Origin of the sequence: Burkholderia pyrrocinia, from assembly GCF_001028665.1 — a bacterium.
GTDB lineage: Bacteria > Pseudomonadota > Gammaproteobacteria > Burkholderiales > Burkholderiaceae > Burkholderia > Burkholderia pyrrocinia.
This window is the reverse complement of the sequence record NZ_CP011503.1, coordinates 345108-401552: the sequence shown is the minus strand read 5'-3', so window position 1 is coordinate 401552 and position 56445 is coordinate 345108. Positions and strand designations below refer to the sequence as shown.

The following is a 56445-nucleotide window of genomic DNA, read 5'->3' as shown; positions in this document are numbered from 1 at the left end:
CTGTTGAAGCGAGCTGAGCAAGTGAAGCAGTTGCAGGAGGGCTGGAAGCAGGCAGTGGCGACGCTACCGGATGGCGCAAAGCCCACTCGAGTGTTTTATGACACAACTCGAGATCGCGAGTGGACGATCCCACTTACGCAAGCGTTGCACGGGAACGCGGAAGGTATCGACCTCGGTAACGTCAAGGAGGGCTACGATGTCGGTCGACGCATCGGCAATACTGGCGTTAGCTCGGCACTCGTCCAATTGTCGCTCGCGACTATCGCGAACTATGAGGACGGCGGAAGTAGTGCGACGGTCAATTTGATGGACGATGGTCGAGCGAGCATAGTGATGGTCAGTCCCCCGGACGAGGCAACCAAGGCCAAGAATTCGGAGCATCGTGGCCAGAATCCCTTCCGATATCGGATGCCGCATTAATCAGTTTGGGAGGCGCGTATGCGCGGGGTAATACGTGTCGGTGACTCGACTTCGCATGGTGGGCGTGTTCAAACTGGCCGCGAGAATTCAACGGTGATGGGACGAGCGGTCGCATGTGTCGGGGACCGTTGCACTTGCCCCATGTCTGGTCACGACCACTGCGAAATCGTGGAGGGCGACGAAAACGTGCGTATTGATGGTCGCGCGGTTGCTTTTGACGGTCACAAGACATCGTGTGGCGCCGCGCTGATTTCGTCGGTTCCGACATCGGGACGCGCGTAGCAGCGCGTACGCTGGTGGTTGGGGACCGGAATGACCCCTGCCGATGGTGAACGTCGCTGGTCGTGAATGGCCGGCTGCGCGAAACCATGTAGCGTTCATTGCTGAGGATTCGTGTGAGGGTAGTGACGATTTGCTCGCCTACGGCGGCGGACATCCACCTCACGACTTTCTCAAGTCGGGGAGGGAGACACTCGACTCTATCGAGGTCGATCAGCTGGCGATTGACGTATTGGTCTCGCCCCCTAAACCGCATCCTGCGGTGCCCTCACGATGCGTGTTCGAGAAAATTGGAGATGCATATCCGGGACCTCGTTCTGGTCACCAACGCTGTCGCCTTTTCGCCGAGACATCTTCCTTGTTCGACGGTATGGGGGCGAAGAATCGAAGGTGGTAGCGGCTGCGGAGGGGGAGATTATGGGGTGCGGGCATACGGGGTCAAACCGGTTAACTGGGACGAAGATTCCGGATCCTGCCCCGCACTGTACAGCGGCGTATCAAGATGCTATATCGCGACTACTCTTCCATAGTTTGCTAGTATTCGAGGTAATTTCGCGCGGGTTCGCCGCGCATATGGTTGAGCGGCTCAAGAGATAACGGTTCTCTAAGTTTGACGGGTGTGGCCGTGCCGGAGCGCGGATTGTTGCTACGTGACGCTCGCGACAACCTCCTGCTTGTTCCGAACACTCCCTTCACTGGCCATCGTGGCCGAAGTTCCGATGCATTGGAGCGTATCGGGAGCAAGGCGCTCTCGGACGCGACGCACAAGCAAAGCGACGTCGGCGCCTTGCCGCCCTCGGTATGTATGCAGTTCATCTAGCACCAGGAATCGTAACCCGACGCAGTTGCCGATGACCTTGCGATCCAGCTCATCCTGACGGGTCATCAGGAGTTCGAGCATCATAAAATTCGTGAGCAGGATATCCGGGGGGTTATCCGCAATGCGTTGACGCTCCTCATTTTCTTCTTGCCCGGTGTAGCGAGCAAAGGTAATGGGGCGATCGCATCCAAGCTCTTTGCGGCCTCGATTGATCCGAGCCATCTAATTATCGAAGAACTCGAGCGCGTCACAGACAAGTCGAAGCGTGCCGAGTCGGTGAACAGCGCGCTTGGTCCGGCAATCGACGCTGGCATCCCGTCGAACATCACGGACGATGCGCTTCGCAGTCATCCGCTTGCAATCTGGACAGAGAACATTCCGCCGCCGTCGAACAACTTCACAGGCTTGTCGCCCGCTTTCGCGTTTTTGACGGCTTTGTCGGTCAAGGGCATGGGGGTATCCCTCCAAGGGGTATCTTGGATACCCCGAGAGATACCCCCAAATACCCCCGGCTGTCGCAGTACGTCCTGGGACGTATACGGAATTGAAAAAACCCGCGAAGCCTTATGCTATCACGGGTTTCCGGAATTCTGGGGATCGCATGAGACGGAAGATTGGTCCCCCCGACAGGAATCGAACCTGTATCTAGCGCTTAGGAGGCGCTTGTTCTATCCATTGAACTACGGGGAGAGCCATGTCCGGGCGATCGCGCGAAACACGCGAACCGGACGGCGGTGTGGACAGCGCGCAGAGTATAGCAAACGCGCGGCGCATCGGCGGGCGGATTGCACGCCGACGCGCGTATCGCGCAATCGGCCGCGATCAGAAATCGACGACGACGAAATCGTCCTTGCCCACGTCGCACAGCGGGCACCGCCAGTCGGCGGGAATATCGGCAAAACGGGTGCCGGCTGCGATGCCCTCGTCAGGCAGCCCTTCCGCTTCGTTGTAGACCCACCCGCAAATCAGGCAGACCCAGCTCTGGTATTCGGTTACTTCGCTCATGTGGTGCTCGGGATAATGGAAACTCGGTGATGCCGTCCGCGGCCTGGCCGGCGGGCGAAAGGCGCAATGTTACCGGAATTTCGCCGAACGCCTGCGCAACGTCGTTTTAAACGTACGCATCGCGAACAACGCAACCGAAACACGCCCGCCGTGCGTGCGGTGTATGCTTCCCGGGCTGTTTAATCATAAGGAGAAAGCGATGCTCAACAGAAAGTGGATCGCGGGCGCGGTTTGTGTCGCGGCGCTGGCCGTATCGACGCTCGCGCGCGCCGAAGCGCGCGTGTTCTTTGCCGAGCCGCGGGACGGTGCGACGGTGTCGAGCCCCGTGCATGTGAAGTTCGGTCTCGAAGGCATGGAACTCAAGCCGGCCGGCGACATGACGCCGGATACGGGCCACCATCACCTGCTGATCGACGGCAAGCCGGTGCCGAAGGGCGACGTGATCCCGGCGACCGACCATTCGCTGCATTTCGGCAAGGGCCAGACCGAAACCGAGGTGAAGCTGCCGCCCGGCCAGCACACGCTGACGCTGCAGCTCGGCGAAGGTGCGCACCGTTCGTACGGTCCCGAAATGAGTTCGACGATCACGGTCAACGTGAAGTAACCGCGTATCCCGTGCCGGCGCCCGGCGCCCGGTGCGCCAGGCGCGGAATGGCAGATCGACCGGCCGCGGACATCCGGCCGGCATTCGTCCGTACACCCGGTCGCGCGCAACCCGCAACCCGCATCCGGCGCAGGAAACCGGCCGCAAGCCGTACATGACACCGCTTTATCGCACCGCGCCGATGCGGTTCGAGCGCCGCTCGCAGGCCTAGTCCATCCGGCCATACCGGTGGCGGCGTCCGCGACCGGTACAATGGGCGCTTCCGATTCCTCTCTCCGCCGTCTCCCCATGTCGCTTTATTCCATTACCGGCGCGCAGCTCGCGTTCGGTCACGTCGCGTTGCTCGATCACGCGGATTTCTCGCTGGAAGCCGGCGAGCGCGTCGGCCTGATCGGCCGCAACGGCGCGGGCAAGTCGTCGCTGCTGAAGATCGTCGCCGACCTCGCGAAGCCCGACGACGGGCTCGTCACGCGCCAGCAGGAACTGGTGACCGTCTACGTGCCGCAGGAGCCCGAATTCGAGCCGGGCGCGACGGTATTCGACGCGGTCGCGTCGGGGCTCACGCACACGCGCGTACTGCTCGAAGAATACGATTCGATCGTGCACCGCCTCGCGGATATACCGGAAGGCGCCGAGCACGATGCGCTGCTCGCGCGGATGAACGGGCTGCAGTCGTCGCTCGACGCGCACGACGCGTGGAACTGGCGCACGCGCGTGTCGATGACGCTCGCGCAGATCGGCCTGTCGGATGTCGACGCGAGGGTCGAAGCGCTGTCGGGCGGGATGCAGAAGCGCGTCGCGCTGGCGCGCGCACTGGTGCTGCAGCCCGACGTGCTGTTGCTCGACGAACCGACCAACCATCTCGACTTCGACGGCATCCGCTGGCTCGAAGATCTGCTCGTCGCGCAGCGCGCTGGTCTGCTGTTCATCACCCACGATCGCGCGTTCCTCGACCGCGTCGCAACGCGCATCGTCGAGCTCGACCGCGGCCGGCTGCTGTCGTACCCGGGCAATTTCTCCGCGTACCAGACGCGCAAGGCGCAGCAGCTCGAAGTCGAGCGCGTGGAAAACGACAAGTTCGACAAGCTGCTCGCGCAGGAAGAAGTGTGGATCCGCAAGGGCGTCGAGGCGCGCCGCACGCGCAGCGTGGGCCGTATCGCGCGGCTCGAGCAGATGCGTCACGAGCGCGCGGAGCGCCGCAATTCGCAGGGCAACGTGAAGCTCGATGTCGCGCAGGGCGAGAAGTCCGGCAAGATCGTCGCGGAGCTGACCGACGTGACGAAGCGCTACGGCGGCCGCACGGTCGTCGACCGCATCACGACGACGGTCATGCGCGGCGACAAGATCGGCTTCGTCGGCCCGAACGGCGCGGGCAAGACCACGCTGCTCAAGCTGATCCTCGGCGAGCTGAAGCCCGACGAAGGCACGGTGCGCACCGGCACGAACCTGCAGGTCGCGTACTTCGACCAGATGCGCGCGCAGCTCGACCAGGAGAAGAGCCTCGCGGATACCATCAGCCCCGGCAGCGAATGGGTCGAGATCGGCGGCGTGCGCAAGCACGTGATGAGCTATCTCGGCGACTTCCTGTTCGCGCCGGAGCGCGCGCGTTCGCCGGTGAAGTCGCTGTCGGGCGGCGAGCGCAACCGGCTGCTGCTCGCGCGCCTGTTCGCGCGTCCGGCCAACGTGCTGGTGCTCGACGAACCGACCAACGACCTCGACATCCCGACGCTCGAACTGCTCGAAGAACTGCTGGCCGACTACGACGGCACGGTGCTGCTCGTCAGCCACGATCGTGCGTTCCTCGACAACGTCGTGACGTCGGTGATCGCGGCGGAGGGCGACGGCAAGTGGCGCGAATACGTCGGCGGCTTCACCGACTGGCAGATCCAGAGCGAGCGCTCGGAGCAGCTCGCGCAGCAGGAAGCCGCGAAGCGCGCGGTGAAGGAAGCGGTGCCGGTCAAGGAAGAGCCGGCGAAGAGCGCTGCGGGCCGCAATGCGCAGCGCACGGTGAAGCTGTCGTTCAACGAGCAGCGCGAACTCGATTCGCTGCCGGAGAAGATTGCATCGCTCGAAGAGGAACAGAAGACGATCAACGCGCAACTCGAGGACGGCTCGATTTTCGCGAAGGATCCGCAGGAAGGCACGCGCCTGACCGAGCGGTTCGCGGCGATCGACGACGAATTGCTCGCCGCGCTCGAACGGTGGGAAACGCTCGAGGCGAAGCGCAAGCCGGCATAACGCGCGTCACGTGCCGCGCGGCCGGTGGCGGCGGCGCGACAATCTCGCGATTGGCGTGCCACGCGGAACCAGTAGAATACCGCGCGTCCCGGGCAGCGCAGCGCACGCCGCGCGCCCGCTTTCGGAGCAGTCCAAGCACACCGTTGTTTCGATTCGCTTTTTTACGGAACTCAACGTTTTGTCCACGATGTTATCCACACGAGGTGTGGACAACATCCCGATGAATGACGAAATACAGCGCCTATGTCAACGAAGAAACCCAGCGCGGCCTATAGCGAAGCATCGATCAAGGTGCTCAAGGGTCTCGAGCCGGTCAAGCAGCGGCCCGGCATGTACACCCGTACCGAGAATCCGCTGCACATCATCCAGGAAGTCATCGACAACGCGTCCGACGAAGCGCTCGGCGGCTACGGCAAGCAGATCACGGTCACGCTGCATACCGACCAGTCGGTATCGGTCGAGGACGACGGCCGCGGCATCCCGTTCGGCATGCACCCCGAAGAGGGCGTGCCGGTCGTCGAGATCGTGTTCACGCGCCTGCATGCGGGCGGCAAGTTCGACAAGGCCGCGGGCGGCGCGTATACGTTCTCGGGCGGCCTGCACGGCGTCGGCGTGTCGGTGACGAACGCGCTCGCGACGCGCCTCGACGTAACGGTCTGGCGCGACGGCAAGATCGCCGAGCTCGGCTTCGCCGAAGGCGATGTCGTGAAGGCGCTCACGACGCAAGGCGCGGGCCGCGGCGAGAAGAAATCCGGCACGCGCGTGCAGGTGTGGCCGAATCCGAAGTACTTCGATTCGCCGAACCTGCCGCTCGGCGAACTGCAGCGCCTGCTGCGCTCGAAGGCCGTGCTGCTGCCGGGTGTCGAGGTCGTGCTCGTCAACGAGAAAACCGGCGAGCGCCAGACGTGGAAGTACGAGGACGGCCTGCGCGGCTACCTGCTCGACGAAATGAACGGCAGCGAGCTGCTGATCCCGCTGTTCGAAGGCGAGCGTTTCGCCGATTCGCGTTCGGGCGACGATACGTTCGCCGAGGGCGAGGGCGCATCGTGGGTCGTCGCGTGGAGCGAGGAAGGCTCGCTCGTGCGCGAATCGTACGTGAACCTGATCCCGACGCCGGCCGGCGGCACGCATGAATCGGGCCTGCGCGACGGCCTGTACCAGGCCGTGAAGAGTTTCGTCGAGCTGCACAACCTGCAGCCGAAGGGCGTGAAGCTGCTCGCGGAAGACGTGTTCGCGCGTGTGTCGTTCGTGCTGTCCGCGAAGGTGCTCGACCCGCAGTTCCAGGGGCAGATCAAGGAACGCCTGAACAGCCGCGACGCGGTGAAGCTCGTGTCGTCGTTCTCGCGTCCCGCGCTCGAACTGTGGCTGAACCAGCACGTCGAGCACGGCAAGAAGCTGGCCGAACTCGTGATCAAGCAGGCGCAGGCGCGCACGCGCGCGGGTCAGAAGGTCGAGAAGCGCAAGAGCTCGGGCGTCGCGGTGCTGCCGGGCAAGCTGACCGACTGCGAGACCGAGGACATCGCGCGCAACGAGCTGTTCCTCGTCGAGGGCGACTCGGCAGGCGGCTCCGCGAAGATGGGCCGCGACAAGGAATACCAGGCGATCCTGCCGCTGCGCGGCAAGGTGCTGAACACGTGGGAAACCGAGCGCGACCGCCTGTTCGCGAACAACGAAGTGCATGACATCTCGGTCGCGATCGGCGTCGATCCGCACAGCCCGGACGACACCGTCGACCTGTCGAACCTGCGCTACGGCAAGATCTGCATCCTGTCGGACGCGGACGTCGACGGCTCGCACATCCAGGTGCTGCTGCTCACGCTGTTCTTCAAGCATTTCCCGCAACTGATCGAGCGCGGTCACGTGTGCGTCGCGCGGCCGCCGCTGTTCCGCGTCGACGCGCCGGCGCGTGGCAAGAAGGCCGCGCAGAAGCTCTATGCGCTCGACGACGGCGAGCTGGAAGCGATCCTCGACAAGCTGCGCAAGGACGGCGTGCGCGACACGCAATGGAGCATCAGCCGCTTCAAGGGCCTCGGCGAAATGAGCGCCGAGCAGCTGTGGGACACGACGATGAACCCCGACACGCGCCGCCTGATGCCGGTGAAGCTCGGCGAGCTCGACTACGAGGCGACCGTCGCGCGGATGACGATGCTGATGGGCAAGGGCGAGGCAGCCGCGCGGCGCGGCTGGCTCGAGGAAAAGGGCAACGACGTCGAAGCGGATATCTAGGCGGGCTCAATAAGCCCCCCCCCGCGCGGCCGGGCATGACGCCCGGCCCGGCCTCACGCCACTTACGAATACGGAATTCTGATGGACGACAACACTTCCGATCTCTTTGCCAGCCCCGACGCGCCCGAGAGCGACGCGCTGACGCTCGGCAACTACGCGGAGCAGGCGTATCTCAGCTACGCGGTCAGCGTCGTGAAGAGCCGCGCGCTGCCCGACGTGTGCGACGGCCAGAAGCCGGTGCAGCGCCGGATCCTGTTCGCGATGAACGAAATGGGCCTCGGCCCGGACGCGAAGCCGGTGAAGTCGGCGCGCGTGGTCGGCGACGTGCTCGGTAAATACCACCCGCACGGCGACCAGTCGGCGTACGACGCGCTCGTGCGTCTCGCGCAGGATTTCTCGCTGCGCTACCCGCTGATCGACGGGCAGGGCAACTTCGGCTCGCGCGACGGCGACGGCGCCGCGGCGATGCGGTACACCGAAGCGAGGCTCACGCCGATCGCGAAGCTGCTGCTCGACGAGATCGACCAGGGCACGGTCGACTTCATGCCGAACTACGACGGCTCGTTCGACGAACCGAAGACGCTGCCGAGCCGCATGCCGTTCGTGCTGCTGAACGGCGCGTCGGGCATCGCGGTCGGCCTCGCGACGGAAATCCCGTCGCACAACCTGCGCGAAGTCGCGGCCGCGGCGGTCGCACTGATCCGCAATCCGAAGCTTTCGCACGCGGAGCTGATGAACCTGATCCCGGGCCCGGATTTCCCGGGCGGCGGCCAGATCATCTCGAGCGACACGGAAATCGCGGCGGCCTACGAAACGGGCCGCGGCAGCCTGAAGGTGCGCGCGCGCTGGAAGATCGAGGATCTCGCGCGTGGCCAGTGGCAACTCGTCGTCACCGAGCTGCCGCCGAGCACGTCGGGCCAGAAGGTGCTCGAGGAAATCGAGGAACTGACCAACCCGAAGCTCAAGCTCGGCAAGAAGACGCTGACGCCCGAGCAGCTCAACACGAAGAAGGCGATGCTCGACCTGCTCGACGCAGTGCGCGACGAGTCGGGCAAGGAAGCGGCGGTGCGGCTCGTGTTCGAGCCGAAGTCGCGCACGATCGACCAGACGGAGTTCGTGAACACGCTGCTCGCGTACACGAGCCTCGAATCGAACGCGACGCTGAACCTCGTGATGATCGGCGCCGACGGCCGGCCGGGCCAGAAGGGCCTGCTGACGATCCTCGACGAATGGGTGAAGTTCCGCCAGCTGACGATGACGCGGCGTACGCGCCACCGTCTCGCGAAGGTCGACGACCGCATCCATATCCTCGAAGGGCGGATGATCGTCTTCCTGAACATCGACGAGGTGATCCGCATCATCCGCGAGTCGGACGAGCCGAAGTCCGCGCTGATGAGCGCGTTCGGCCTCAGCGAACGGCAGGCCGAGGACATTCTCGAAATCCGGCTGCGCCAGCTCGCGCGGCTCGAGAAGATCAAGATCGAGAAGGAACTCGAAGCGCTGCGCGACGAGAAGGCGAAGCTCGAGGAACTGCTCGCGAACGAAAGCGCGATGAAGCGGCTGATGATCAAGGAGATCGAGGCCGACGCGAAGCAGTACGGCGACGAGCGCCGCACGCTGATCCAGCAGGAAAAGCGCGCGACGTTCGAGGCGAAGGTGGTCGACGAGCCGGTGACGGTCGTCGTGTCGCAGAAGGGCTGGGTGCGTGCGCTGAAGGGCCACGGGCTCGACCCGGCCGGCTTCACGTTCAAGGCCGGCGACCATCTGTATGCGGCGTTCCAGTGCCGCACGCCGGATCGCCTGATCGCGTGGGGCAGCAGCGGCCGCGTGTACTCGGTCGACGTGTCGGTGCTGCCGGGCGGGCGCGGTGACGGCGTGCCGGTCACGTCGCTGATCGAGCTCGAATCGGGCTCGCACCTGATGCACTACTACGCGGCGCCGGCCGACCAGCAGCTGCTGCTCGCATCGAGCAACGGCTTCGGCTTCCTCGCGAAGGTCGGCGACATGGTGAGCCGCGTGAAGGCCGGCAAGTCGTTCATGACGATCGATGCGGGCGCGGTGCCGCTCGCGCCGATGCCGGTGCTGCCGAACGCGACGCAGGTCGCGTGCCTGTCGAGCGGCGGCCGGCTGCTCGTGTTCGGGATGGACGAGATGAAGACGCTGTCCGGCGGCGGCCGCGGCGTGATCCTGATGGCGCTCGACGACAAGGAAACGCTCGTGCAGGCGCTCGCGATCGATCCGGCGGGTGTCGTGCTGATCGGCACCGGCCGTGGCGGCAAGGCGCAGGACGACACGCTGTCGTATGCAGGGCTCGCGCCGCACATCGGCAAGCGCGCACGCAAGGGCCGCGCGCCGGAGTCGAAACTCAAGGTCGTCAACGAGCTGCGTCCGCTTCTCGGCTGACGGCTGACGGCTGACGCCGCGCGCGATCGTCCGGTTCGGCCGCGATCGAAGGCCGCACCTCCGCTTCGGCGGACGTGCGGTCTTTTCTTTTGGACTGCGGATTCGGGTAAGCAAGCGTGGCGCTGTCACGCGGAACTTGCAAAATATTGTGAAATCGCGCGTGGGGCCTGAACCGCGCGGCGACGGGCCGGTCGAACGACGTTCGATGCCGCGTGCGACGCGGCCGTTCGCCGCACCCAACCCATCACAGGATTGTCGCCATGTCCCACGCTGTTGCCGTCGCGCTGTTTCTTCATCTGCTGGCCGTTGCCGTGTGGGTGGGCGGGATGGTCTTCGCGAACTTCTGCCTGCGTCCGGCGCTGTCCGACCTGTCGCCGCAGCTCCGGTTGCCGCTGATCGAAGGCGTGTTCGGCCGCTTCTTCAACTGGGTGGCGGGTTCCGTGATCGTGATCCTGCTGTCCGGCGGCTTCCTGCTCGTGGAGTTCGGCGGCGCGCACGCGACGTGGTCGCTGCACGCGATGGCCGGGCTCGGCGTCGTGATGATGCTGATCTTCGGGCACATCCGCTTCGCGCTGTTCCCGCGCATCCGCCGCGCGGTGCAGGCGCAGAACTGGCCGGACGGCGCGCGTGCGGTGAACGCGGTGCGCCTGCTCGTCGTCGTGAACCTCGTGCTCGGTGTCGTCACGGTCGGTGCGGCAGTGCTGTCGCGCGGTTTCTGATCGTCCGGCGTCGGCCGGCGCCAACCGCAGATTCGCCGGTGTGCGCCGCTACGCGGCCAGCATCGCGTCGAGCAGCCACGAGCCGGCCGGGCCGAGCGGCCGGGTGCGCGACCATACCGCATCCACCCGCACGCGGCGCGGCCAGCCGCGTGCGTGCAGTTCGCACAGGCGATCGCGCGCGAAGTGGTCGACCATCCAGCGCGGCAGCTCGGCCCAGCCGAACCCCAGCACCGCCATCTCCAGCAGCATCAGGTAGCTCGGCGCCAGCCAGTGCTGCGTGCCGACGACGATCCGGTCGCCCGCGCTGCGGCCTTCCGTTTTCACGTAGGTATTGAGGCGCAGTTCGCGCACGTCGCGCAGCGCCGCGTGCGGCACTTCCGCGTCGCCGTATTCGGCGAGCGCGTGCGTGCGTCCGACGAACAGGCCGATCTCCGATTCCTCCGCCACCGTCGCCGCGCCGATATCGGCCGGGTAGGTCGCGCGCGCGGCCATCAGCCCGAGCTGCGCGCGGCCTTGCTGGATCAGGTCCAGCACGTCCTCGTGCTCGGCGATCTGGCATTCGAGCTCGAGCGCCGGAAAGCGCCGTTCGAGCGCCATCAACGTTTCCTCGTAGCGCTTCGACTGGTACGTATCGGACACGACGAGCGTCAGCCGTGCTTCTTCGCCCTGCGCGAGCCGCGCGGCCGTACGATCGATCGCCGCGCCCGCCTCGAGCGCGCGCTGCACCTGCGGCAGCAATGCGCGCCCGGCGTCGGTCAGCGTCGGTGCGCGCGTCGAGCGGTCGAACAACTGCACGCCGAGATCGATCTCGAGGTTCGCGATCGCCTCCGACACGGTCGACTGGCGCTTGCCGAGCTTGCGCGCGGCAGCCGTGAACGAGCCGAGCAGCGCGGCTTCGGCGAATGCGAGCAGGGCTTCGGGGGCGTGGCGCATGTGGCGCTCCGGGTTTCGTTATATCGGTAAAACCGATGATATCAAACTGGATTCATACGGTTTAGCCGATCAAAATGACCGACATGAATGAAGCAACGATCGGAGGGAACCATGAAACAGATGAACAAAACGGTAACGGAACGGCTGCTGCACGCGCTGACGTTCGAGCTGGTCGCGATCGCGCTGTGCGCGCCGATCGGCGCGTGGCTGCTCGACATGCCGGTATCGCACGTCGGCGTGCTGACGGTGATGGTGTCGCTGATCGCGATGGCGTGGAACATGACCTTCAACACGCTGTTCGACCGCTTCGAACGGCGCGCGGGGCTGACGCGCACGCTCGGCATGCGGATCGCGCACGCGGTCATCTTCGAACTCGGCCTCGTCGCGATGGTGGTGCCGGTTGCTGCGTGGTGGCTGAACGTGAGCCTCGTCGAGGCGCTACTGCTCGACCTCGGCATCGTGCTGTTCTTCCTGCCGTACACGTTCTGCTTCAACCTCGCGTACGACGCGCTGCGCGCTCGCTGGATGGCACGCCGGGTCGCGGTGCAGGCGGGTTGAAGCCGGTTGACTGTCGACGAATCCCGATTGATGCCGGCTGAGTCCGGCGGGGCGGCGGCTGCCGCCCGTCAGCGCGCGGCGGCCCACAGCCACACGCCGCATGCAATCGCGACCGCGCCGTAGACGGCATAGACGGGCACCCTGAGGCGCGTGAAGCACAGCGTCGCGAACGCGCCCGTCAGCCAGTAAATCGGGTCGGCCGGCTCGCGATGCAGGATCTTCACGACGGCGACGACGAGAAATCCCGTCGTCGCCGCGCGCAGCAGGCGCATCCCGTGCTCGAAGCGCGAATGGCGCTTGAGCCGGGCCAGGTGGTTCTGCGCAAACACGACGAGACAACCCGACGGAATGAACAGCGCGGCCGTTGCGAGCAGCGCGCCGACCCAGCCGTCGGTCAGGTAGCCGAGAAACGGCACGACGTTCAGCAGCGGCCCCGGCGCCACGGGCGACAGCGCGAACGCCAGCGTGAAGTCGTGATCGGAGATGCCCGTTGCCGGCGAGACGAACAGCGTCTTGAGCACCGGCAGCGCGGAAAAGCCGCCGCCGAACAATGTCATGCCGGCGCCTGCGAGGCGCGGCCACAGCAGTTGCTCCTGGTAATCGCCGGGCAGCGGCACCGCGAACAACACGACGAGCACGCCAAGCAGCACGAGCAGGTTGCGGTCGCGTCTCGACAGCGTGAAATCGACCGCGTCGCGTTGCGGCGGCCCGGTCAGCCAGCCCGCTGCAAACGCAGCGAAAAGAATTCCGACGAAAGCGGCCGGACTATGCGCGAAAGCGAGCAGAATCGTCGACAGCGCGGCGATCACCTGTTCGAGCCGCGTGCGCGCGAGCATGCGCACCTGCTTGACCCACGTGACGCCGATCAGCGCGGCGAGCACCATCCCGAAGTGATTGATCAGCATCGGCGACGCAAGCGAGCGCACGAGCGGTGTGCGATAGAAGATCGCGAACAGCGTCATCAGGATGGAGAACGGCAGCACGCTCGCGATGCCGGCGACCCATGCGCCGGCGCGGCCGTGCAGCGTCTGGCCGACCTGCACCGCAACGTTGCAGCCGACGGGGCCCGGCACGAGCCACGCGAGTGCGACGAGATCGCCGAATATGTGCGGTTCGATGCGTTGCAGCCGTTCTACGTAGTGGCGTTCGAGTTGCGCCATCATCGAAAGCCCGCCCCACGAGATCGCCGAAATGCCGGCGACGACCTTGAACAAGGTCCACAGGGATGCCTGTGCCTCTTCGACACGAGCGCTTGCTTCGACTTCGACGGTTGTCATGGTTGTGGTGTTGGCGCAGGGCCGGATCTCGCGCGTGTAGACGTTATCGGCGGCCGGCCGATACGTTGGCCCTCCCAATTGTCCGCCGCGCATCGCGACACTGCCATGCGCGGAAACGCTAATTAATAGACTGAAGAATAAGATCGGAAAACGAAACAATTATGGCAGCGCGCAACGCGCGCCATGGCCGCAGCCGCGGTGCGCTCAGGCGCCGGTGCTGCCCGTCGCGCGGTGCGCGATGACGTTCGGATGGTCGCCGCGCACGCCGAAGCGCGCGATCAGCGCGGGAATTGCGTCGGCCGGCACCGGGCGCGAGAACAGGAAGCCCTGTGCCTCGATCTCGCCGAGCGCGGACAGCCACGTGATCTGCTCCTCGGTTTCCGTGCCTTCGACGACGACGGTCAGGCCGAGCGAGCGCGCGAGATGCACGATCGACGACACCATCACGCATACGCTGCGATCGTTCGGGATCGCCTGCACGAACGAACGGTCGACCTTCAGCGTGTCGACGGAGAAGCGGTGCAGGTACGACAGCGACGAATAGCCGGTGCCGAAATCGTCGAGTGCGATCCGGATGCCGAGCTTCTTCAGCGCGACGATCTTCTCGGACACGAGTTCCGGATACTCCATCATCGCGGTTTCGGTGATCTCGATCTCGAGCCGGTTCGCGTCGATGCCGGTTTCCTGCAGCGTGTGCGAGATCGTTTCGATCAGGTCGCCACGCCAGAACTGCACGGGCGAGATGTTGACCGCGAGCGTCAGCGTGTCGTGACCCTCGTCGCGCCAGCGTGCGATCTGCTCGCACGCGGTGCGGATCACGAAGTCGCCGATCGGCACGATCAGTCCCGTCGATTCGGCGATCGAAATGAATTCGTTCGCGGAGATGATCCCGTGCTCGGGGTGATCCCAGCGCGCGAGCGCCTCGAAGCCGGTGATGGTGCGGTGCGTGAGGTCGATCTTCGGCTGGTACGCGAGGAACAGTTGCCCCTCGGCGAGCGCGACGCGCAATTGCTGTTCCCAGCGCATCAGGTGGTCGGCGCGGTGCGACAGGTGCGGCGCATAGAACTGGTAGCAGTTCTTGCCGGCGTCCTTCGCGCTGTACATGGCGAGGTCGGCCTTCTTCAGCAGGTCGATCTCGCTTTCGTTCGCGACGGTGTGCAGCGCGATGCCGATGCTCGCATGCAGCACGAACGAACTGCCGCGTACGTCGAACGGTTCGCCGAACATCCGGATGATCGCTTCCGCGAGCCGCACCGCGCGCCGCTCGACGTCGTCGCCCTTCATCACGACGACGAACTCGTCGCCGCCGATGCGCGCGAGCGAGCCTTCGTCGCCGACCGCATCGGACAGGCGCGACGCGGTCATCTGCAGCACGATGTCGCCGGCGTTGTGGCCGAGCGTGTCGTTGACGGTCTTGAAGTTGTCGAGATCGATGAACAGCAGGCCGAGCCGCGACAGGCTCGTCGGCATCGCCACGTCGTTGCGCAGCCCGCGCAGCGTCGCATAGCGGTTCGCGAGGCCGGTGAGCAGGTCGAATTCCGCGAGTTGCGTCATCTCGCGCTCGCGGCCGAGCAGCTTGCCGATCAGGCCCGTCGCGACGCCGAAGAACGCGAGCATCGCGAGCGTGATGAAGCTCGTCATCAGCAGGTAGACGTTGCGCGTGTGGTAGTAGTCCGCGAATTCCTCGGTTTGCGACAGGCCGACCATCACCGCGAGCGGATAGCCGTCGAGGTGGCGGTACGACACGATGCGCGTCACGCCGTCGAGCGGGTCGATGATCGTGCCGGTCACGCGCTCGGCGATCGGATACACACCCGATGCCGAAAACGCGCCCGGTGCGTTGCTGAGCGAGCCCGTGCGTCGCGCGAGCACCGCGCCCGTGTCGGACACGACCGCGATCACGCCTTCCTTGCCGATCGCCGCGTTGTTGTAGAAGTCGTTCGTGAAGTAACTCGGGTCTTCCGACACGACGACGATGCCCGCGAAGCTGCCGTCCGGGTTGTTCAGGCGCCGCGTCATCTGCAGCGTCCAGTGGCTCGACACGCGGCCGAGCACGGGCTTGCTGATATAGAGGCGGTCGTCGTTGTGCGACAGGTGGACCTTGAAGTGCTCGCGATCGGCCAGGTTGATCGGCTGCGGATGGATCTCGGCCGTGTTCGCGAACAGGATGCCCTTCGCGTTGACGAGCGATACCTGGATCAGCGTATCGCTCGGCACGACGCCTTTCTCGACGGCGCTCGCAAGATTGAAGTGCGCAGGCGACTTCTCGAACTCGAACTTGACGAAGCGGGTGATCTGGTCGACCTGGTGGATCGCCTTGACCGTATGCTGCTCGAGCGCGGAGGACAGGATCGCGGCGGACGCCGCCGCTTCCTTGTACGCACTGTCCTTCTCGACCGACAGCCGCGCGATGATCACAGCCCACAGCAGCGCAAGCGCCAGCATCCCGAGCAGCGGGATCGCGAACAGCGCACGCCGGCGCGATTTGCGCGGCGCGCGTAGCGGCCGGGTCGGCGGCGTAGGGTTGGACCGGGCGGAGCTCATCGAAGAGGGTGGCGTCCTGCTCGCGTGCGCCATCCGTCGGGATGGCCGGCTATGGTTGGGGTCGCCCCGGCGTCTGTTCGTTCGCGGGATGCGCAACCATCGACAGACCTCCGAAACAACGGATTAGGCCCGATATTACTGGCTGGAGCGTTTTTGCGATAGCTGGGCGAACCGTAGGGGCGCCGGACGGACCGGCGCCATCGCACATCGCGAAATGTCAGACAAGGGACCGGAACGTGCCGTCGACAACCGTGACGGCGTGGCCGCCGATCCACGTCGTGCCGTCGTCGTCGTAGCGGACGAAGATGCGGCCGTCGCGGCCGATCGCCGTGCCCTGGCGGGCCGTGTAGGACGTGCCGGGACGGCGTTCCTGCCGCGTCAGCAGACCGGCCAGCGCGGCGTTTGCGCTGCCCGTGACGGGATCTTCGCCGACGCCGAAGTTGCCGCCCGTCATCAGGCAGCGGATTTCGAACGTCGCGGGGCCGCCTTCGGCGTGCGGCGCGTAGACCGCGAGGCCGTCCGCGCCGTAGCGGTGCGTGAGCGCTTCCAGCGCGGCCGGATCGGGCGACAGGCCGATGCACGCGTCGGCCGACGTCAGCCGCACGACCAGCCACGGCGCGCCGTTGTCGACCGCGCACGGCTCGGCATCCAGGTCGATCGCGTCGCTGCGCAACGCGGCAGCCAGCGCCGCGTAGTCCGAACGGTCGAGCGGCGTGACGCGCGCCGGCGGCGCGGCGAACGCCCAGCCGTCGGCTTGCTCGCGCAGCGCGACCCGGCCGACCCCGCACTGCTGGATCAGCCGGCCCGGCGTGCGCGGCTGCGCGCCGCTTTCCAGGAACGCATGCGCGGTGCCGAGCGTCGGGTGGCCGGCGAACGGCAGTTCGCCGCCCGGTGTGAAGATCCGCACGCGGTAGTCGGCTTCCGGGTCGGTCGGCGTGCAGACGAACGTCGTTTCCGACAGGTTCGTCCAGCGGGCGATCGCGAGCATGTCATCGTCGCCGAGCGAATCGGCGTCGAAGATCACGGCGAGCGGGTTGCCCTTGAACGGCACCGACGTGAACACGTCGACCTGCTTGAAGCGGACGAGACGATCGGGCATCGCGATGCGCGTGTTACGCAACTTCGGCGATCAGCTCGATCTCGACGCACGCGCCGAGCGGGATCTGCGCGACGCCGAAGGCCGAGCGCGCGTGCTTCCCCGCATCGCCGAACACTTCGGCGATCAGCTCCGACGCGCCGTTCGTCACGACGTGCTGTTCGGTGAAGTCGAGCGTCGAGTTGACGAGGCTCATCAGCTTGACGATGCGCGTGACCTTGTTCAGGTCGCCGGTGTGCGCGTGCAGCGTTGCGAGCAGGTCGATCGCGATCGAGCGTGCGGCCGCCTTGCCGTCTTCCGTCTGAAGATCCGCGCCGAGCTTGCCGGCCCAGACCTTGCCGTCCTTCTTCGCGATGTGGCCCGACAGGTAGACCGTGTTGCCGCTTTGCGCGCTCATCACGTAGGCGGCGGCCGGTGCGCCGGCGGTCGGGAGCTCGATGCCGAGCGACTTCAGTTTGTCGTAGACGTTAGCCATGTGTTCGATTCCTCGTAGAGAGTCGTGACAGGAAAAGGGGGGATCAGAGGCGCTCGCGCAGCAGCTTGCCGAGGCGAGCCACGCCTTCCTCGATCTTCTCGGGCGGCACCGTCACGAACGACAGGCGCAGCGTGTTCTGCTGCGCGTCGTCCGCGAAGAACGGCGCGCCCGGCACGAAGGCGACGTGGTTGTCGACGGCCGCGGCAAGCAGCTTCATGCTGTCGATCTGCGCGGGCAGGTTCACCCAGATGAACATCCCGCCTTCCGGGCGGTTCCACGTGACACCTTCCGGCATGTGGCGTTCGAGCGCGCCGAGCATCGCGTCGCACTGCGCGCTGTACAGCTCGCGGATCGTCGGGATGTGCTCGTCGAGGAAGCCGTCCTTGATCACTTCGTGCGCGATGCGCTGCGTGAGCGTCGGCGTGTGCAGGTCGGTGGCCTGCTTGGCCTGCACGAGCTTGAAGTGGAGTTCCTCGGGGGCAATGATGTAGCCGATCCGCAGGCCCGGGGCGAGCACCTTCGAGAACGTGCCGAGGTGCACGACGTGGTCGGGCGCCATCGACAGCATCGTCGGCAGCGGCTCGCCGCGGTAGTTCAGCGCGCCGTACGGATCGTCTTCCAGCACCGGGAACGGGCTCGACTGCGCGAACGCGGCGAGCGCGCGGCGGCGCTCGACGGGCAGGCGGCGGCCGGTCGGGTTCTGGAAGTTCGGCTGCGCGTACAGGAGGCGCGCGCCTTGCGTGAGTTCGGGCGTGAGGCCTTCCGGCAGCAGGCCCTGTTCGTCGGTCGGCACCTGCACGTAGCGCGGCTCGTACAGCGAGAACGACTGCAGCGCGCCGAGGTAGGTCGGCGTTTCGACGAGGATCGGGCTGCCCGGATCGATGAGCGCCTTGCCGAGCAGGTCGAGCGCCTGCTGCGAGCCGGTCGTGATCAGCACCTGCGACACGCGCACGCTGTAGCGCTCGGCGATCCACTCGCGCAGCGGCAGGTAGCCTTCGGTCGCGCTGTACTGGAGCGCGGCGGCCGGCGCGTCGCGCAGCACGCGGTCGGCGGCGGCGCGCATGCGCTCGGCCGGGAACGTCGCGGGGGCGGGCAGGCCGCCGGCGAACGAGATGACCTCGGGGCGTTCCGTGACCTTCAGGATCTCGCGGATCGCAGAGCTCGTCAGCTTGCGGGCGCGTTCGGAAAGCTGCCAGTGCGGCGGATGCAGGTCGCTCGGATTCATAGTCTCCTCGTTCGGATATCGTGGTCAGTCAAGAAAGGTCGTTCGGGCGGATCGCTTCGACGCTGCCGGGTGGGCATGCGCGAGCGCGGTCGAGCCTTCGCGGCCGGGTGGGCAAAACCGATCAGGCAAAACAGCCATTATGGCGCACCTGTTCAGCCGGCGCGAGCCGGTTGCGCGGTGGTGGCGATCGCCGAGCGGCGCCCGAGCACCACGGTGGCGATCACGGCGGCGGCGAACAGCCACGTCGACGGCGTGACCGTCTCGCCGAACAGCAGGGCGGAAAATGCGATCGTGAAGAAAATCTGCAGCAGTTGCACCTGGCCGACGCGCGCGATGCCGCCCATCGCGAGCCCCGCATACCATGCAAAAAAACCGATGAACTGCGAAAAAAGGGTCACGTAGCCGAACGCGAGCCACGTGCGCAGCGCGAGCGGGCTTGGATGCGCGGCATGCTGCATCCACGCGAGCCAGCCGACCGGCAGCACGAGGAACGGCGCGGACACCACGAGCGCCCAGCAGATCACCTGCCAGCCGCCGATCTGGCGCGCGAGGCGCGCGCCTTCCGCATAACCGAGCGCGCCGATGCCGACCGCGACGAGCATCAGCGCGTCGCCGGCCTGCACGGTGCCGCCGCCGTCGCGCAGCGCGAACGCGATCACGAGCGCGCTGCCGGCCACCGCGCTGGCCCAGAATGCCTTCGACGGCCGCTCGTGCGACAGCCAGGCCGCGTACAGCGCGACGAACAGCGGCTGCAGCCCGTTGACGACCGCGCCGTGGGACGCCGGCACGGATTTCATCGCCCATGCGGAGAACACCGGGTACGCGATGATCACGCCGGCCGACGTGATCGCGAGGCTTTTCAGTTGTGCGCGGGTCGGCAGCGCCTCGCGGCGCCACCACAGCAGCAGGCCGGCCGGCACCGCGGCGGCGAGCGCGCGGCCGAGCCCGTTGAGCAGCGGATTGAGTTCGGACACGACGATACGCGTCATCGGCAGCGTCAGGCTGAAGATCATCACGCCGATCAGGCCGAGCAGCATGCCCCGGGTTTCGCGCGAATTCATGTCGTGGGTGTCTCCGTATTGCAGGGTGGTTGTAATCGAGGGGTGTTCAGCGCAGCGTGCGCGCACCTTGCGGCGTGTCGAATTCGGCGACCAGCGCGGGCGGGCCGTCGCCGGTTTCGAGATCGAGCAGATGCGCGGCGCCGAGCCAGTCGAGCTGCTCGCGGATCGCGTCCGCACGCGGGTGGGTGCCCTTGAGCGCCTTCAGCGCGACGCCGTCGGGCGGCAGCGATTCGGCCGGGTGGTGCGGGCTGTCCCACTGGATCAGCGACGGCACGAGGCCGTCGCCCGAACCCTGCCAGGCAGGGAACGCGCCGTCGTCGGGCACCGTGAGGCCCCAGCTCAGGTCGCCGCGCCGCATCGCGACGACGGGCGGGATGCGGGCCGGGTACTGGCTTTGCCACAGCGCGAGCAGGCGCGGGCGGTCGACACGGGCGACCCAGTGCGCGAGAAACGGGCCCTGCGCGAGCCGGGCTTGCATCGCCGGATCGTCGAGCGCGAACAGCCGCGCGCGCGGCGGCGCTGCGCCGTCGTCCGGGGCGGGGGCGTCGGGGTCGATCGCGATCACTTCGAGGTAGAGCCCGCCCCATGCGCCGAACAGCGCATTGTGGGTCCGCATCAGCGGGTGGCGGCCGCCGCCGGCCGGTTCGATGCCGAGCGCGTCGGCGACATGGCGCACGCCGTCGTCGAGTGTGCGTGCGGCGATCACGAGGTGGTCGAGTGTCAGGGAGCGGGCTGGCATGAACGTCGGTCGGGAAGCGAAAGTGTCATGGTAGGCGGGCGATGCGCCGGGCGGTTGCCGGACCGGCCGGCGCATGGGCCGCGGACGGGCCGGTCGGCGCGGTTCCCGGTGCGGCGGGGCCGGAACGGCGGCCGCACGGTCGCCATTGCGGTCAACTGTAATCGTCGACACCGGCACAGTAACGGTACAATCGGCGCGATAGCCTTCGGTACAGTTGGAGCTGCCGCCCATGTCCACCGTTCCACTCGCCCAGATTCCCGCGCCGCACGATACGGCCACGCTCACGCTCGTCGACCAGCTTGTCCAGTGGGCCCGGCGGCGCATCGACGAACGCGTGTTCCGTCCCGGCATGCGGATGCCGTCGATCCGCAAGCTCGCGCTCGACAAGAGCGTGTCGCGCTTTACCGTCGTCGAGGCGTACGAGCGCCTCGTCGCGCAGGGTTACCTCGACTCGCGGCGCGGCTCCGGCTTCTACGTGCGCGAGCGCACGGCCGGCCCGCAGCCGGTCGACAACCTGGCGCGCGGGTCCGAAGCCGCGCCCGTGCACAACACGATCGACGTCGTCTGGCTGCTGCGCAACATGCTGCACACCGTCAGCCCGGAAAAGGGGCCCGGTCTCGGCTACCTGCCGGGCCGCTGGCTCGACGGCGAGCTGATCACCGGCGCGCTGCGCGCGCTCGGGCGCCAGTCGGGCGCGCAGATGCTCGGCTTCGGCACCGCGCAGGGTTTCCTGCCGCTGCGCCAGCAACTGCAGACGCGCCTCGCCGAAGTCGAGATCGGCGCGACGCCCGACCAGCTCGTGCTCGTATCGGGGATCACGCAGGCGATCGACCTGATTTCGCGGATCTACGTGCGGCCCGGCGACGCGGTGATCGTCGGCGATCCCGCGTGGTTCCAGATGTTCGGCCGCTTCGCGTCGCAGGGCGCGCAGCTCGTCGGGATGCCGTACACGCCGGACGGCCCCGATCTCGACGCGCTCGAGACGCTCGTGCAGATGTGGCGGCCGAAGATGCTCGTGATCAATTCGGTGCTGCAGAACCCGACCGGCACGTCGCTGTCGGCCGCGCAGGCGTTCCGGATCCTGAAGCTCGCGGAGGCGTACGACTTCCTCGTCGTCGAGGACGACGTGTACGGCGACCTGTGCCCGCCGAGCTATCCGGCCACGCGCCTCGCGAGCCTCGACCAGTTGAAGCGCGTGATCTACCTCGGCAGCTATTCGAAGACGCTCGCGGCGAACCTGCGGGTCGGCTACGTCGCGTGCGCGCCGGAGATCGCGAAGGCGGTCACCGACCAGAAGATGCTGGTCGGGATGACGACACCCGAGCTCAACGAGCGCGTGCTTTACAAGATCCTGACCGAGGGGCATTACCGGCGCCATGTCGAGCGGCTGCGCGCGCGGCTCGACGGCGTGCGCGACAAGACCGCGCGGATGCTCGAGCGCACGGGGCTCGGGCTCTTCGCGATGCCGGCGGCCGGGATGTTCCTGTGGGCCGACACGGGCGTCGATTCGGACGCGCTCGCGGCGGTCGCGCACGAGGCCGGCTTTCTGCTGACGCCGGGCAGCCTGTTCTCGCCGCAGCAATCGCCGTCGACATGGATGCGCTTCAACGTCGCGAACTGCGGCGATCCGGCGCTGCCGGGGTTGCTTGCCGGCTATATCGACTCGGCCGTGCGGCGCGCGTCGTGACGCGGCACGCCGACCCTTGAAATCACGCGCGCCGTCCCCAGATACGCGCGCAAACCGCTTGCGCCGGGCGGACGTCCTTCACGGGCTTGCCGGCATCGCGCGCCGGGCGCCTGCGCCCACCATTTCACCAGTTCAAGTAAGAGGAAACAGCATCCATGGCACACGAAACGATGAGCTTTCAGGCAGAGGTCAAGCAACTCCTCCACCTGATGATCCATTCGCTCTACAGCAACAAGGAAATCTTCCTGCGCGAACTGGTGTCGAATGCGTCCGACGCGGCCGACAAGCTGCGTTTCGAGGGGCTCGCGGACAACGCGCTGTACGAGAACGATCCGAACCTGCGCATCCGCATCGGCTACGACAAGGCCGCGCGCACGATCACGATCGACGACAACGGCATCGGCATGAGCCGCGACGAGGCGATCGCGAACCTCGGTACGATCGCGCGTTCGGGCACCAAGGAATTCTTCACGAAGCTGTCCGGCGACCAGCAGAAGGATGCGGCGCTGATCGGCCAGTTCGGCGTCGGCTTCTACTCGGGCTTCATCGTCGCGGACAAGATCACCGTCGAGACGCGCCGCGCGGGCTTGCCGGCGAACGAAGCCGTGCGCTGGGAAAGCGCGGGCGAGGGTGATTTCACGATCGACGCGATCGAGCGCGTACAGCGCGGCACGACGATCACGCTGCACCTGCGCGAAGGCGAGGACGAGCTGCTGTCGTCGCATCGCCTGAAGTCGATCATCCAGAAGTACTCCGACCACATCGCGCTGCCGATCCTGATGCAGAAGGAAGAATGGGATCAGGAAAAGGGCGAGATGGTCCTGAAGGACGAGGACGAGACCGTCAACCAGGCGAGCGCGCTGTGGACGCGTTCGAAGGGCGACATCACCGACGAGCAGTACACGCAGTTCTACCAGCACGTCGCGCACGACCATCAGGATCCGCTCACGTGGACGCATAACCGCGTCGAGGGCCGCAGCGAATACACGCAACTGCTGTTCGTGCCGTCGCATGCGCCGTTCGACCTGTGGAACCGCGATTATCGCGGCGGCCTGAAGCTGTACGTGAAGCGCGTGTTCATCATGGACGACGCCGAGCAGCTGCTGCCGCAATACCTGCGCTTCGTGAAGGGCGTCGTCGATTCGGCCGACCTGCCGCTGAACGTGTCGCGCGAGATCCTGCAGGAAAGCCGCGACGTGAAGGCGATTCGCGAAGGCGTGACGAAGCGCGCGCTGTCGATGCTCGAAGAGCTCGCGAACGCGGAAGAGGATGCCGGCAAGGAGAAGTACAAGACGTTCTGGGGCGCGTTCGGCCAGGTGCTGAAGGAAGGCCTCGGCGAAGATCACGCGAACCGCGAGCGCATCGCGAAGCTGCTGCGCTTCGCGTCGACGCACGGCGATACCGACGCGCAGGACGTGTCGCTCGCCGACTACGTGTCGCGCATGAAGCCCGAGCAGAGCAAGATCTACTACGTGACGGCCGACGCATGGCAGGCCGCGAAGAACAGCCCGCATCTCGAAGTGTTCCGCAAGAAGGGCGTCGAGGTGCTGCTGCTGACCGATCGCGTCGACGAATGGATGCTGTCGTTCCTCAATGAGTTCGACGGCAAGCCGCTCGCGAGCGTTGCGCGCGGCGACCTCGATCTCGGCGAGCTGAACGACGAAGAGAAGAAGGCGCAGGAACAGGCGGGCGAGGCGATCAAGCCTGTCGTCGAGAAGATGAAGGAAGCGCTCGGCGACAAGGTGAAGGAAGTGCGCGTCACGTTCCGCCTGACCGATTCGCCGTCGTGCCTCGTCGCGGACGACAACGACATGAGCGGCTACCTGCAGCGGATGCTGAAGGCGGCCGGCCAGAACGCGCCGGCGATGCAGCCGATCCTCGAGATCAACCCCGAGCACGCGCTCGTGAAGCTGTTGAACGCCGACAGCGCCGATTTCGGCGACTGGTGCCATCTGCTGTTCGACCAGGCACTGCTGGCCGAAGGCGGCATGCTCGACGATCCGGCGAGCTTCGTGAAGCGGACCAACGCACTGCTGCTGTCGCGCGCCGCGTGAACGTGCGCATGCGATTCGACGGCGGACAGGCCGGCTGGCGCGAGACGCCGCGGCCTGGCTGTACGCTCGACCAGCGCGACTGGCTGACGCGCGGCGGATCGCTGACCGCGCATCTCGCGCGGCTCGGCCGCGTGAACGTGCGCGTGACGCGCGAGGCCGTCGACTGTCCATGGTTCGACGAGCCCGACGCGCTTGCCACTTTGCCGCGCGCGCCGATGTGGGTGCGCGAGGTGATCCTGTCGGTCGACGGTACGCCGTACGTCGCCGCGCACAGCATCGTGCCGCTCGCCGCCAGCAAGGGCGTGTGGCAGGCAATGCGGCGGCTGCGCACGCGGCCGCTCGCGGAGCTGCTGTACAGCGATCCGCAGGTCGAGCGCTCGGCGCTGGTCAGCCGGCGCGTGATTGCTGGCCATCCGCTGTATGCGCTTGCGAGCCATGCGCTTGGCGCAGGCGCGCGCGCGCCGCATTCATTTGCTGCGCGGCGCTCGGTGTTCCAGCGTCACGGCAAACCGCTGATGGTCACCGAGTGCATGCTGCCGGCGCTGTGGCGCCATCTCGACGCGCACGGCGACGGGCCGCGTTCGGGCGGCACGGGCGGAGGCGCGTGATGCTGCAGGGTTTCGGGCCGGTGGTCGGGCCGAATACGCATACGATGATCCTCGGCAGCTTTCCGGGCGAGGCATCGCTCGATGCCGCGCAGTATTACGCGCATCCGCGCAACCAGTTCTGGCGGCTGCTCGGCACGGTGCTCGGCGAGCACGGGCTGCACGAGCTTGCGTACGATGAACGGCTCGAGCGCGTGCTGACGCACGGGATCGGTATCTGGGACGTGCTTGCCGCGTGTCATCGCGAGGGCAGCCTCGATTCGGCGATCCGCAACGCGGAGCCGAACGATTTCGATTCGTTGCGGGAGCATGCGCCATTGCTGAAGCGCGTGTGCTTCAACGGCAAGACGGCAGGGCGGTTTGCCGACGTGATCGGCAGGGCCGGGTACGAGACGCTGGTGCTGCCTTCGTCGAGCCCGGCGAATGCGATGCTGTCGTTCGAGCAGAAGCTGGTGCAGTGGCGGGCGATTCGCGGCTGACGCCGGTATGAGTGCCACGGAGTGCGGGCTCGCTCCCAACGCTCAATCGTCCTTGCCCCATCTCCACCCGGGCTTCTCGCCCTTGATCCAGCATACGGCGATCAGCAAAGCGGACAGCACCACGATGCAGGCGCCGTACGCGAACGGTGACTTGTGCGGCGGCAGCAGCCAAGCGCTCGCAACGATCCCGATCACGAACAGCAGCAGCACGAGCCAGCCCTGCCACGCGACCGGCAACCCCCATCCCCATCCGTAGCGCTTGGCCGGAAACCAGATCTTCTTGTCGTTCGAGGCCATGTGGTCCCTCGTCGTCCGACGGTTGTGACGCGAATCGTTCCGTCAGCGAGCTTGCCGCTGGCGATCACGCATCGCATCGAGCCGGCATTGCAGCCGTTCGAGCACGACGAATGAGGAAACATACTGGTCCGCGTGCATCGCCTTGTCGCGGGACGCAATGCCGCGTGCAATGAACTCGCTTTGAAGCCGGCGACGCTCGATGCCTTCACGGATCGATTGCTCGACGAAGCTCGATAGCGTTTCGCCGTCACCCAGGACGCGTTCGGCAGCGGCGAGCAGTTCCGGCTCGACGTGGACGGATGGAAAGGTGGCGGTCTTCATCGGATAACTTCCTCCAACACGGTTGCGATGCATTATCGTTCACGCCGACCATGGGTGCACGCCGACCGATCAACGGAGCGTAGCGGTGAATCTGTCTCCTCTGGCACCACCCCGCACCAATGCTATCCTCTCGTCCGCTCATCCAGCATCACCCTGCGAGATTCAATCATGACCCGACTGATCAAGCGCGCGTCCGCCGAGGCGCGTGCATTCAAGCAAGGCAAGCCGTCCTCCTACAACGGCTCCGAAAAACTCCAGCCGCCGCGCGTGAAGCGCCGCCCGGACATCGACGAACACGACGACGTGCCCGTGCTCGAAGCGCCGCGCAAGCCGCGCTTCGCGCCCGTCACGTTCTCCGAAGAGGGCGGCGTGCGCTTCCTGCACTTCGGTACCGAATGGGTGCAGGGCGCGATGCGGATCTCGAAGCCGCTGCATATCGAGCTCGAGTACGCGCAGCAGATGATGGCGTGGCTGCTGTTCCTCGAAACGCCCGAGCGGATCGTGCAGCTCGGGCTCGGCACCGGCGCGCTGACCAAGTTCTCGCACCGCTTCCTGCCGCACGCGAAGGTCGAGGCCGTCGAACTGAACCCGGCCGTGATCGTCGCCGCGCGCACGATGTTCGCGATGCCGCCCGACGACGCGCGCCTCGCCGTGCACGAAGCCGACGCATGGGATTTCGTCAACGATCCGGCCAACCGCGGCACGACGGGCGCGCTCCAGATCGACCTGTACGACGCGACCGCGCGCGGCCCGGTGCTCGACAGCGTCGCGTTCTACCGCGCGGTGCGCGGCTGCCTCGCCGACGCGGGCATCGCGACGATCAACCTGTTCGGCGATCATCCGAGCTTCGTGCGCAACATGAAGCACCTGAACGCAGCGTTCGATCACCGCGTGATCGCGCTGCCCGAAGTGCACGACGGCAACCGGATCGCGATCGCGTTCTCGGGCCCTGCGCTCGACGTGCCGTTCGCGCAGCTCGACACGCGCGCGAAGCTGATCGAGGACACGTTGAAGCTGCCCGCGCGCAAGTGGGTGAAAGCTTTGAAAGAAACGACCGGTGCACGCGATACCTCGTTCGCGATCTGACGCTTCATGCACCGGCGGCATGCCGGTGCAACTGCGCGACAAGGGGCGGATCACCTCGGGTTCGCCCCCGCTTGACCGCGTGCTCGCGGCTCCTATACTGGCGCGAAGCCAGCGGAGCCGCAGCCTACCCGTTTTGCCGCTCCTCTCGCCGCCGTACCCGCTCAACAAGATCGATAACCGGGAAAGATGAGGAGACGTCATGGCTCACGATGCCGACGCCAACCGGGCCGCGAAGCGCTGGCTCTGGCTGCTGGTACTGCCGCTGATCGCGATGGTCTGGGTGCCGTCGTACAACAAGGTCGATCCGCAATGGTTCGGCTTTCCGTTCTTCTACTGGTACCAGCTGCTTTGGGTCTTCATTAGCGCGGTGATCACCGCGTTCGTGTATTTCAAGACCAAGAACGCATGGAAGGCGAGCGGCCCGCAAGGAGGTGCGCGATGAATCTCGGCGCAACCTTCGTTTTCGTCCTGCTCTTCATCGGCGTCACGATCATCGGCTTCCTGGCCGCGAACTGGCGGCGCGGCGATCTCGCCCATCTCGACGAATGGGGCCTCGGCGGACGCCGCTTCGGCACGATCGTCACGTGGTTCCTGCTCGGCGGCGACCTCTACACCGCATATACGTTCGTCGCGGTGCCCGCGCTCGTGTTCGGCGCCGGCGCGATGGGCTTCTTCGCGCTGCCGTACACGATCCTGATCTATCCGTTCGCGTTCGTCGTGTTCCCGAAGCTGTGGAGCATCGCGAAGCGGCACGGCTACGTGACGGCCGCCGACTTCGTCAACGCGCGCTACGGCAGCCGGATGCTCGCACTCGCGATCGCGGTGACGGGCATCCTCGCGACGATGCCGTATATCGCGCTGCAGCTCGTCGGCATCGAGGTGGTGATCGGCGCGCTCGGTTTCGACACGACCGGCTTCGTCGGCGACCTGCCGCTGATCATCGCGTTCGCGATCCTCGCCGCGTACACGTACACGTCGGGGCTGCGCGCGCCCGCGATGATCGCGATCGTGAAGGACATCCTGATCTACATCACGATCGCTGCCGCGGTCATCGTGATTCCCGCGAAGCTCGGCGGCTTCGGGCACATCTTCGCGAGCGTGCCGCCCGCGAAGCTGCTGCTGAAGGCGCCGGACGCGGCGAGCCTGAACGGCTACAGCGCGTACGTGACGCTCGCGATCGGCTCGGCGCTCGCGCTGTTCCTGTATCCGCACTCGGTCACGGCCATCCTGTCGTCGTCGTCGGGCAACTCGATCCGCCGCAACATGGCGATGCTGCCCGCTTACTCGTTCGTGCTCGGCCTGCTCGCGCTGCTCGGCTACATGGCGCTCGCGGCGGGCGTGAAGGACATGCCGCAGTACGCGCCGTACTTCAAGGCGTTCGGCCCGAACTTCGCGGTGCCCGCGCTGTTCCTCGAGTATTTCCCGTCGTGGTTCACCGGCGTCGCGTTCGCGGCGATCGGCATCGGCGCGCTGGTGCCGGCGGCGATCATGTCGATCGCCGCCGCGAACCTCTATACGCGCAACATCCACCGCGAGTTCGTGAACCGCAACATGACGCACGACCAGGAGACGCACGTCGCGAAGCTCACTTCGCTGATCGTGAAGGTCGGCGCGGTCGCGTTCATCCTCGGGCTGCCGCTGACCTATGCGATCCAGCTGCAGCTGCTCGGCGGGATCTGGATCATCCAGACGCTGCCCGCGATCGTGCTCGGCCTGTACACGCGGCTGCTCGACCATCGCGGCCTGCTGGTCGGCTGGGCGGCCGGCATCGTGTGCGGCACGTGGATGGCGGTGTCGCTGAAGCTCGCGAGCTCGATCTTCACGATCCACCTGTTCGGCCTCGCGATTCCCGGTTACGCGGCCGTGTGGTCGCTGATCGTGAACCTCGTGGTGTCGGTGGCGGTGAGCGTGCTGGTGCGCGTGATGGGCATGGCGCATGCGGAAGATCGCACGCGGCCGGAAGACTATCTCGACGTCGTCGAGAGCTGAGACGGGTGAGGCGGGGCAACGAAAACGCCCGCCACCGCGAGGTGGCGGGCGTTTTTTTGCGTCAGCCCTGCGCGCGTTTCGCGAGATCCTCGCGTTGCGACAGGTCCTCGACGTTGACCATCCAGTGCACGCCGAAACGGTCCTTCGCCATCCCGAAGCCGAGCGCCCAGAACGTCTTGCCGAACGGCATCGTCACTTCGCCGCCGTCGGCGAGCGCATTGAACAGCTTCTGGCCTTCCTCGACCGTCGCCGGGTTCAGCGACAGCGAATAGCCGGCGTGCGTGCCGCCCGGCTGGCTGCAGTCGCCGTCAGAGCACATGATCATCGAGTCGCCGATCGTGAAGCTCGCATGCATCACCTTGTCGGCCATCTCGGGCGTGATCGCGTGTTCGGGGTTCGGCGGCGCATCCTTGAAGTGCATCTTGAACATCGTCTTCGCACCCAGCGCCTTTTCGTAGAACTGAAGGGCTTCGTCGGCGCGGCCGTAGAACGTCAGATACGGTTGAACTTGCATCGTTGTCTCCTGTGATGGACCGGTCCCGCGCGTCGGCGCGGGTTCGGGGTCGTGCAAGGTTGACTGGGATGGGGCACGTCGAGAGGCGGCCGGCGCACCCGTGACGTGGATTGTAGTGCGCGCGCTTGACGATGGAATGAAAAATAAAAACGGCCGCGAACATGACGTTCGCGGCCGTTTGCGGCGCGCTTGCTGACGGCTGTTGTCAGTGCTGCTGACAGCCGCTGACGCGCGGCACGCTTCAGCGCAGCCCGTCGATCAGCTTCTCGAGCTTCACCGCATCGGCGGCGAACACGCGGATGCCTTCGGCGAGCTTTTCGGTGGCCATCGCGTCGTCGTTCAACTGGAAGCGGAACGAGGCCTCGTCGATCGCGACCCGGTCGATCGCAACGCGCTCGGACGGCTTGTCCTGCAGTGCTTCCGGCGACAGCTTGCGCGCGACCGTCTCGTTGCTGTCCTGCAGCTTCTGCAGCAAGTCGGGACTGATCGTCAGCAGGTCGCAGCCGGCCAGCTCGGTGATCTGGCTGGTCGTGCGGAAGCTGGCGCCCATCACTTCGGTGTGGTAGCCGAACGTCTTGTAGTACGTGTAGATGCGGCGCACCGACTGCACGCCCGGATCGTTCGCGCCGCCGTCCTTCGCTTCATCCCATTCCGCGCCGGCCTGCTTCTTGTACCAGTCGTAGATGCGGCCGACGAACGGCGAGATCAGTTGCGCGCCGGCTTCCGCGCATGCGGCGGCCTGCACGAGCGAGAAAAGCAGGGTCATGTTGCACTTGATCCCTTCCTTCTGCAGCACTTCGGCCGCGCGGATGCCTTCCCATGTCGACGCGAGCTTGATCAGGATGCGCTCGCGGCCGATGCCGGCTGCTTCGTACAGCTTGATGAGCTCGCGGCCCTTGTCGATCGAGCGCTGCGTGTCGAACGACAGGCGCGCGTCGACTTCGGTCGACACGCGGCCCGGGATCAGCTTCAGGATCTCGGTGCCGAACGCGATCAACAGGCGGTCGATGATGAAGTCGGTGTTTTCGTTGCGATGATCGCGGACGGTTTTCTCGAGGATCGGCTTGTACGCATCCTTCTGGACGGCCTTCAGGATCAGCGACGGGTTCGTGGTCGCGTCCTGCGGCTTGTATTGCGCAAGCTGCTGGAAGTCGCCCGTGTCGGCGACGACGGTCGTGTACTGCTTCAGCTGGTCGAGTGCGGTAGTCATGGCGATTCGGAAGAAGGGCGCGGGGCGCCGGGTTCTCACGGGCCGCGCGAGCGCGGCGGCGAAGCGAAGCGGCGCCGGGCGCCGCTTTCGATCCATCATTTTAGGCCCGATTCGTGTCGGGCACGTTTTGGCGTGCCCCGGGGGCGGGCACGGCAACCGCCGCAGCGGGCGGCGAGCCGCGTCACGCCGGGCGTCGCGCGTTCAGGATCACCTGCGTGACGATCCCCGCGACGAGCCCCCAGAACGCCGAGCCGATCGACAGCAGCGTGAGGCCCGACGCGGTGACCATGAACGTGACGAGCGCGGCTTCGCGCTGCTTCACGTCCTGCATCGCGTTCGCGAGCCCGCTCATGATCGAGCCGAACAGCGCGAGCGCGGCGACCGACACGACGAGCGCCTTCGGCAGCGCCGCGAACAGCGCGGCGATCGTCGCGCCGAAGATCCCGGCGACCAGGTAGAACGTGCCGCACCACACGGCGGCCGTGTAACGCTTTGCGTGATCCTCGTGCGCCTCGGGGCCGGTGCAGATCGCCGCCGTGATCGCCGCGAGGTTCACGCCGTGCGAGCCGAACGGTGCGAGCAGCAGCGATGCGAGGCCGGTCGTCGCGATCAGCGGCGACGACGGCGTCTGGTAGCCGTCCGCGCGCAGCACCGCGATGCCCGGCACGTTCTGCGACGCCATCGCGACGACGAACAGCGGAATGCCGATGCTGACGATCGACGCGATCGAAAACGCGGGCATCGTGAACACGGGCTGCGCGAGCGCGATGTGGAAGCGGCTGAAGTCGAGCAGGCCGAGGCCGCCGGCCACCGCCGTGCCGACGATCAGCGTCATCACGATCGCATAGCGCGGCGCGAGCCGCTTGACGATCAGGTACGTGAAGAACATCGCGAGCACGAGCGCGGTCTGGAACTGCGCGGCGCGGAAGATCTCGATGCCGATCTCGAACAGGATGCCCGCGAGCAGCGCGGCGGCGATGCCGGCCGGAATCCGGCGCATCAGCGTGTCGAACAGGCCGCTCACGCCGATGGCCGTCAGCAGCAGCGCGCATACGACGAACGCGCCGATCGCCTCGGCGTAGGGCACGCCGGGCAGCGATGCGATCAGGAGCGCGGCGCCGGGCGTCGACCACGCGACGACGACGGGCGCGCGAAAGCGCAGCGACAGGCCGATCGTCGTCAGCGCCATGCCGATCGACAGCGCCCAGATCCACGACGAGATCTGCGCATCGGTGAGGTGGGCGGCGCGGCCGGCCTGGAACATCAGCACGAGCGAGCTCGTGTAGCCCGTCATCATCGCGACGAAGCCGGCGACGAGCGCCGAGACGGATGTGTCGGCGAAAAAGCGGCGGCCGCCGGCGCGGCCAGCGCTCGCGGTGGGCGTGGGGTTCATGCTATCTCCGGGGGGGAAGCCGCTCGCACGCGGCCTTCGTGTCTGCTGGTGGGTTGCGTTACTTGCTGAGTGTGCGCATCGCGGTTTCGAGGCCCGCGAGCGTGAGCGGATACATGCGATGGCCGAGCAGGTCGCGGATGACCGCGACCGATTGCCGGTAGTCCCATAGCCGCTCGGGCTCGGGGTTCAGCCATGCATGATGGGGGAACTGGTCGGCGAGGCGGCGCAGCCACACGGCGCCGGCTTCCGGGTTGTTGTATTCGACCGAGCCGCCGGGCTGCAGCACTTCGTACGGGCTCATCGTCGCGTCGCCGACGAAGATCAGCTTGTAGTCGGGCGTGAACTTGTGCAGCACGTCCCACGTCGCGGTGCGCTCCGAGTGGCGGCGGCGGTTGTTCTTCCACAGGTGGTCGTACACGCAGTTGTGGAAGTAGAAGAATTCCAGGTGCTTGAATTCGGCCTTCGCGGCCGAGAACAGCTCTTCGGTGCGCTTGATGTGGTCGTCCATCGAGCCGCCGACGTCGAGCAGCATCAGCACCTTCACGTTGTTGTGGCGCTCGGGCACCATCCGCAGGTCGAGCCAGCCGGCGTTCGCGGCGGTGCTGCGGATCGTGCCGGGCAGGTCGAGTTCCTCGGCCGCGCCTTCGCGCGCGAAGCGTCGCAGCCGCCGCAGCGCGACCTTGATGTTGCGCGTGCCGATCTCGACGGAATCGTCGTAGTCGCGGTATGCGCGCGCTTCCCACACTTTCACCGCGGTGCGGTTGCCGTTCGACGGGCCGCCGATGCGCACGCCTTCCGGGTTGTAGCCGCCGTGCCCGAACGGCGACGTGCCGCCCGTGCCGATCCACTTGTTGCCGCCTTCGTGGCGTTCCTTCTGCTCGTCGAGCAGTGCCTTCAGACGCTCCATCAGCTTGTCGAGCCCGCCCATCGCTTCGATCTGCGCCTTTTCCTCCGGCGACAGCTCGCGCTCGAGACGCTTCTCGAGCCAGTCGAGCGGGATGTCGAACGCATCGGACGGCAGCGCGGACACGCCGTGGAAATACGCGCCGAATGCCTGGTCGAACTTGTCGAAGTACTGCTCGTCCTTGACGAGCGTCATCCGCGCGAGGAAGTAGAACGCGTCGATCGACGGCGAGATCAGCCCGGCCTTCAGCGCTTCGAGCAGCGTCAGGTATTCCTTCACCGAGACGGGCAGCTTGGCTGCGCGCAGCGCGTAGAAGAAATTGAGCAGCATGGCCGGGCCTTCGCGGGTGGGGGAGGATTACCGGTTGTGCCGGTTCATGTAGACGAGCCGTTCGAGCAGGCTCAGGTCCTGCTCGTTCTTCAGCAGCGCGCCCGCGAGCGGCGGCACGATCTGCTTCGCATCCACGCCGCGCAGCGCGTCGGCCGGGATGTTCTCGGCGAGCAGCAGCTTCAGCCAGTCGAGCAGCTCGGACGTCGACGGCTTCTTCTTCAGGCCCGACACGCCGCGCAATTCGAAGAAACTCTCGAGCGCCGCGCGCAGCAGCGCCTCGCGGATGTCGGGGAAGTGGACCGCGACGATCTTCTGCATCGTCGACGGGTCGGGAAACTGGATGTAGTGGAAGAAGCAGCGGCGCAGGAACGCGTCGGGCAGCTCCTTCTCGTTGTTCGACGTGATGATGACGAGCGGGCGGTGCTTCGCGCGTACCGTCTCGCGCGTCTCGTACACGTGGAATTCCATCCGGTCGAGCTCGCGCAGCAGGTCGTTCGGGAATTCGATGTCGGCCTTGTCGATCTCGTCGATCAGCAGCACGCTCGGGTGCTCGGCGTCGAACGCCTGCCACAGCACGCCCTTGACGATGTAGTTCGAGATGTCCTTCACGCGCTCGTCGCCGAGCTGCGAGTCGCGCAGTCGCGACACGGCGTCGTATTCGTACAGGCCCTGCTGCGCCTTTGTGGTCGACTTGATGTGCCACTGCAACAGCGGCATGTCGAGCGCGGCCGCCACTTCCTCGGCGAGCATGGTCTTGCCGGTGCCGGGCTCGCCCTTGATCAGCAGCGGGCGTTGCAGCGTCAGTGCGGCATTGACCGCGAGCTTCAGATCGTCGGTGGCGACGTAGTGCGAGGACCCTTCGAAACGCATGGCGGCGCTCTTCTTCATCGGGAAAAAAACCCAGTATAAGTCAGAAGGGCTGTGCGGTTGGGCCGCGCCCGCGTATCGTAGCGGGGCTGTGGCGGGGCGGACCGGGGCGCTTTGTGGACGCGTTCCCCGCCGACGCGGTACAATCTGGCCGTTTTTTTTGGCCTGCGTGGCGATCCGATAAGCAAAACGGCGCGGGCCGTTGCCGCTTTGGCGCCAGTTTCCCCTCAAGCTAGGTTACAAGAGCTATGAACAAATTCGTCGGCAAACACGTCGTTGTCGCAGCGCTCGTGGCGCTCGCGGGCAGCGCGCAGGCGGCCGGTGTGGTCGGCAACCCGAAGGACGGGGCGAGCAAGGCCGCCATGTGCATCGGTTGCCACGGCATCCAGGACTACCGCGCGGCGTACCCGGAGGTCTACCGGGTGCCTGTCCTTGGCGGCCAGAACCAGCAATATCTCGAGAACGCGCTGAAGGCCTACCGCAAGAAGGATCGTCACTTCCCGTCGATGAACGCGATCGCCGGTTCGCTGACGGACCAGGACATCGCGGATCTGGCGGCTTACTACGCCGTCCAGAAGGCCGACACGAAGGACAATCCCTACAAGTAAAGCGCGCGCCGCCGATCTCTCCGGCGGGACAGGAGCATTCATGAACAACGCATTCAAGACGGCGGCGGTGGCACTGGCGGCCGGCCTCGCGATCGGTACCGCGCACGCAGCGGACATCACGAAGGGCAAGGAACTGGTCGAATCGCACAACTGCGCGGCCTGCCACGGCGCGCAGATGAACAAGCCGATCAACGCCGAGTATCCGCGCCTCGCCGGCCAGCATGCCGACTACCTCGTGTGGGCGATGCGCCAGTACCAGATGGGGCTGACGAACCCGCTGCTCGGCCGCAACAACGCGATCATGCAGGCGCAGGTGCAGAGCCTGTCGGTCAGCGACATGAAGGACATCGCGTCCTACATCGAATCGCTGAAAGAGACCGATCTCGTGTTCAAGAAGTAAGCGCGACGGGCCTTGCCGGGCCCGCGCAGCAAGAATACCCCGCCGAGGCGGGGTATTTTTTTGTCCGCGGCCCGGCGGTGCCGCGCTCAGTCGCGCGACGCGCGACGCAGGATGCGTTGCAGGTACGCGTCGGTATCGGGCGGCGTGTTCGTGCGCTGCGCTTCCCAGATCGTCTCGCCGAGGCATTCCATGATCGCGTGCTGCGCGTCGTGGGTCGAGTCGAGCTTCGCCGCCAGCTTGTCGTGCGCGGCGCGGATGCCGGGCGGCTGGTCGATCGACAACTGCTCGCTGATCGCGAGGTGCATCGACAGGTGCAGGAACGGGTTCGTGCGACCTTCCTCGGGCGTGTAGTTGCGCGCGGCCGCACCGTCGGCATCGTCGAGTTCGGCGTGGTATTCGGGATGCTCGACGATCCAGTCGGCTGCCATCGCTTCCAGCGGCGTCAGGATCTCGCCCGCGCGCTGCTTGCGCCAGGTCTCGGTGAAAAAGCGACGCACTTCGTCGCGGCTTGGATTGAACATGGTGGGGAAACGTCGTGATTCGGGCGGCGTCATGCCGCGTCGCGCATTGTACGCCGGGTCGGCGGACGGTGCTGGCGGCGGGCTGGAGCGGTTGGCGCGGCAGTGGTGGCGGGGCGGTCGGCCTGGCGGTGCGGATGCGCGGGTGCGCGGCGACGGTCGGTTGCCGCCAGTTGCGGCCGTTCCGTCCCGGGGCGGCGGAACGGGTAAGCGCGGACTAGGCTCGTGGCCGCCGCGCCGCTACACTCCGACGTTTCCAGTCACCGCACCGTTCTCATCCGTTCCGTCATGACCGCCACCGCCCGCTCATCGTCCGCTGCCCTTCAGGGCACGCTCTACGTCGCGTTGTCCGCCGCCGCGTTCGGCGCGATGGCGATCTTCGGCCGCTACGCTTACGCGGCCGGCGTCGACGTACTCGGGCTGCTGATCGTGCGCTTCGCGATCGGCGGCGCGGTACTCGCCGCGATCGCGCGCCACCGCCGCGTCGCGTGGCCGCGCGGGCGCGCGCTCGCGCCGCTCGTGGCGATGGGCGCGCTCGGTTACGTCGGCCAGTCGTTCTGCTATTTCAGCGCGCTGCAGCACGCGCAGGCAAGCCTCGTCGCGCTGCTGCTGTATCTGTATCCGGCGTTCGTCACGCTGCTGGCCGCGTGGTGGCTCGGCGAGCGCCTCACGCGCGCGAAGGCCGTCGCGCTCGTGCTGTGCGTCGCGGGCTCCGCGCTGATGGTCGGCGGCGGGCACGGCGAGCCGCTCGGGATCGCGCTCGCGCTGGCGGCCGCGGTGATCTATTCGCTGTATATCGTCGGCGGCACGAAGGCGACGCGCGGCGTCGATCCGCTCGCGACCACCGCGATCATCTGTCTTTCGGCGACCGCGACGCTCGTGGCGATCGCCGTCGTGCGGACCGCGGCGTTCGGCACGCCGCCGCGCTGGCCCGCGACGGCCGGCGGCTGGGCGTCGATGCTCGCGATCGCGCTCGTCTCGACGGTCGCGGCCATGCTCGCGTTCTTCGCCGGGCTAGAGCGGCTCGGGGCGGCGCGCACGTCGATGCTGTCGACGCTCGAGCCGGTCGTGACGGTCGCGCTCGCGGCGCTGCTGTTCGGTGAAGCGCTGTCGCCGCTGCAGTGGGCGGGCGGCGTCGCGATCCTTGCGGCCGTGCTGGCGCTCGTGCGCGCGGGCGGCGCGGCGGCCGACGATGCCACTGCGACATCCAACGCGTAGTCGGAGAAGGGAAGGGTGCGGGCGTTGCGGTGGCGCCGACGGGGTGGATTGTGCCGGGCCGGTTCGGTCGGCCGGCACGGTGCGGCTCTGTCGCGCCTGACGCTTACTCGTTGGGCGGCGGCGTTTTCGGCCTGAATTCGCACAGCGGCTCGATCGCGCAGTGCCAGCATTCGGGCTTGCGGGCCTTGCACACATAGCGCCCGTGCAGGATCAGCCAGTGATGCGCGTCCTGCAGGAAGTCCTTCGGCGTGAACTTCTCGAGCGCGGCCTCGACGGCCCGCACGTCCTTGCCCGGCGCGAGTCCCGTGCGATTCGCAACACGGAAGATATGCGTGTCGACCGCGATCGTCGGCTGGCCGAACGCGGTGTTCAGCACGACATTCGCGGTCTTGCGGCCGACGCCCGGCAGGCTTTCGAGCGCTTCGCGATCGGCCGGTACCTCGCCGTCGTAGCGGTCGAGCAGGATCCGGCACGTCGCGACCACGTTTTTCGCCTTGGTCCGGTAAAGACCGATCGTCTTGATGTACTCGGTGACGCCTTCCTCGCCAAGCGCGACGATTTGTCGCGGGGTGTTCGCGACCGGAAACATCTTCCGCATCGCCTTGTTGACCGACACGTCGGTCGCCTGCGCGGACAGCATCACGGCGATCAGCAGCTCGAACGGCGTCGAGTATTCGAGCTCGGTGGTCGGATGCGGATTGAGGCTCTGCAGCGTTTCGTAGATCGCGCGTCGTTTGCTGGCGTTCATGGAGCGTTCTGGTCGGGCGGCGCGGACGGGCCGCCTTGGTCGTCGTTGCCTGCGTCGTGGTCGTTGCCATCCGCCGCGGTGTCGGCGTCGCGCTGCGCCTGCTGTTCGGCAAGCCGTTTGCGGCGGGCCTCGGCCGCGTCGATCTGCGCCTGGACGGCCGCGCTTACGCCTTCGGTGTTCTTCGGCCCGGCGCCTTGCCCGGAGAGTTCTTCCTTCTTCTTGCGCGCGCGTTCGAGCGCGGCGGCGATGATCGCGCGCTTCTTCGCGTCGGCATCGTCGGCGGCCGGTGCGGCGGCCGGCGCGTCGGGCGGTGCTCCGGGTTGTTCCGCGGCCGGCTTCGCAGCACTGGCACTGGCCGCGCGGCGGGCGGCGGCGCGCGCTTCGGCGGCCTCGCGCTCGCGGCGCTGGCGGGCGAGCCGCAGGTCATGGCGTTCGCGCGCGGCATCGGCCTGCTGTTGCGACCACGCGTCCCAGCCGGTGCGATCGCCGGTCACGGGCAGCATCGCGATGCAGTCGACGGGGCACGGCGGCACGCACAGGTCGCAGCCGGTGCACAGCGACTCGATGATCGTGTGCATCTGCTTCGGTGCGCCGACGATCGCGTCGACCGGGCACGCCTGCATGCACAGCGTGCAGCCGATGCACAGGCTTTCGTCGATGAATGCGACCGCGCGCGGATGCTCGCTGCCGTTGACGGGGTTCAGCGGAATCACCGGCTTGCCGAGCAGGCCGGCGAGGCGCGCGATGCCTTCGGCGCCGCCGGGCGGACATTGGTTGTAGTTCGCGTCGCCGGCGGCGATGGCCTCGGCGTACGGACGGCAGCCGTTATAGCCGCACTTCGTGCATTGCGTCTGGGGAAGCAGATCTTCGATGCGATCCGCGAGTGTTTTGGAGTCGGTCACGGTGACAACGGGCGCTGCGGCGCCGAATGGCTCTCGGCCGCGCGCGGCGCGGCCGGAAAGGTTTGCCAAAGCTCGATTATCGCCGATTTCCCGCATTGCGCTGGACGCCGTCTGTGCGCATAATCGAACCGCTTTTTTGCAGGGGCTCAGCAGGAGGGCGGCCGCACGCGGCGCGCCCGTTCCAGGGCGGCCGGCGCCGAGGCGGTGGGGGTGCCGGTCCGGATCAAGCGGCTCACATAGCAAAACGCCACCATGAATCAGCCAAAAATCAAAAGAGATCCTGAAGGTACGCGCCGTCGCATCCTGATGGCGGCGGCCGAAGAGTTCGCGAGTGGAGGGCTGTTCGGCGCGCGCGTCGACCAGATCGCGCGCCGGGCCGAAACCAACGAGCGCATGCTCTATTACTACTTCGGCAGCAAGGAGCAGCTGTTTACGGCCGTGCTCGAACACGCGTTCTCCGCGCTGACCGAGGCCGAGCGCGTGCTCGATCTCGACGGCGTCGCGCCGGTCGAAGCCGTCACGCGGCTCGCGCATTTCGTTTGGGACTACTACCGCGACCATCCGGAGCTGCTCAGGCTCATCAACAACGAGAACCTGCACGAAGCACGCTACCTGCACAAGTCGACGCGGATCCGCGAGATGATGTCGCCGATCGTCGCGAAGCTCGGCAACGTGCTGATGCGCGGCCAGAAGGCCGGGCTGTTCCGCAGCGACGTCGATCCGCTGCGCTTCTACGTGACGCTGTCGGGGCTCGGCTACTACATCGTGTCGAACCGCTTCACGCTCGCCGCGACGCTCGGCCGCGACTTCACCGACACCGACGAGCGCGCGGAGATGGTCCGGATGAACACCGAGGTGCTGCTCGCGTATCTGCTGCGGCGCTGACGCGGCGATCATTCGCCGCCGGATGCGAAAACGCCGCCGTGCGCAGGCAACGGCGGCGTTTTTTCGTCGGAACGCGGTGCGTCAGGCGGCCTTGCGCGTGCGCAGGGCTTTTGCGCGCGGGCTGCTGCTTGCGCGCTTCGCGCCCGGTGCGGCCTTGGCGGGCGCGGCAGCCGTGGCCGGCGCCTTCGCGCGCGTGCGCTTCGCCGCGGTGGCGCGCGTCGTTTCGGCCGGCGTGTCGATGGCCGGCACGGCCGTCAGCGTCGTGGCCGCCGGCGCCTCGGGGCAATCCTTCGTCGCGCCGTGCTTCGGCTCCGGCGCATGCTCGCGGATGAAGTCGCGCAGTTGCGGGTAGATGATCGTGCGCCAGCGGCGGCCCGAGAAGATCCCGTAGTGACCGCACTTCTCGGCGGTCAGGCTGCGGCGGTGATCCTGCGGGATGCCCGTGCACAGCTCGTGCGCGACGTGCGTCTGGCCGCTGCCCGAGATGTCGTCGAGTTCGCCCTCGATCGTCATCAGCGCGGTGTGCCGGATGTCCTGCGGACGCACGCGCTCGCCCTCGACATCCCACGTGCCTTCGGCCAGCCGGAATTCCTGGAACACGACGCGGATCGTCTCGAGGTAATACTCGGCGGCCATGTCGAGCACCGCGTTGTATTCGTCGTAGAAGCGGCGGTGCGCTTCGGCGTCGTCCTCGTCGCCGCGCAGCAGGCTCTGGTAGAAATCCCAGTGCGATTGCGCGTGCCGTTCCGGGTTCATCGCGACGAAGCCGGTGTGCTGCAGGAAGCCCGGATAGACCTGGCGGCCTTCGCCCGGATAGTTCGCGGGCACCGTGTGGATCACGTTGTTCTCGAACCATGCGGTCGAGTGCTGCGTCGCGAGCGAGTTCACCGACGTCGGGCTGCGGCGCGCGTCGATCGGGCCGCCCATCATCGTCATCGTGAGCGGCGTATCCTCGCCGCGGCTCGCCATCAGCGAGATCGCCGCGAGCACCGGCACCGTCGGCTGGCACACCGAGATCACGTGCAGGTTGCGCGCGCCGATGTGACGGATGAATTCCTGGATGTACGCGATGTAGTCGTGCAGGTGGAACGGGCCGGTCTCGACCGGCACCATCCGCGCGTCGATCCAGTCGGTGATGTAGACCTTGTGATCCTGCAGCAGCGTGCGCACCGTGTCGCGCAGCAGCGTCGAGTGGTGGCCCGACAGAGGCGCGCAAACCAGCACGACCGGTTCGTCCTTCAGTTGCGTGACGGCGTCGGCGTCGTCCGAATAGCGCTTGAAACGCAGCAGCCGGCAGAACGGCTTCTCGACGATCGTCTGCTCGACGATCGGGATGTTGTGGCCGTCCTTGACGATCTGATGAATGTTGAATTCGGGCTTCTCGTAATCCTTGCCGAGCCGGTACATCAGTTCGTAGGCGGCGGCCATCCGCGTCGCGCCCGGCATCAGCGAAAACGGGCTGGACGGATTGGCGAACGATTTGGAGGCAGCCTGGGCCCAGGCCGTGAGCGGGCTCAGCATGGCCCGCTGGAATTCGTGCAGTTGGTAAAGCATGCAGACTACTCCCGCGTGGGGGACGGTGCGCAAGGGCGGCGTGGGGCGTCGCGGCGTGCCGTGGGGGTCAGCGGCCGGCCATGTTGCACTGCGGCCGGACAATCGCGTCGATCATATCGGACAACGATGGGTGGTGCAATGCAACATTTCCCCGATTTTTCATCAAAATTTTGCGATTTGACGTTCTCTGAACAAGCCGCCCGTGCCCCGTTCAGTGCCCCGTGGCCATCGCCGGCGCGGGCTGGCCGGCCGCGCGTGCCATCGCGTCTTCGTGGTGCATCAGGTTCATCGCGGTATGCACGAGCGCCACGTGCGAGAACGCCTGCGGGAAATTGCCGACGAGCCGCCCGGCGACCGGATCGTACTCCTCCGCGAGCAGCCCGAGATCGTTCGACAGCGAGAGCAGCCGGCTGAACAGGCGGTGCGCGTCGTCGATCCGGCCGAGCAGCGCGTAGTTGTCGACCAGCCAGAAGCTGCACGCGAGAAACGTGCCTTCGCCGGGCGGCAGGCCGTCGTCGTAGTCGGTCGTGCGGTAGCGCATCACGAGGCCGTCGTGCAGCAATTCCCGCTCGATCGCGTCGACGGTGCCGACGATGCGCGGGTCTTCCGGCGGCAGGAAGCCGAGCAGCGGCATCAGCAGCACGCTCGCGTCGAGCTCGTCGCTGCCGTAGCTCTGCGCGAACGCCTGCTTGCCTTCGTGCCACGCGTTGTCGCACACGTCGGCATGGATCTGCTCGCGCAGCGCGCGCCAGCGGTCGAGCGAGCCGGGCAGCCGGAACATCTCCGCCGACTTGATCGCGCGGTCGAACGCGACCCACGCCATCACCTTCGAGAACGTGAAATGGCGACGGCCGCCGCGGGTTTCCCAGATCCCCTCGTCGGGTTCCCGCCAGATCTTCTCGAGATGGTCGAGCAGCGCGCACTGCACGGACCAGACCGTGTCGTCGGCCTGCAGGCCGCCCACGCGCGCGAGGTGCAGCGCGGCCATCACCTCGCCGAACACGTCGAGCTGGAGCTGGTTCGCGGCGCCGTTGCCGATGCGTACCGGCTTCGAGTCCTGATAGCCGGGCAGCCAGTCGAGCTCCATTTCCGGCAGCCGGCGTTCGCCGGCGATCCCGTACATGATCTGGATCTGCTCGGGCGAACCGGCCATCACGCGGCCGAGCCACGTGCGCCACGCGCGCGCCTCGTCGTAGTGGCCGCCGCGCATCAGCGCGAGCAGCGTGATCGTCGCGTCGCGCAGCCAGCAGTAGCGGTAGTCCCAGTTGCGGTTGCCGCCGATCTTCTCGGGCAGCGACGTGGTCGGCGCCGCGACGATGCCGCCGGTCGGCTCGTATGCGAGCGCCTTCAGCGTGATCAGCGAACGGCGCACGGCGGCCGCGTAGCGACCCTGCACCTGGCAGCGGCCCGACCATTCGAGCCAGTAGTTCTCGGTGCGCGCGAGCATCGACAGCGGATCGCGCGCGGGCGGCAGCCGCAGGTGCGATGCCGCATAGCTGAGCGAGAACGGCACGCGCTCGTCGGCGCTCACCGTGAATTCCGCGAGCGTATGAAGATTCTTGCCGGTCAGTGGCACCGGCGTGCGCAGCACGACGGTGTCGGGGCCGGCGATCGCCTTCATCCCGTCCTCGCGGGTCAGTTGCGTGACCCACGGGATCGAGAAGCCGTAGTCGAAGCGCAACACGAGCTCCATGCGCATCTTCATCGTGCCGTGGCGGCCGACGACGATCCGCACGAGTTCGGACCAGCCGTTGCCGGGCGGCATGAAGTCGATCACGGTGACGGCGCCGTCGGCGCTTTCGTAATCGGTTTCGAGAATCAGCGTGTCGCCGCGATAGCGGCGGGTCGTGTGCGTGATCGCGGCGTCGGCGGCCGGTGCGAGCAGCCAGCGGCCGTGCTCGGGCGTGCCGACGAGCGCCGCGAAGCAGGCGCCCGAATCGAAGCGGGGCCAGCACAGCCAGTCGACGGAGCCGTCTTTTGCGATCAGCGCGGCGGTGTGGCCGTCGCCGACGAGGGCGTAGTCTTCGATCAGGGCGGGCATGGGCAGGCGATCCTTGGTTTCGAGTTCACAATGCGGACGGCGGCGCCCGGGCTTCACGTGCCGGTGTCGTGCCCCGTATACTCGGCCGGGCGGCGGAGCGCATGAACGGCCGGCGTTTCGTCCTATCTCAACACTTGAAGCGACTCGATGCAAGGAGGATTCAATGCCCAACCGTTTACGCGAGCATGACGCACGCGCTTCGACACGAGGGTTCCCGCTTAGGCTCGCTCACTGGATGAAAGGTTTCGCGATCGTGCTCTCCCTTTCCGCGACCCACGCATTTGCGCAGCAATCGCCCGTCCCGGCCGACGGCGTCTACAACCTGCTCGTCGGCACCTATACGGGCGGCGGCAGCGACGGGATCTATGTTTACCGCTTCGATACGAAAACCGGCAGCGTCGCGCCGGTATCGTCGGCGAAGACCGTGAATCCGTCCTATCTGTTGCCGAGCCGCGACGGTCGCACCGTCTACGCGGTCAACGAACTGCCCGGCGACGACGGGCCGGCGACGCAACGCGGCGGCGTCAGCGCGTTCCGCTTCGACGCGAAGACGGGTGCGCTGACCTTCATCGACCGCGTGTCGTCGGAAGGGAACGATCCTTGCTACCTCGCGCTGTCGCCGGACGGCAAGTACCTCGTGACGGCCAACTATTCGGTCGCGGCGGATCCGGGCGGCAGCTTCGCGGTGTTTCCGCTGCGCGACGACGGCGCGGTCGGCCAGGCCGTGCTGACCGTGCACCATGAAGGCACGGGGCCCGTGAAGGGCCGCCAGGACGGCGCGCACGTGCACTCGACCGTGTTTTCGCCGGACGGCCGTTACCTGTTCGTGCAGGATCTCGGCGCGGACAAGATCTATGGCTACCGCTATACGGTGGACGGCAGCCGCGGGCTGATCGGCCCGACCGACTCGCGCTACACGCCGGCGAAGGCCGGTTCGGGGCCGCGTCATATGGTGTTCAGCGCCGACGGCCGGTTCGCGTACGTGACGAGCGAGCTCAATGCGTCGGTCGAGGTGCTCGGCTACCGTGACGGCAAGCTGACGCCGGTCGAGACGCTGCCGATGACGGCGCCGGGCTTCAAGGGCAAGATCGGCGGCGGCGCGATCCACCTGTCGCCGGACGGCCGCTTCCTGTACGCGAGCAACCGCGGCGACGCGAACGACATCGTGATCTACGCGGTGAACCAGGCCGACGGCCGGCTGAAGCACGTCGGCCGCCAGTCGAGCCTCGGCAAGACGCCGCGCGAGTTCCTGATCGATCCGACCGGCAAGTGGCTGATCGTCGGCAACCAGGACAGCGATACGTTCTACGTGTTCAGCCGCGATGTCGAAACGGGGCAGCTCGGCGCGAATCCGCAGAAGGTTGCGGTCGGCAAGCCGGTCGACTTCAAGCTGGTGCCGGTGCTGTAAATGACCAAGGGCGCTGCGGATGCAGCGCCCTTGGTGTTTCGGGGCGACCGGTTTTCCGGTGCGTCCGCCTCGGTTGATGGCGGCAGGCCGGCCGCCTTGCTCAGTCGGCCGCTGCCGGCACGAGCACTTCGCGGCTGCCGTTGATACCCATCGCCGACACGAGCCCGGCCGCCTCCATCTGTTCGACGAGGCGCGCCGCGCGGTTGTAGCCGATGCGCAACTGCCGCTGCACCGACGAGATCGACGCGCGCCGCGTGCGCACGACGAACGCGACCGCTTCGTCGTACAGCGGATCGGCTTCCGCGTCCGGCGCTTCGCCGAACAGGTCCTGCGTCGCGCCGTCGGCGGCCGGGCCGTCGAGAATCCCTTCCTCGTACTGCGGCTCGCCGAACTGCTTCAGGTACTCGACGATCCGGTGCACTTCCTCGTCGGCGACGAACGCGCCGTGCACGCGCTGCGGATAACCGGTGCCCGGCGGCAGGAACAGCATGTCGCCCATCCCGAGCAGCGATTCGGCGCCCATCTGGTCGAGGATCGTGCGCGAATCGATCTTCGACGACACCTGGAACGCGACGCGCGTCGGGATGTTCGCCTTGATCAGGCCCGTGATCACGTCGACGGACGGACGCTGCGTCGCGAGGATCAGGTGGATGCCGGCCGCGCGCGCCTTCTGCGCGAGGCGCGCGATCAGCTCCTCGATCTTCTTGCCGGCGACCATCATCAGGTCGGCCAGCTCGTCGATCACGACGACGATCAGCGGCAGCTTCGACAGCGGCTCGGGATCCTCGGGCGTCAGCGAGAACGGGTTGCCGATCTTCTTTTCCTTCGCTTCCGCGTCGCGGATCTTCTGGTTGAAGCCCGCGAGGTTGCGCACGCCGACGGCCGACATCAGCCGGTAGCGCTTTTCCATTTCGCCGACGCACCAGTTCAGCGCGTTCGCCGCGAGCTTCATGTCGGTGACGACCGGCGCGAGCAGGTGCGGGATGCCTTCGTAGACCGACAGCTCGAGCATCTTCGGGTCGATCATGATGAGCCGCACGTCCTCGGGCGTCGCCTTGTACAGCAGCGACAGGATCATCGCGTTGATCGCGACCGATTTGCCCGAGCCCGTCGTGCCCGCGACGAGCATGTGCGGCGCCTTCGCGAGATCGGTGACGACCGGGCGGCCCGTGATGTCCTTGCCCATCGCGATCGTCAACTGCGACGGCGAATGCTGGTACTCGCGCGCGGCAAGGATTTCCGACAGGCGGATCATCTGGCGCTTTGCGTTCGGCAGTTCGAGGCCCATGCAGGTCTTGCCGGGAATCGTCTCGACGACGCGGATCGACGTGAGGCCGAGGCCGCGCGACAGGTCCTTCATCAGGCCGACGATCTGGCTGCCGCGCACGCCGAGCGCGGGTTCGATCTCGAAGCGCGTGATCACGGGGCCGGCCGACGCGCCGACGACCGTCACCGGCACCTTGAATTCCTGCAGCCGCTGTTCGATCACCTGGGCCGTCTGCGCGAGGTGTTCCTCGGTGATCATTTCGACGTCGTCGGACGCGGGCTCGAGCAGGTCGAGCGTCGGCAGTTCGACGTTGAACGACGCGGGCGCGTGGAATTCGAATGCGTTCGGGCGCGGCTGGCGCGCGGGGGTGTCGGGGGCGGCGGGTGTTTCGGCTGCGGCCGGCGCGGCCGGTTCGGTTGCCACGGCGGCGATTGCGCCGATGGGTGCGGCAACGGGGATCGTCGGCACGGCAGCGACTGTCGCCGGCGCGGGCAGGCCGGTGCCGGGCACGGTTGCTGCCGGCTGCGGTGCTGCGATCGATGCGGCAACCGGTGTTGCGGATAGATTCGGCGCCGACCAGCTCGCCGACGATGCGGCAGGGGCGGGCGGCGTTGCGAACGTCGCGGTTGCGGTTGCGGCAGGCGCCGATGCGATCGGCAGCGGCTGCGTCGCGGTTGTTGCCGCGATGGGCGCCAGCGATCCGGTCGCGGTGACAGGCGAGCCTGCGACCGGTTGAGCCGGAACCGCTGCTGCAGTGGTCGTCGGGGCGATGGCGCTGGCCGTCGGTGTCGTTACCACGGGAGCGGCTGGCGGAACAGGCAGGCTGGCCGCCGGCTGCGATGTGGTTGTGCCGGATCCGCCGAATGTCGTGCCGGTCGACGAGGTTGCCGTGTTGGCCGAGAGAGTCGATGCGGGTGCGAAAGGCTGCGCAGCGATCGAGCCGGACGCGAAATGCACAGGCGTCGCGGGAGCGGTCACAGGTGTCGCCGCCGGTGCGGGCGTTTGCGTCGTCGAACCGGATGTCGAACCCGACGCGCCGGTCGTCGACGGTGTCGCGGCGTGCGCGACGGTCGATGCGCGGGGGAGTGAACCGTAAGTCGCGCCTGTAACGCCGACCGGCGCCGTCGAAGCGGCCGGTGCAACGGTCGGTACCGATGCGGCCGGTTGCCAAGGCGACGCGGATGCCGTGCCGGTTACGCCGGCCGGGGAAGTCGAAGCGACCGATGCAACGGTCGACGCCGCTGCGGCCGGTTGCGAAGGCGAAGCGGATGAAGTGCCAGCTACGCCGACCAGGGAAGTCGATGCGGCCGGCGCAACGGTCGATGCCGATGCGGTCGGCTGCGAAAGCGAAGCGGATGCCGTGCCGGTTACGCCAGCCGGTGAAGCCACAGCAGTGTCGGGCGCAATGCTCGATGCGAATGCAGGTGCCTGCGCGGCAGAACCGTGGGCAGCGCCGCCGAGCGGCGACGTAGCGGCGGCCGAAGCCGTCGGTGCTGCGGCAAACGGTTGAGCTGCCTGGGATTTCGGCAATTCCGAGGAGACGGCCGTATTTGTCGTTGCAGGTTGCACCGTCGGCGGAATCGACGGCGTCCGCGTCCACTCTGTCGCGGGCGCGGCACCCTGTGCGATTGCCGGCAGCGGCGCGGCACGCTCTGCCGCTTTCGGCTCGGCGGCTTCCGTTTCAATACGCGATGCAGTCAGTGCCGACGCTGCCGCAAGCGGCACGGCGTCGGAAATGGCGCGCGTCGATGTTTCGGCGATCGACGAAGCGGGGAGGGCCGCAAACGGAGCGATCCCCCCGGCGGATTCGACGTCGGCGTGAGCATCGGCGACGCTCTGCGGCGCATCGGCGGGTGCAAGGCGATCGATCGCAGGCGCCGGTTGCGCTCCGTGCTTGTCATCGGTATCGGCTGACGCAACCGGTTTGCTTGCAGCGATGTCGCGAACCGCCTCGTCTTGCGGTTGCGTAGAGGCTGCATTGGCCGGCTCCGATTCCGTCGAGTCCGTCAGCGATACGTCGAACGCGGAAACCGGCTGGCTGGCGAGTTTTTCCCACGGAGCGAGGTCGATCGGCGCGTCGAACGACGGCGCGGGTGCGATCCCGAACGACGGCGCGGCGGGCGCATCGTCGGCGTGCCGGATCTCGAGGGCGCCGTGATGCGAAAACGCGGCATTGTCGATGCCGCTATCCGGCAGCGTCTGCGGGACGAAGTCGTCGAACGTCGTGGGGCCCGTATCGGCAACCGAAGCATGCGTCATGCCGGACTCTGCCGGCATGAACGCATCCAGCGCGATCGGCGTGTCGTCGTCGTAGGCGGCCGCATCGCGCTCGACCGGGGCGCTGGCGTCATGGGCCGCGACGCCGTGCGTCGCGGAGACGAACCCGTTCGACACGGCCGCCGACACCGGTGCGGCAACACTGCCGGCTGCCGCAGCCACACCAGCCACGGTTGCGCCTGCTGCCGCCGCGTGCCCGGCATCGGCCGACTGCGCACTGCCGAGCGTGGCCCATTGCGCGGTGCTGGCCTCGATCGAGCGCAGCGTGTCGTGAACGCTCGGCGCCGGCGTGATCGGTGCGGCGGGCTTTTCCGTCCATGCATAGAGCGGCGCGCGCGTCGGCGTTTGCTGCGCCGGGCGGCGTCGTGCGGTGTCCGGCGGCAGGCCGGCAGTGCCGGTTCCCGCGACCGGTCGCACAGGCGGGCGCGGCGGCGGCGCACTGGCCGGCCGCGGCGCGACCGTGGCGCGCGGAGCGGTCGGCTTCAACGCAGCGGTGGCCGGTCGTGCGGCCGTCGGCCGCGGCCGGACCGGTTCGAATCCGACCGGCAGCGGGGCGGGATCGGGGCGCGGTACTTGCGAGTTTGCCGCCGCGCGCGCGAGGCTTGCGGTGCTGCCGGTTGTCGGCGGCGGCATCGCGCTGGTCGGGATCGGCGCGGGCGGCGCCGGCATGCTGCGACCGGTCGCGGTCGGCTTCAGCCAGCCCGACGGCGCGACGGGTTCCGCGTTCGGACGCGGGGGCGTCTTGCTGCGCGGCTTCGGCCGCGCCTGCGGGTCGGGTTTCCACAGCGTCGGGCGCGAATACCGGCCGTTCTGGCGCGGCGCCATCGAGTTGACGGTATGCGCGGTGGTCGGCTGCACGATGTCGTCGTCGCGATGCAGCGCGCTGCGCGGCAGGTCGGCGATACCGCGCGCATCGTCGTCGCCGCCGTCGCGCGACAGCTTGACGCCGAACGACGTGTCGACCCAGGCGGAGAACTGCCGCCAGCCGATGCCGGTCAGCCAGGGCAGCCCGGCGAAGAACAGCACGACCATCGCGACCGGCGTGCCGATCGGGCCGAGCACATGGGCGAAGCCGGCGGAAAACGCATGGCCGAGCGCGTTCGTGTCGGGGCCCGACAACGGGCTCGTCAGCGTGCAGCTGGCGACGAACACCGCGGCAAAGCCGAGCCACAGGCGGATCGAGCCGCGGCCTGCGAGCCCGCCGCCGCCGGGCAGCATCGCCTGCACGAGACGCCAGAAGAGAAGGAGGAACCAGACGGCGGAGATGCCGAACCAGCCGAAGACAACCGTGTGCATGCTTTGAAACAGGAGTGGGGAGGGGCGCGCGGGGCGCGACCCGCCGAGTTTAACCGGGCGGCGAACAAGATTCTAAGGCGGCGTGAATTCGTTTCACGCCGCGTGGCGCGTGCGTCCGGCACACGCGCGCGACGCGCAACGCGAAGGCGGTCGGCCGGCCTTCGCGCGCGCGGTGCATCAGGGGCTCCGGTGCGTGAAGGTCAGCGTTGCGCCGGCATTGGTCACGATCTGCAATTGCTTGGGCTCGCGCATCTGCACGCCGGTCTTCTCGATGTGGGCGAGCGCGTCGAGGTACGCGTGTTCGAGCTGGCCGCCGAGCGTATTCGGGCACGCCATCCGCGTGCCGGCGAGCGGCCCGAAGCTCAGCAGGCCGTTCTTGATCGCGTAGGTGCCCATGTAGCGGTTGCAGCCCGAGAACCCGCTGGCGCGCCGGATGCCCGAATCGGTCGACAGCGCGAGCTTGATCGGCTCGCCGTTGTCGCCGTGCGGGATCGTGCGCTGCGTGCCGTCGGCGTTCAGCCAGCTGGTGAGTTCCCAGCTCGTGTCGTCGAGCAACTGGACGGCGGCCGGGTTGTACGGGTCGGGCGCGGGGGCGGCGGAATCGGAGTGGGTCGGCATCGCGCAGGCGGCGAGAAGCGTGGCAAGCGTCAACGCGCAGAGCGGCGCGCGCAACGGGCGAAGCAGGCCGGTGCGGGCGCGTGCGGCCGCGGACAGGTGGGACATGAGCCTCGTTCCTCATCGGATTCTGATCAAGGCGTAAGAGTAACGCACCCGCGCCGCGACAGGCGAGCCGACACTTCGCGCGTGAAAACGTTCGCAGCCTGCCCGCGAGCGGCGCGCAGCGGCGCGGCGAAACGCGCCAAACCGGCGTCGTGGCGCGTGTTAACATCGGAGCCGTTTTCGTCCTCCACCAGAAGCGGGAAATCACATGCAGATCGGTCAGCGGCTCGGTACGCCGCTTTCGCCCTCGGCCACGCGCGTCATGCTGCTCGGCGCCGGCGAACTCGGCAAGGAAGTCATCATCGCGTTGCAGCGGCTCGGCGTAGAAGTCATCGCGGTCGACCGCTATCCCGACGCACCGGGCCACCAGGTCGCGCATCGCGCGCACGTGATCGACATGACGGACGCCGCCGCGCTGCGGGCGATCGTCGAGGCCGAGCGTCCGCACCTGATCGTGCCGGAGATCGAGGCAATCGCGACCGACGCGCTCGCGGCGATCGAGGCGGCCGGCCTCGCCGAGGTGATCCCGACCGCACGCGCGACGCAGCTCACGATGAACCGCGAGGGAATCCGCCGGCTCGCGGCCGAGGAGCTCGGCCTGCCGACGTCGCCGTATGCGTTCGCGGATTCGTTCGACGCGTTCAGCGCGGCGGTCGCGAAGATCGGCATGCCGTGCGTCGTGAAGCCCGTGATGTCGTCGTCGGGCAAGGGGCAGTCGGTCGTGAAGACCGAAGCCGACGTGAAGCCCGCGTGGGATTACGCGATGGCGGGGGGCCGCGTGAACCACGGCCGCGTGATCGTCGAGGGTTTCATCGATTTCGAATACGAGATCACGCAACTGACCGTGCGCGCGGTCGATCCGGCGACGCTCGCCACGCGCACCTACTTCTGCGAGCCGGTCGGCCACGTGCAGGTCGCGGGCGACTACGTCGAGTCGTGGCAGCCGCAGCCGATGAGCGCGGCGGCGCTCGAGAAGTCGCGCGAGATCGCGCACAAGGTCACCGAGGCGCTCGGCGGGCGCGGATTGTTCGGCGTCGAGCTGTTCGTGCGCGGCGACGACGTGTGGTTCTCCGAGGTGAGCCCGCGGCCGCACGACACGGGCCTCGTCACGCTCGCGTCGCAGCGCCAGTCGGAATTCGAACTGCACGCGCGCGCGATTCTCGGGCTGCCGGTTGATCCGGCGCTCGGTACGCCGGCCGCGTCGGCCGTGATCTACGGCGGGCTCGACGAGCGCGGGATCGCGTTCGAAGGCGTGCGCGACGCGCTCGCGGTGCCGGGCGCCGACCTGCGCCTGTTCGGCAAACCCGAAAGTTTTGCGAAGCGGCGCATGGGCGTCGCGCTGGCGACCGGCGCGACCGTCGACGAAGCCCGCGAACGCGCGAAGCGCGCCGCCGCGGCCGTCCGGCCCGTGTCGGCCCGTTGACGGAACAAGGAGAGGACGATGGCGCCGATCTGGCTGCGTATCGGAAAGCTGGGCGCCGCGCTGGCGCTGGTCGCGAGTCTCGCGGGTTGCGGCGTCGCGGCCGCACCGTGCCGGGTCGCATCGGCCGGGCTCAAGATCGTGCCGCTCGTCGGCCATCTCGCGGCCGCGCCGACCGACGCGTGTGCCGACGTCATCGATCCCTGACAGCGCGACCCGACGCGAAACCAACAATAACCGCGCGCCCCGCGAGGGCGCGTGTCCACCCGTCTCGTGAGAGGACCTGCATGATTCGCCAAACCGTCGCCGCACTCGCGCTCGCCGGCACCGCCGTTTCCGTTGCGCATGCCGCGCAACTGACCGTCGAAGAGATCGACGCCGATGCGCGCCAGCAGGCCGTCTACCAGTGCGCGAACCAGAAGCAGCCCGTGCGCGTGTCGTACTGGCTCGCCGGCAACGGCCAGAGCTTCGCGCTCGTGCCGGTCAACGGGCGGCAACTGCTGTTCGTCGATACCGTGTCGGCGTCGGGCGCGCGCTATCAGGCCGGCCGCTATACGTGGTGGACGAAGGGCAAGGAAGCGACGCTGCGCGACGAGATCGCCGACCAGAAGGCGCCGCCTCTGCTTGGCGACTGCGTACAGGTCGAGAAGAAAAAGAAGAAGGGCTGAACGCCGGGCGCGATCGCGGATCGTGCTTGCCGGCAGCCTGCCGGCTGCCGGACCTGAAGATTTGGCGTTCGGGCGGGTCGCGGACGCTTGGGCAACGCAATCCGGGATCGGGCCCCTGATATCGCTCGCCGGCCGGTCGGGATAGCCCGATTGGCCGGTTCGCCGACCGCGCGGGGCCGTACGGGCCCGCCGCGCGAACCGCCGTTGCGGCCGTTCGCGGCGTTGTCACGGACAGATGGCCGCGCAGTGCTACAATACGGCCCTTTCCGCCGGCATTCGCGCCGAACGGAGTCCGCACGGCCTGGTGCCCGGCGTTCGCATTGAACCGGTCCCAAGCGCCAGAGCGGCGCCGCGCGGCGCGCCGCGGCTCCGTCTATTTCCGAATTGTGATGAGCGCAGGCCCGGCTGGCCTGACGCACGATGTCCCCGCCGCGCCTTTTGAGCGAAACGCCACCATGTCCGATTCTGTCGCCAAGCCCGTCGACGCAACCTTCGACCAATTCGGCCTTGCCGCCGATATCCTGAAAGCCATTGCGGAGCAGGGGTATACGACGCCGACGCCGATCCAGGCGCAGGCCATTCCGGTCGTGCTCGCCGGCCGCGACGTCATGGGCGCCGCGCAAACGGGCACCGGCAAGACCGCGAGTTTCTCGCTGCCGATCATCCAGCGCCTGCTGCCGCAGGCCAACACGAGCGCGTCACCGGCGCGCCACCCCGTGCGTGCGCTGATCCTCACGCCGACCCGCGAACTTGCCGACCAGGTCGCCGCGAACGTGCACGCGTATGCGAAGCACACGCCGCTGCGCAGCGCGGTCGTGTTCGGCGGCGTCGACATGAACCCGCAGATGGCCGAACTGCGCCGAGGTGTCGAGGTCCTGATCGCGACGCCGGGCCGCCTGCTCGACCACGTGCAGCAGAAGACGGCGAATCTCGGCCAAGTGCAGATCCTCGTGCTCGACGAAGCCGACCGGATGCTCGACATGGGCTTCCTGCCCGATCTGCAGCGCATCCTGAACCTGCTGCCGAAGGAACGCCAGACGCTGCTGTTCTCGGCCACCTTCTCGGCGGAAATCAAGAAGCTCGCGTCGACCTACCTGCGCAACCCGCAGACGATCGAGGTCGCACGCAGCAACTCGACGAACGCGAACGTGACGCAGATCGTCTACGACGTCGCCGAAGGCGACAAGCAGGCGGCCGTCGTGCAGTTGCTGCGCGATCGCGGGCTCAAGCAGGTGATCGTGTTCTGCAACAGCAAGATCGGCGCGAGCCGGCTCGCGCGCAACCTCGAGCGCGACGGCGTGGTCGCGTCGGCGATCCACGGCGACAAGACGCAGATCGAGCGGATGCAGGCGCTCGACGCGTTCAAGCGCGGCGAAATCGAGGCGCTGGTCGCGACCGACGTGGCCGCGCGCGGCCTCGACATCGTCGAGCTGCCGGCCGTGATCAACTTCGACCTGCCTTTCAGCGCGGAAGACTACGTGCACCGGATCGGCCGGACGGGCCGCGCGGGCGCGACCGGCGACGCGCTGTCGCTGTGCAGCCCGAACGAGCGCAAGCAGCTCGCCGATATCGAGAAGCTGATCAAGCGGCCGCTCGAAGTGCAGACGCTCGCGCTCGACAAGCCGGCGCGCCAACGTCACGACGAGCGTGGCAGCGAGCGCGGCGGCGAGCGTGGTGGCGATCGCAACAGCGAGCGCGGTGGCCGGCGCGAGCGCGACGAGCATCGCGGCGCGTCGGGGCGCCGCTCGGCCGGTTCCGAGCGCAGCGGCCATCACCGTCGTCACGACGCGCCGGTCGACGATTTCTTCCTGAAGCCGTATGAACCGTCGGCCGCGGCGAAGCTGTCGGACGACGCACAGCCTGCGCAGCAGCCCGAGAAGAAAGGGCCGAAGCGGCAGGTCGCCGCGCTGCTCGGCGGGTTCGGGATGCCGCGCAAGCCGTCGGCTTAAGCCAGACGGACGTGGTGGTGCGGCGCGCGAGCGCTGCCGGAAAAGCGGGTGCATGCGATAAGCATGTGCCCGTTTTTTATTGGGGCGTGGTTAGGGGGGCGGGTGTCGCGCGGGGCGCCGGCGAGCCGTTCAATCTGCACTCGATCGGCGCGAAACCGACTGGCCCGGTGCGTTAGCCGGCCAGCGGCCCGAAGCGCCGCGCCCACGCAGCCGTCGCGGCCGCGTAGAACGCATCCAGCGTCGTGCCCGCGAGCACGCCATCGGGCGCGAGGCCCAGATGCGCGGCTGCGGCCTGCAGCGCCGGCAGCGGATCGTCGCACTCGAGCGCGGTCGCGCCCGTCTGCTTGCTGAGCTTCTCGCCGTTTGCATCGACGACGACGGGCACGTGCAGATACCGCGGCGTCGGGACGCCGAGGCAGTGCTGCAGATGGATCTGGCGCGCGGTCGAATCGAGCAGGTCGGCGCCGCGCACGACGTGCGTGATGCGCGCATCGGCATCGTCGACGACGACCGCGAACTGATAGGCCCATTGCCCGTCCGCGCGCTTCAGCACGAAATCGCCGACTTCGGTCGCGAGGTTCTGCGATTGCGTGTGTTGCCAGCGGTCGTCGAACGTGACGATCGCGGCGTCGCCGTCCGGTACGCGCAGCCGCCATGCGCGGGCAGGCTTGCCGTGCAGGCCGGTGCGGCAGGTGCCCGGATACGCGAGTGTCGTGTGGCGCTCGTGCGCGGCGCGCAGCGAGTCGGCGATTTCCTTGCGCGTGCAGCCGCACGGATAGACGAGCCCCGCGGCGACGAGCCGGTCGAGCGCGGTCGTGTACGCGGCATCGCGCGTGCTTTGCCAGACGGGCGGCTCGTCGGGCGTCATGCCGAAATGCGCGAGCGTCGCGAGGATGTCGTCGGCCGCGCCGGGTACCGTGCGCGGGCCGTCGAGATCCTCGATACGCACGAGCCATGCGCCGCCGTGTGCGCGCGCGTCGAGCCAGCTCGCGAGCGCGCCGACCAGCGAGCCGAAGTGCAGCGGCCCGGTGGGCGACGGCGCGAAGCGGCCGCGATAGCCGTTCATCGGGGTGCGAGTCGTGCGTTTACGCGGCGCTGGCTGCCTGCGCGCAGGCCGGGCACGACTTGCCGGCCACGTAGCTCGGCGACTGTTGCGCTTCCGGCGTGACGACCGCGCGGCACGCGAAGCACGTGACGTTCTCGGTGGGCTGGAGTTGCGGGTTCAGTGCGGTGCGGTAGTCGAACACGAAGCAGTCGCCGTGATAGTGCGCGCCGCCGACTTCCTCGAAATACTTCAGGATCCCGCCTTCGAGCTGGTACACGTTCTCGATGCCGATTTCCTTCATGTGGATCGCGGCCTTCTCGCAGCGGATGCCGCCCGTGCAGAACGACACGACCGTCTTGCCGTCGAGATCGGCGCGGTTCGCATCGATCACTTCCGGGAACTCGCTGAACTTGTCGATCCGGTAGTCGAGCGCGTCGTCGAACGTGCCGACGTCGACCTCGAACGCATTGCGCGTGTCGAGCATCACGACCGGGCGGCCCGCGTCGTCGTGGCCGCGGTCGAGCCATGCCTTCAGCGTGCGCGCGTCGACGAACGGCGCGCGGCCGAGTTCGGGCTTGATCGCGGGCTTCTTCATCGTGATGATCTCGCGCTTCAGGCGCACGAGCATGCGGCGGAACGGCTGCGAGTCGGACAGGCTTTCCTTGAACTGCAGCGTCGCGAACTTGCCCTCGAACAGCGGATCGTGGCGGATGTACGCAATGAACGCGTCGGCCGCTTCGCGCGTGCCGGCGATGAACAGGTTGATGCCTTCCGGCGCGAGCAGGATCGTGCCGCGCAGGTCGAGTTCGTTGCAACGGGCGGTGACGAGCGGGCGCCATTGCTCGTTCGCGTCGAGCGACACGAAGTGGTAGGCGGCGAGGTTGACGATGGTCATGATGGTCCGACGGGAAAACGGCCGCACGGCGGCCCGCAAAAAAGGGTGCGAAGCCGTGGCGAAGATTCGAAAACCCGTATTATCCCGCAAACCGCGTACGTACCGGCATCCAGCCGTTTGGCCAGCCGCGCGACGTGGCGTCGCGCGCATCGGCCGAACGGCCAGTGCGGGGATTTTTTGGGCAGCCTGCGCGGCGGGGCGGCTACAATAGCGCCCATGTCAGATCCCCGCTTCGTCCATCTTCGCGTTCACTCCGAATTCTCGATTG

At 67.3% G+C, this 56445-nt stretch carries 52 protein-coding genes and 1 tRNA gene (2 of these 53 running past the window's edge); 25 read left to right on the top strand and 28 right to left on the bottom strand.

The annotated features are described in order from the left end of the window. Both ABD05_RS01865 and ABD05_RS35565 read left to right on the top strand, forming a co-directional pair. Positions 1-420 carry the final stretch of a type VI lipase adapter Tla3 domain-containing protein gene (locus ABD05_RS01865; RefSeq protein ID WP_279613302.1) on the top strand. 1215 nt of this gene lie to the left of the window's left edge, so the window shows 420 of its 1635 coding nt (coding positions 1216-1635); its start codon lies beyond the left edge, outside the window; its stop codon occupies positions 418-420. Between the two features lie 18 nt (positions 421-438). Then, positions 439-702: a PAAR domain-containing protein gene (locus tag ABD05_RS35565; protein WP_082146029.1), complete on the top strand. Its 264-nt coding sequence runs from the start codon at positions 439-441 to the stop codon at positions 700-702. Between the two features lie 643 nt (positions 703-1345). Here the strand turns inward: ABD05_RS35565 and ABD05_RS01860 are convergent. From ABD05_RS01860 to ABD05_RS01850, 4 genes are all read right to left on the bottom strand, one after another. Continuing rightward, a complete protein-coding gene (locus ABD05_RS01860; RefSeq protein ID WP_047898706.1) occupies positions 1346-1741 on the bottom strand; it encodes a DEAD/DEAH box helicase in 396 nt (131 codons plus the stop codon). A gap of 125 nt (positions 1742-1866) precedes the next feature. After that, positions 1867-1971 carry an Arm DNA-binding domain-containing protein gene (locus ABD05_RS37265; protein WP_238594085.1) on the bottom strand — a complete coding sequence of 35 codons (105 nt, stop codon included), beginning with the start codon at positions 1969-1971 and terminating at the stop codon, positions 1867-1869. A 163-nt stretch (positions 1972-2134) separates the two neighbouring features. Further along, a tRNA-Arg gene (locus ABD05_RS01855) sits at positions 2135-2209 on the bottom strand. A gap of 132 nt (positions 2210-2341) precedes the next feature. Then, positions 2342-2524 carry a rubredoxin gene (locus ABD05_RS01850; RefSeq protein ID WP_027785088.1) on the bottom strand — a complete coding sequence of 61 codons (183 nt, stop codon included), beginning with the start codon at positions 2522-2524 and terminating at the stop codon, positions 2342-2344. A gap of 199 nt (positions 2525-2723) precedes the next feature. Here ABD05_RS01850 and ABD05_RS01845 point away from each other — a divergent pair, with 199 nt between their 5' ends. The 5 genes from ABD05_RS01845 to ABD05_RS01820 all read left to right on the top strand — a co-directional run bounded on the left by ABD05_RS01845 (position 2724) and on the right by ABD05_RS01820 (position 10714). Further along, the gene (locus ABD05_RS01845) at positions 2724-3128 is read left to right on the top strand and encodes a DUF4399 domain-containing protein (RefSeq protein ID WP_047898705.1); all 405 of its coding nucleotides are present in this window, start codon (positions 2724-2726) and stop codon (positions 3126-3128) included. A gap of 288 nt (positions 3129-3416) precedes the next feature. Next, positions 3417-5366: an ATP-binding cassette domain-containing protein gene (locus ABD05_RS01835; protein ID WP_047898703.1), complete on the top strand. Its 1950-nt coding sequence runs from the start codon at positions 3417-3419 to the stop codon at positions 5364-5366. 243 nt (positions 5367-5609) lie between these two features. Next, positions 5610-7592 (top strand): DNA topoisomerase IV subunit B, encoded by a 1983-nt coding sequence (locus tag ABD05_RS01830; protein ID WP_047898702.1) that lies wholly within the window; start codon positions 5610-5612, stop codon positions 7590-7592. An 81-nt stretch (positions 7593-7673) separates the two neighbouring features. Next, on the top strand, positions 7674-9995 hold the full coding sequence (gene parC / locus ABD05_RS01825) for a DNA topoisomerase IV subunit A (protein WP_047898701.1): 2322 nt from the start codon (positions 7674-7676) through the stop codon (positions 9993-9995). A 260-nt stretch (positions 9996-10255) separates the two neighbouring features. Further along, complete coding sequence (locus ABD05_RS01820; protein WP_047898700.1) at positions 10256-10714, top strand: CopD family protein; 459 nt, start codon at positions 10256-10258, stop codon at positions 10712-10714. 48 nt (positions 10715-10762) lie between these two features. Here ABD05_RS01820 and ABD05_RS01815 read toward each other — a convergent pair whose 3' ends face one another. Further along, entirely contained in the window at positions 10763-11647 is an 885-nt protein-coding gene (locus ABD05_RS01815) for a LysR family transcriptional regulator (protein WP_047898699.1), read from the bottom strand. Between the two features lie 111 nt (positions 11648-11758). On the opposite strand from ABD05_RS01815, the gene ABD05_RS01810 reads away from it, so the two are divergent. Next, positions 11759-12205 carry a multidrug/biocide efflux PACE transporter gene (locus tag ABD05_RS01810; RefSeq protein ID WP_047898698.1) on the top strand — a complete coding sequence of 149 codons (447 nt, stop codon included), beginning with the start codon at positions 11759-11761 and terminating at the stop codon, positions 12203-12205. 68 nt (positions 12206-12273) lie between these two features. Here ABD05_RS01810 and ABD05_RS01805 read toward each other — a convergent pair whose 3' ends face one another. The 7 genes from ABD05_RS01805 to ABD05_RS01775 form a co-directional block, all read right to left on the bottom strand. Beyond that, a complete protein-coding gene (locus ABD05_RS01805; protein ID WP_047898697.1) occupies positions 12274-13482 on the bottom strand; it encodes a chromate transporter in 1209 nt (402 codons plus the stop codon). A 204-nt stretch (positions 13483-13686) separates the two neighbouring features. Next, complete coding sequence (locus tag ABD05_RS01800; protein ID WP_047898696.1) at positions 13687-16026, bottom strand: bifunctional diguanylate cyclase/phosphodiesterase; 2340 nt, start codon at positions 16024-16026, stop codon at positions 13687-13689. Positions 16027-16243: 217 nt separating this feature from the next. Then, a complete protein-coding gene (locus ABD05_RS01795; RefSeq protein ID WP_047901030.1) occupies positions 16244-17125 on the bottom strand; it encodes a PhzF family phenazine biosynthesis protein in 882 nt (293 codons plus the stop codon). A gap of 13 nt (positions 17126-17138) precedes the next feature. Then, on the bottom strand, positions 17139-17597 hold the full coding sequence (locus tag ABD05_RS01790; RefSeq protein ID WP_006478174.1) for a RidA family protein: 459 nt from the start codon (positions 17595-17597) through the stop codon (positions 17139-17141). Positions 17598-17640: 43 nt separating this feature from the next. Beyond that, entirely contained in the window at positions 17641-18822 is a 1182-nt protein-coding gene (locus ABD05_RS01785; protein ID WP_047898695.1) for an aminotransferase-like domain-containing protein, read from the bottom strand. A 152-nt stretch (positions 18823-18974) separates the two neighbouring features. Continuing rightward, positions 18975-19883: a DMT family transporter gene (locus tag ABD05_RS01780; protein ID WP_047898694.1), complete on the bottom strand. Its 909-nt coding sequence runs from the start codon at positions 19881-19883 to the stop codon at positions 18975-18977. 46 nt (positions 19884-19929) lie between these two features. Then, on the bottom strand, positions 19930-20622 hold the full coding sequence (locus ABD05_RS01775; protein ID WP_047898693.1) for a VOC family protein: 693 nt from the start codon (positions 20620-20622) through the stop codon (positions 19930-19932). A 229-nt stretch (positions 20623-20851) separates the two neighbouring features. On the opposite strand from ABD05_RS01775, the gene ABD05_RS01770 reads away from it, so the two are divergent. The 4 genes from ABD05_RS01770 to ABD05_RS01755 all read left to right on the top strand — a co-directional run bounded on the left by ABD05_RS01770 (position 20852) and on the right by ABD05_RS01755 (position 25447). Next, positions 20852-22309: an aminotransferase-like domain-containing protein gene (locus ABD05_RS01770; protein ID WP_047898692.1), complete on the top strand. Its 1458-nt coding sequence runs from the start codon at positions 20852-20854 to the stop codon at positions 22307-22309. A gap of 155 nt (positions 22310-22464) precedes the next feature. Continuing rightward, a complete protein-coding gene (htpG, locus tag ABD05_RS01765; RefSeq protein WP_047898691.1) occupies positions 22465-24363 on the top strand; it encodes a molecular chaperone HtpG in 1899 nt (632 codons plus the stop codon). Positions 24364-24371: 8 nt separating this feature from the next. Continuing rightward, complete coding sequence (locus ABD05_RS01760) at positions 24372-24971, top strand: chorismate--pyruvate lyase family protein (RefSeq protein WP_047901029.1); 600 nt, start codon at positions 24372-24374, stop codon at positions 24969-24971. After that, entirely contained in the window at positions 24971-25447 is a 477-nt protein-coding gene (locus tag ABD05_RS01755) for a DNA-deoxyinosine glycosylase (RefSeq protein ID WP_047898690.1), read from the top strand. The genes ABD05_RS01760 and ABD05_RS01755 overlap by 1 nt, the downstream gene beginning before the upstream one ends. Before the next feature lie 42 nt (positions 25448-25489). Here the strand turns inward: ABD05_RS01755 and ABD05_RS01750 are convergent, their stop codons facing one another. Both ABD05_RS01750 and ABD05_RS01745 read right to left on the bottom strand, forming a co-directional pair. Next, positions 25490-25744 carry a hypothetical protein gene (locus ABD05_RS01750; protein WP_047898689.1) on the bottom strand — a complete coding sequence of 85 codons (255 nt, stop codon included), beginning with the start codon at positions 25742-25744 and terminating at the stop codon, positions 25490-25492. A 42-nt stretch (positions 25745-25786) separates the two neighbouring features. Continuing rightward, a complete protein-coding gene (locus tag ABD05_RS01745) occupies positions 25787-26065 on the bottom strand; it encodes a YlcI/YnfO family protein (RefSeq protein ID WP_047898688.1) in 279 nt (92 codons plus the stop codon). Positions 26066-26233: 168 nt separating this feature from the next. Here ABD05_RS01745 and ABD05_RS01740 point away from each other — a divergent pair, with 168 nt between their 5' ends. From ABD05_RS01740 to mctP, 3 genes are all read left to right on the top strand, one after another. Continuing rightward, complete coding sequence (locus ABD05_RS01740) at positions 26234-27151, top strand: class I SAM-dependent methyltransferase (protein ID WP_047898687.1); 918 nt, start codon at positions 26234-26236, stop codon at positions 27149-27151. Positions 27152-27350: 199 nt separating this feature from the next. Continuing rightward, on the top strand, positions 27351-27593 hold the full coding sequence (locus ABD05_RS01735) for a DUF3311 domain-containing protein (protein ID WP_047898686.1): 243 nt from the start codon (positions 27351-27353) through the stop codon (positions 27591-27593). Then, on the top strand, positions 27590-29140 hold the full coding sequence (gene mctP / locus ABD05_RS01730; protein ID WP_047898685.1) for a monocarboxylate uptake permease MctP: 1551 nt from the start codon (positions 27590-27592) through the stop codon (positions 29138-29140). Before ABD05_RS01735 ends, mctP begins: the two co-directional genes overlap by 4 nt. Positions 29141-29201: 61 nt before the next feature. Here mctP and ABD05_RS01725 read toward each other — a convergent pair whose 3' ends face one another. The 5 genes from ABD05_RS01725 to ABD05_RS01705 all read right to left on the bottom strand — a co-directional run bounded on the left by ABD05_RS01725 (position 29202) and on the right by ABD05_RS01705 (position 34361). Next, positions 29202-29654 carry a VOC family protein gene (locus ABD05_RS01725; protein WP_047898684.1) on the bottom strand — a complete coding sequence of 151 codons (453 nt, stop codon included), beginning with the start codon at positions 29652-29654 and terminating at the stop codon, positions 29202-29204. A gap of 241 nt (positions 29655-29895) precedes the next feature. Next, complete coding sequence (gene tal / locus ABD05_RS01720; RefSeq protein WP_047898683.1) at positions 29896-30864, bottom strand: transaldolase; 969 nt, start codon at positions 30862-30864, stop codon at positions 29896-29898. 181 nt (positions 30865-31045) lie between these two features. Continuing rightward, positions 31046-32257, bottom strand: coding sequence for a benzoate/H(+) symporter BenE family transporter (locus ABD05_RS01715; protein WP_047898682.1), 1212 nt, complete (start codon positions 32255-32257; stop codon positions 31046-31048). 58 nt (positions 32258-32315) lie between these two features. Beyond that, the gene (locus ABD05_RS01710; protein WP_047898681.1) at positions 32316-33491 is read right to left on the bottom strand and encodes a vWA domain-containing protein; all 1176 of its coding nucleotides are present in this window, start codon (positions 33489-33491) and stop codon (positions 32316-32318) included. Positions 33492-33518: 27 nt separating this feature from the next. Then, positions 33519-34361, bottom strand: a complete 843-nt coding sequence (locus tag ABD05_RS01705) for an AAA family ATPase (RefSeq protein WP_047901028.1) — start codon at positions 34359-34361, stop codon at positions 33519-33521. A 245-nt stretch (positions 34362-34606) separates the two neighbouring features. On the opposite strand from ABD05_RS01705, the gene ABD05_RS01700 reads away from it, so the two are divergent. Both ABD05_RS01700 and ABD05_RS01695 read left to right on the top strand, forming a co-directional pair. Then, positions 34607-34966, top strand: coding sequence for a c-type cytochrome (locus tag ABD05_RS01700; protein ID WP_011352793.1), 360 nt, complete (start codon positions 34607-34609; stop codon positions 34964-34966). 40 nt (positions 34967-35006) lie between these two features. Next, a complete protein-coding gene (locus ABD05_RS01695) occupies positions 35007-35366 on the top strand; it encodes a c-type cytochrome (RefSeq protein ID WP_047898680.1) in 360 nt (119 codons plus the stop codon). 86 nt (positions 35367-35452) lie between these two features. Here ABD05_RS01695 and ABD05_RS01690 read toward each other — a convergent pair whose 3' ends face one another. Then, a complete protein-coding gene (locus ABD05_RS01690; RefSeq protein WP_400158225.1) occupies positions 35453-35920 on the bottom strand; it encodes a DUF1841 family protein in 468 nt (155 codons plus the stop codon). A 252-nt stretch (positions 35921-36172) separates the two neighbouring features. Here ABD05_RS01690 and ABD05_RS01685 point away from each other — a divergent pair, with 252 nt between their 5' ends. After that, complete coding sequence (locus ABD05_RS01685; RefSeq protein ID WP_047898679.1) at positions 36173-37102, top strand: DMT family transporter; 930 nt, start codon at positions 36173-36175, stop codon at positions 37100-37102. Positions 37103-37205: 103 nt separating this feature from the next. On the opposite strand, the gene nth is transcribed toward ABD05_RS01685, so the two are convergent. After that, positions 37206-37850 carry an endonuclease III gene (nth, locus tag ABD05_RS01680; RefSeq protein WP_047898678.1) on the bottom strand — a complete coding sequence of 215 codons (645 nt, stop codon included), beginning with the start codon at positions 37848-37850 and terminating at the stop codon, positions 37206-37208. After that, complete coding sequence (gene rsxB / locus ABD05_RS01675; protein ID WP_047898677.1) at positions 37847-38848, bottom strand: electron transport complex subunit RsxB; 1002 nt, start codon at positions 38846-38848, stop codon at positions 37847-37849. The genes nth and rsxB overlap by 4 nt, the downstream gene beginning before the upstream one ends. A gap of 156 nt (positions 38849-39004) precedes the next feature. Between rsxB and ABD05_RS01670 the strand changes: the two genes are divergently transcribed. Continuing rightward, positions 39005-39637, top strand: coding sequence for a TetR/AcrR family transcriptional regulator (locus ABD05_RS01670; protein ID WP_047898676.1), 633 nt, complete (start codon positions 39005-39007; stop codon positions 39635-39637). Between the two features lie 81 nt (positions 39638-39718). Here the strand turns inward: ABD05_RS01670 and ABD05_RS01665 are convergent, their stop codons facing one another. Both ABD05_RS01665 and ABD05_RS01660 read right to left on the bottom strand, forming a co-directional pair. Then, positions 39719-41191 carry a polyhydroxyalkanoate depolymerase gene (locus ABD05_RS01665; protein ID WP_047898675.1) on the bottom strand — a complete coding sequence of 491 codons (1473 nt, stop codon included), beginning with the start codon at positions 41189-41191 and terminating at the stop codon, positions 39719-39721. A gap of 211 nt (positions 41192-41402) precedes the next feature. After that, positions 41403-43232, bottom strand: a complete 1830-nt coding sequence (locus tag ABD05_RS01660) for a glycoside hydrolase family 15 protein (RefSeq protein WP_047898674.1) — start codon at positions 43230-43232, stop codon at positions 41403-41405. A 163-nt stretch (positions 43233-43395) separates the two neighbouring features. Between ABD05_RS01660 and ABD05_RS01655 the strand changes: the two genes are divergently transcribed. Continuing rightward, entirely contained in the window at positions 43396-44640 is a 1245-nt protein-coding gene (locus ABD05_RS01655; RefSeq protein WP_141684916.1) for a lactonase family protein, read from the top strand. 100 nt (positions 44641-44740) lie between these two features. On the opposite strand, the gene ABD05_RS39610 is transcribed toward ABD05_RS01655, so the two are convergent. Both ABD05_RS39610 and ABD05_RS01645 read right to left on the bottom strand, forming a co-directional pair. Next, on the bottom strand, positions 44741-49480 hold the full coding sequence (locus ABD05_RS39610; protein ID WP_047898672.1) for a DNA translocase FtsK: 4740 nt from the start codon (positions 49478-49480) through the stop codon (positions 44741-44743). A gap of 177 nt (positions 49481-49657) precedes the next feature. Next, positions 49658-50203: an META domain-containing protein gene (locus ABD05_RS01645; protein WP_047898671.1), complete on the bottom strand. Its 546-nt coding sequence runs from the start codon at positions 50201-50203 to the stop codon at positions 49658-49660. 205 nt (positions 50204-50408) lie between these two features. On the opposite strand from ABD05_RS01645, the gene purT reads away from it, so the two are divergent. The 4 genes from purT to ABD05_RS01625 all read left to right on the top strand — a co-directional run bounded on the left by purT (position 50409) and on the right by ABD05_RS01625 (position 54237). Further along, a complete protein-coding gene (purT, locus tag ABD05_RS01640; protein WP_047898670.1) occupies positions 50409-51623 on the top strand; it encodes a formate-dependent phosphoribosylglycinamide formyltransferase in 1215 nt (404 codons plus the stop codon). Between the two features lie 18 nt (positions 51624-51641). Then, complete coding sequence (locus tag ABD05_RS01635) at positions 51642-51827, top strand: DUF6726 family protein (RefSeq protein ID WP_047898669.1); 186 nt, start codon at positions 51642-51644, stop codon at positions 51825-51827. Between the two features lie 80 nt (positions 51828-51907). After that, positions 51908-52288 (top strand): MliC family protein, encoded by a 381-nt coding sequence (locus tag ABD05_RS01630; protein WP_047898668.1) that lies wholly within the window; start codon positions 51908-51910, stop codon positions 52286-52288. Between the two features lie 455 nt (positions 52289-52743). Continuing rightward, complete coding sequence (locus tag ABD05_RS01625; protein ID WP_476577965.1) at positions 52744-54237, top strand: DEAD/DEAH box helicase; 1494 nt, start codon at positions 52744-52746, stop codon at positions 54235-54237. A gap of 172 nt (positions 54238-54409) precedes the next feature. Here ABD05_RS01625 and gluQRS read toward each other — a convergent pair whose 3' ends face one another. Next, entirely contained in the window at positions 54410-55303 is an 894-nt protein-coding gene (gene gluQRS, locus ABD05_RS01620) for a tRNA glutamyl-Q(34) synthetase GluQRS (protein ID WP_047898666.1), read from the bottom strand. A gap of 19 nt (positions 55304-55322) precedes the next feature. After that, positions 55323-56177, bottom strand: coding sequence for a sulfurtransferase (locus ABD05_RS01615; RefSeq protein ID WP_047898665.1), 855 nt, complete (start codon positions 56175-56177; stop codon positions 55323-55325). A gap of 216 nt (positions 56178-56393) precedes the next feature. On the opposite strand from ABD05_RS01615, the gene dnaE reads away from it, so the two are divergent. Next, a protein-coding gene (gene dnaE, locus ABD05_RS01610) for a DNA polymerase III subunit alpha (protein WP_047898664.1) crosses the window boundary here: on the top strand, positions 56394-56445 show its 5' end (the start). It continues 3482 nt past the right edge of the window; the window shows 52 of its 3534 coding nt (coding positions 1-52); its start codon is at positions 56394-56396; its stop codon lies beyond the right edge, outside the window.

Bases quoted from the DNA above. Each gene is read 5' to 3' on its own strand.
- ABD05_RS35565 (WP_082146029.1), top strand. From the start codon at position 439: ATGCGCGGGGTAATACGTGTCGGTGACTCGACTTCGCATGGTGGGCGT.
- ABD05_RS01860 (WP_047898706.1), bottom strand. From the start codon at position 1,741: ATGGCTCGGATCAATCGAGGCCGCAAAGAGCTTGGATGCGATCGCCCC.
- ABD05_RS37265 (WP_238594085.1), bottom strand. From the start codon at position 1,971: ATGCCCTTGACCGACAAAGCCGTCAAAAACGCGAAAGCGGGCGACAAG.
- ABD05_RS01850 (WP_027785088.1), bottom strand. From the start codon at position 2,524: ATGAGCGAAGTAACCGAATACCAGAGCTGGGTCTGCCTGATTTGCGGG.
- ABD05_RS01845 (WP_047898705.1), top strand. From the start codon at position 2,724: ATGCTCAACAGAAAGTGGATCGCGGGCGCGGTTTGTGTCGCGGCGCTG.
- ABD05_RS01835 (WP_047898703.1), top strand. From the start codon at position 3,417: ATGTCGCTTTATTCCATTACCGGCGCGCAGCTCGCGTTCGGTCACGTC.
- ABD05_RS01830 (WP_047898702.1), top strand. From the start codon at position 5,610: ATGTCAACGAAGAAACCCAGCGCGGCCTATAGCGAAGCATCGATCAAG.
- parC (WP_047898701.1), top strand. From the start codon at position 7,674: ATGGACGACAACACTTCCGATCTCTTTGCCAGCCCCGACGCGCCCGAG.
- ABD05_RS01820 (WP_047898700.1), top strand. From the start codon at position 10,256: ATGTCCCACGCTGTTGCCGTCGCGCTGTTTCTTCATCTGCTGGCCGTT.
- ABD05_RS01815 (WP_047898699.1), bottom strand. From the start codon at position 11,647: ATGCGCCACGCCCCCGAAGCCCTGCTCGCATTCGCCGAAGCCGCGCTG.
- ABD05_RS01810 (WP_047898698.1), top strand. From the start codon at position 11,759: ATGAAACAGATGAACAAAACGGTAACGGAACGGCTGCTGCACGCGCTG.
- ABD05_RS01805 (WP_047898697.1), bottom strand. From the start codon at position 13,482: ATGACAACCGTCGAAGTCGAAGCAAGCGCTCGTGTCGAAGAGGCACAG.
- ABD05_RS01800 (WP_047898696.1), bottom strand. From the start codon at position 16,026: ATGAGCTCCGCCCGGTCCAACCCTACGCCGCCGACCCGGCCGCTACGC.
- ABD05_RS01795 (WP_047901030.1), bottom strand. From the start codon at position 17,125: ATGCCCGATCGTCTCGTCCGCTTCAAGCAGGTCGACGTGTTCACGTCG.
- ABD05_RS01790 (WP_006478174.1), bottom strand. From the start codon at position 17,597: ATGGCTAACGTCTACGACAAACTGAAGTCGCTCGGCATCGAGCTCCCG.
- ABD05_RS01785 (WP_047898695.1), bottom strand. From the start codon at position 18,822: ATGAATCCGAGCGACCTGCATCCGCCGCACTGGCAGCTTTCCGAACGC.
- ABD05_RS01780 (WP_047898694.1), bottom strand. From the start codon at position 19,883: ATGAATTCGCGCGAAACCCGGGGCATGCTGCTCGGCCTGATCGGCGTG.
- ABD05_RS01775 (WP_047898693.1), bottom strand. From the start codon at position 20,622: ATGCCAGCCCGCTCCCTGACACTCGACCACCTCGTGATCGCCGCACGC.
- ABD05_RS01770 (WP_047898692.1), top strand. From the start codon at position 20,852: ATGTCCACCGTTCCACTCGCCCAGATTCCCGCGCCGCACGATACGGCC.
- htpG (WP_047898691.1), top strand. From the start codon at position 22,465: ATGGCACACGAAACGATGAGCTTTCAGGCAGAGGTCAAGCAACTCCTC.
- ABD05_RS01760 (WP_047901029.1), top strand. From the start codon at position 24,372: ATGCGATTCGACGGCGGACAGGCCGGCTGGCGCGAGACGCCGCGGCCT.
- ABD05_RS01755 (WP_047898690.1), top strand. From the start codon at position 24,971: ATGCTGCAGGGTTTCGGGCCGGTGGTCGGGCCGAATACGCATACGATG.
- ABD05_RS01750 (WP_047898689.1), bottom strand. From the start codon at position 25,744: ATGGCCTCGAACGACAAGAAGATCTGGTTTCCGGCCAAGCGCTACGGA.
- ABD05_RS01745 (WP_047898688.1), bottom strand. From the start codon at position 26,065: ATGAAGACCGCCACCTTTCCATCCGTCCACGTCGAGCCGGAACTGCTC.
- ABD05_RS01740 (WP_047898687.1), top strand. From the start codon at position 26,234: ATGACCCGACTGATCAAGCGCGCGTCCGCCGAGGCGCGTGCATTCAAG.
- ABD05_RS01735 (WP_047898686.1), top strand. From the start codon at position 27,351: ATGGCTCACGATGCCGACGCCAACCGGGCCGCGAAGCGCTGGCTCTGG.
- mctP (WP_047898685.1), top strand. From the start codon at position 27,590: ATGAATCTCGGCGCAACCTTCGTTTTCGTCCTGCTCTTCATCGGCGTC.
- ABD05_RS01725 (WP_047898684.1), bottom strand. From the start codon at position 29,654: ATGCAAGTTCAACCGTATCTGACGTTCTACGGCCGCGCCGACGAAGCC.
- tal (WP_047898683.1), bottom strand. From the start codon at position 30,864: ATGACTACCGCACTCGACCAGCTGAAGCAGTACACGACCGTCGTCGCC.
- ABD05_RS01715 (WP_047898682.1), bottom strand. From the start codon at position 32,257: ATGAACCCCACGCCCACCGCGAGCGCTGGCCGCGCCGGCGGCCGCCGC.
- ABD05_RS01710 (WP_047898681.1), bottom strand. From the start codon at position 33,491: ATGCTGCTCAATTTCTTCTACGCGCTGCGCGCAGCCAAGCTGCCCGTC.
- ABD05_RS01705 (WP_047901028.1), bottom strand. From the start codon at position 34,361: ATGCGTTTCGAAGGGTCCTCGCACTACGTCGCCACCGACGATCTGAAG.
- ABD05_RS01700 (WP_011352793.1), top strand. From the start codon at position 34,607: ATGAACAAATTCGTCGGCAAACACGTCGTTGTCGCAGCGCTCGTGGCG.
- ABD05_RS01695 (WP_047898680.1), top strand. From the start codon at position 35,007: ATGAACAACGCATTCAAGACGGCGGCGGTGGCACTGGCGGCCGGCCTC.
- ABD05_RS01690 (WP_400158225.1), bottom strand. From the start codon at position 35,920: ATGACGCCGCCCGAATCACGACGTTTCCCCACCATGTTCAATCCAAGC.
- ABD05_RS01685 (WP_047898679.1), top strand. From the start codon at position 36,173: ATGACCGCCACCGCCCGCTCATCGTCCGCTGCCCTTCAGGGCACGCTC.
- nth (WP_047898678.1), bottom strand. From the start codon at position 37,850: ATGAACGCCAGCAAACGACGCGCGATCTACGAAACGCTGCAGAGCCTC.
- rsxB (WP_047898677.1), bottom strand. From the start codon at position 38,848: ATGCGGGAAATCGGCGATAATCGAGCTTTGGCAAACCTTTCCGGCCGC.
- ABD05_RS01670 (WP_047898676.1), top strand. From the start codon at position 39,005: ATGAATCAGCCAAAAATCAAAAGAGATCCTGAAGGTACGCGCCGTCGC.
- ABD05_RS01665 (WP_047898675.1), bottom strand. From the start codon at position 41,191: ATGCTTTACCAACTGCACGAATTCCAGCGGGCCATGCTGAGCCCGCTC.
- ABD05_RS01660 (WP_047898674.1), bottom strand. From the start codon at position 43,232: ATGCCCGCCCTGATCGAAGACTACGCCCTCGTCGGCGACGGCCACACC.
- ABD05_RS01655 (WP_141684916.1), top strand. From the start codon at position 43,396: ATGCCCAACCGTTTACGCGAGCATGACGCACGCGCTTCGACACGAGGG.
- ABD05_RS39610 (WP_047898672.1), bottom strand. From the start codon at position 49,480: ATGCACACGGTTGTCTTCGGCTGGTTCGGCATCTCCGCCGTCTGGTTC.
- ABD05_RS01645 (WP_047898671.1), bottom strand. From the start codon at position 50,203: ATGTCCCACCTGTCCGCGGCCGCACGCGCCCGCACCGGCCTGCTTCGC.
- purT (WP_047898670.1), top strand. From the start codon at position 50,409: ATGCAGATCGGTCAGCGGCTCGGTACGCCGCTTTCGCCCTCGGCCACG.
- ABD05_RS01635 (WP_047898669.1), top strand. From the start codon at position 51,642: ATGGCGCCGATCTGGCTGCGTATCGGAAAGCTGGGCGCCGCGCTGGCG.
- ABD05_RS01630 (WP_047898668.1), top strand. From the start codon at position 51,908: ATGATTCGCCAAACCGTCGCCGCACTCGCGCTCGCCGGCACCGCCGTT.
- ABD05_RS01625 (WP_476577965.1), top strand. From the start codon at position 52,744: ATGTCCGATTCTGTCGCCAAGCCCGTCGACGCAACCTTCGACCAATTC.
- gluQRS (WP_047898666.1), bottom strand. From the start codon at position 55,303: ATGAACGGCTATCGCGGCCGCTTCGCGCCGTCGCCCACCGGGCCGCTG.
- ABD05_RS01615 (WP_047898665.1), bottom strand. From the start codon at position 56,177: ATGACCATCGTCAACCTCGCCGCCTACCACTTCGTGTCGCTCGACGCG.